The 54919-nt window shown below is 71.8% G+C and carries 60 protein-coding genes, 1 pseudogene and 1 riboswitch (1 of these 62 cut by a window edge); of the genes and pseudogenes, 14 read left to right on the top strand and 47 right to left on the bottom strand.

The genetic code is table 11. The features are described 5' to 3' along the window. The 16 genes from ACIP4X_RS13980 to ACIP4X_RS13905 form a co-directional block, all read right to left on the bottom strand. Positions 1-884, bottom strand: partial view of a phage tail tape measure protein gene (locus ACIP4X_RS13980; protein WP_401348389.1) — the beginning only. 2986 nt of this gene lie to the left of the window's left edge; 884 of the gene's 3870 nt are visible here — the first part of the coding sequence; its start codon is at positions 882-884; its stop codon lies off the left edge, out of view. A gap of 331 nt (positions 885-1215) precedes the next feature. Next, the gene (locus ACIP4X_RS13975; protein ID WP_401348388.1) at positions 1216-2352 is read right to left on the bottom strand and encodes a hypothetical protein; all 1137 of its coding nucleotides are present in this window, start codon (positions 2350-2352) and stop codon (positions 1216-1218) included. A gap of 3 nt (positions 2353-2355) precedes the next feature. Next, on the bottom strand, positions 2356-2787 hold the full coding sequence (locus tag ACIP4X_RS13970; protein WP_401348386.1) for a helix-turn-helix domain-containing protein: 432 nt from the start codon (positions 2785-2787) through the stop codon (positions 2356-2358). Beyond that, a complete protein-coding gene (locus ACIP4X_RS13965) occupies positions 2787-3023 on the bottom strand; it encodes a hypothetical protein (protein ID WP_401348545.1) in 237 nt (78 codons plus the stop codon). Before ACIP4X_RS13965 ends, ACIP4X_RS13970 begins: the two co-directional genes overlap by 1 nt. 98 nt (positions 3024-3121) lie before the next feature. Then, complete coding sequence (locus ACIP4X_RS13960; protein ID WP_401348384.1) at positions 3122-3838, bottom strand: hypothetical protein; 717 nt, start codon at positions 3836-3838, stop codon at positions 3122-3124. Positions 3839-3853: 15 nt separating this feature from the next. Further along, positions 3854-4222, bottom strand: coding sequence for a hypothetical protein (locus tag ACIP4X_RS13955; protein ID WP_401348383.1), 369 nt, complete (start codon positions 4220-4222; stop codon positions 3854-3856). Next, positions 4219-4401, bottom strand: a complete 183-nt coding sequence (locus tag ACIP4X_RS13950) for a hypothetical protein (RefSeq protein ID WP_401348380.1) — start codon at positions 4399-4401, stop codon at positions 4219-4221. The genes ACIP4X_RS13955 and ACIP4X_RS13950 overlap by 4 nt, the downstream gene beginning before the upstream one ends. A gap of 14 nt (positions 4402-4415) precedes the next feature. Further along, entirely contained in the window at positions 4416-4760 is a 345-nt protein-coding gene (locus ACIP4X_RS13945) for a hypothetical protein (protein WP_401348378.1), read from the bottom strand. Between the two features lie 4 nt (positions 4761-4764). Further along, positions 4765-5100, bottom strand: a complete 336-nt coding sequence (locus ACIP4X_RS13940) for a hypothetical protein (RefSeq protein ID WP_401348375.1) — start codon at positions 5098-5100, stop codon at positions 4765-4767. A gap of 71 nt (positions 5101-5171) precedes the next feature. Continuing rightward, a complete protein-coding gene (locus ACIP4X_RS13935) occupies positions 5172-5567 on the bottom strand; it encodes a hypothetical protein (protein ID WP_401348372.1) in 396 nt (131 codons plus the stop codon). 296 nt (positions 5568-5863) lie between these two features. Beyond that, complete coding sequence (locus tag ACIP4X_RS13930; RefSeq protein WP_401348369.1) at positions 5864-7102, bottom strand: AAA family ATPase; 1239 nt, start codon at positions 7100-7102, stop codon at positions 5864-5866. After that, on the bottom strand, positions 7099-7512 hold the full coding sequence (locus ACIP4X_RS13925) for a DUF2742 domain-containing protein (RefSeq protein ID WP_401348367.1): 414 nt from the start codon (positions 7510-7512) through the stop codon (positions 7099-7101). Before ACIP4X_RS13925 ends, ACIP4X_RS13930 begins: the two co-directional genes overlap by 4 nt. After that, on the bottom strand, positions 7509-7751 hold the full coding sequence (locus ACIP4X_RS13920) for a hypothetical protein (RefSeq protein WP_401348364.1): 243 nt from the start codon (positions 7749-7751) through the stop codon (positions 7509-7511). The genes ACIP4X_RS13925 and ACIP4X_RS13920 overlap by 4 nt, the downstream gene beginning before the upstream one ends. A 127-nt stretch (positions 7752-7878) precedes the next feature. Beyond that, entirely contained in the window at positions 7879-8310 is a 432-nt protein-coding gene (locus ACIP4X_RS13915) for a hypothetical protein (protein WP_401348361.1), read from the bottom strand. Positions 8311-8458: 148 nt separating this feature from the next. Continuing rightward, positions 8459-8665 (bottom strand): helix-turn-helix transcriptional regulator, encoded by a 207-nt coding sequence (locus ACIP4X_RS13910; protein WP_401348358.1) that lies wholly within the window; start codon positions 8663-8665, stop codon positions 8459-8461. Beyond that, on the bottom strand, positions 8665-8892 hold the full coding sequence (locus ACIP4X_RS13905) for a helix-turn-helix transcriptional regulator (protein ID WP_401348355.1): 228 nt from the start codon (positions 8890-8892) through the stop codon (positions 8665-8667). Before ACIP4X_RS13905 ends, ACIP4X_RS13910 begins: the two co-directional genes overlap by 1 nt. Positions 8893-9073: 181 nt before the next feature. Here ACIP4X_RS13905 and ACIP4X_RS13900 point away from each other — a divergent pair, with 181 nt between their 5' ends. Next, positions 9074-9862, top strand: a complete 789-nt coding sequence (locus tag ACIP4X_RS13900; RefSeq protein ID WP_401348352.1) for a helix-turn-helix domain-containing protein — start codon at positions 9074-9076, stop codon at positions 9860-9862. Between the two features lie 4 nt (positions 9863-9866). Beyond that, the gene (gene xerC / locus ACIP4X_RS13895) at positions 9867-11054 is read left to right on the top strand and encodes a tyrosine recombinase XerC (RefSeq protein WP_401348349.1); all 1188 of its coding nucleotides are present in this window, start codon (positions 9867-9869) and stop codon (positions 11052-11054) included. Positions 11055-11189: 135 nt separating this feature from the next. Here the strand turns inward: xerC and ACIP4X_RS13890 are convergent, their stop codons facing one another. The 10 genes from ACIP4X_RS13890 to bioB form a co-directional block, all read right to left on the bottom strand. Further along, positions 11190-12002, bottom strand: coding sequence for an SGNH/GDSL hydrolase family protein (locus tag ACIP4X_RS13890; protein ID WP_358736461.1), 813 nt, complete (start codon positions 12000-12002; stop codon positions 11190-11192). Between the two features lie 60 nt (positions 12003-12062). Further along, a complete protein-coding gene (locus tag ACIP4X_RS13885; protein ID WP_358736460.1) occupies positions 12063-13091 on the bottom strand; it encodes a hemolysin family protein in 1029 nt (342 codons plus the stop codon). Continuing rightward, a complete protein-coding gene (locus ACIP4X_RS13880) occupies positions 13088-14614 on the bottom strand; it encodes a CNNM domain-containing protein (protein ID WP_401348345.1) in 1527 nt (508 codons plus the stop codon). The genes ACIP4X_RS13885 and ACIP4X_RS13880 overlap by 4 nt, the downstream gene beginning before the upstream one ends. A 150-nt stretch (positions 14615-14764) precedes the next feature. Then, positions 14765-15190: a GNAT family N-acetyltransferase gene (locus ACIP4X_RS13875; protein WP_391454886.1), complete on the bottom strand. Its 426-nt coding sequence runs from the start codon at positions 15188-15190 to the stop codon at positions 14765-14767. Positions 15191-15265: 75 nt separating this feature from the next. Then, complete coding sequence (locus tag ACIP4X_RS13870; protein WP_358736455.1) at positions 15266-17833, bottom strand: FtsX-like permease family protein; 2568 nt, start codon at positions 17831-17833, stop codon at positions 15266-15268. A 4-nt stretch (positions 17834-17837) separates the two neighbouring features. Then, on the bottom strand, positions 17838-18716 hold the full coding sequence (locus ACIP4X_RS13865) for an ABC transporter ATP-binding protein (RefSeq protein WP_358736453.1): 879 nt from the start codon (positions 18714-18716) through the stop codon (positions 17838-17840). Positions 18717-18930: 214 nt separating this feature from the next. Beyond that, positions 18931-19611, bottom strand: coding sequence for a class I SAM-dependent methyltransferase (locus tag ACIP4X_RS13860; protein WP_358736451.1), 681 nt, complete (start codon positions 19609-19611; stop codon positions 18931-18933). 98 nt (positions 19612-19709) lie between these two features. After that, a complete protein-coding gene (bioD, locus tag ACIP4X_RS13855) occupies positions 19710-20447 on the bottom strand; it encodes a dethiobiotin synthase (RefSeq protein ID WP_358736449.1) in 738 nt (245 codons plus the stop codon). A 1-nt stretch (position 20448) separates the two neighbouring features. Continuing rightward, positions 20449-21747, bottom strand: a complete 1299-nt coding sequence (locus ACIP4X_RS13850; RefSeq protein WP_358736447.1) for an adenosylmethionine--8-amino-7-oxononanoate transaminase — start codon at positions 21745-21747, stop codon at positions 20449-20451. Beyond that, on the bottom strand, positions 21740-23002 hold the full coding sequence (gene bioB, locus ACIP4X_RS13845; RefSeq protein ID WP_391454884.1) for a biotin synthase BioB: 1263 nt from the start codon (positions 23000-23002) through the stop codon (positions 21740-21742). Before bioB ends, ACIP4X_RS13850 begins: the two co-directional genes overlap by 8 nt. Positions 23003-23149: 147 nt before the next feature. On the opposite strand from bioB, the gene ACIP4X_RS13840 reads away from it, so the two are divergent. Next, entirely contained in the window at positions 23150-24277 is a 1128-nt protein-coding gene (locus tag ACIP4X_RS13840; RefSeq protein WP_401348335.1) for an 8-amino-7-oxononanoate synthase, read from the top strand. A gap of 53 nt (positions 24278-24330) precedes the next feature. Here ACIP4X_RS13840 and ACIP4X_RS13835 read toward each other — a convergent pair whose 3' ends face one another. Together ACIP4X_RS13835 and ACIP4X_RS13830 are read right to left on the bottom strand one after the other, a co-directional pair. Further along, positions 24331-24561: a DUF397 domain-containing protein gene (locus tag ACIP4X_RS13835; RefSeq protein WP_358736441.1), complete on the bottom strand. Its 231-nt coding sequence runs from the start codon at positions 24559-24561 to the stop codon at positions 24331-24333. Positions 24562-24570: 9 nt separating this feature from the next. Then, positions 24571-25455, bottom strand: a complete 885-nt coding sequence (locus ACIP4X_RS13830) for a helix-turn-helix transcriptional regulator (protein ID WP_358736439.1) — start codon at positions 25453-25455, stop codon at positions 24571-24573. Positions 25456-25682: 227 nt separating this feature from the next. Between ACIP4X_RS13830 and ACIP4X_RS13825 the strand changes: the two genes are divergently transcribed. Next, positions 25683-26138, top strand: coding sequence for an ATP-binding protein (locus tag ACIP4X_RS13825; protein ID WP_358736437.1), 456 nt, complete (start codon positions 25683-25685; stop codon positions 26136-26138). 53 nt (positions 26139-26191) lie between these two features. Here ACIP4X_RS13825 and ACIP4X_RS13820 read toward each other — a convergent pair whose 3' ends face one another. Further along, positions 26192-26665, bottom strand: coding sequence for a C40 family peptidase (locus ACIP4X_RS13820; RefSeq protein WP_358736435.1), 474 nt, complete (start codon positions 26663-26665; stop codon positions 26192-26194). Between the two features lie 3 nt (positions 26666-26668). Then, positions 26669-26882, bottom strand: a riboswitch (cyclic di-AMP (ydaO/yuaA leader). A gap of 714 nt (positions 26883-27596) precedes the next feature. Between ACIP4X_RS13820 and ACIP4X_RS13815 the strand changes: the two genes are divergently transcribed. Next, entirely contained in the window at positions 27597-29186 is a 1590-nt protein-coding gene (locus tag ACIP4X_RS13815; RefSeq protein ID WP_391454882.1) for an alpha/beta fold hydrolase, read from the top strand. Positions 29187-29270: 84 nt separating this feature from the next. Here the strand turns inward: ACIP4X_RS13815 and ACIP4X_RS13810 are convergent, their stop codons facing one another. Then, entirely contained in the window at positions 29271-29993 is a 723-nt protein-coding gene (locus ACIP4X_RS13810; RefSeq protein WP_391454881.1) for a 1-acyl-sn-glycerol-3-phosphate acyltransferase, read from the bottom strand. A gap of 201 nt (positions 29994-30194) precedes the next feature. On the opposite strand from ACIP4X_RS13810, the gene ACIP4X_RS13805 reads away from it, so the two are divergent. The 3 genes from ACIP4X_RS13805 (at position 30195) to ACIP4X_RS13795 (ending at position 32155) form a co-directional block, all read left to right on the top strand. After that, a complete protein-coding gene (locus ACIP4X_RS13805; RefSeq protein WP_358736430.1) occupies positions 30195-30845 on the top strand; it encodes a GntR family transcriptional regulator in 651 nt (216 codons plus the stop codon). Between the two features lie 78 nt (positions 30846-30923). Next, entirely contained in the window at positions 30924-31424 is a 501-nt protein-coding gene (locus ACIP4X_RS13800) for a hypothetical protein (RefSeq protein WP_401348329.1), read from the top strand. Positions 31425-31531: 107 nt separating this feature from the next. Next, positions 31532-32155: a DedA family protein gene (locus ACIP4X_RS13795; protein WP_358736427.1), complete on the top strand. Its 624-nt coding sequence runs from the start codon at positions 31532-31534 to the stop codon at positions 32153-32155. Between the two features lie 81 nt (positions 32156-32236). Here the strand turns inward: ACIP4X_RS13795 and ACIP4X_RS13790 are convergent, their stop codons facing one another. From ACIP4X_RS13790 to ACIP4X_RS13775, 4 genes are all read right to left on the bottom strand, one after another. Next, on the bottom strand, positions 32237-32548 hold the full coding sequence (locus tag ACIP4X_RS13790) for a hypothetical protein (RefSeq protein ID WP_391454878.1): 312 nt from the start codon (positions 32546-32548) through the stop codon (positions 32237-32239). Between the two features lie 157 nt (positions 32549-32705). Next, positions 32706-33926, bottom strand: a complete 1221-nt coding sequence (rocD, locus tag ACIP4X_RS13785) for an ornithine--oxo-acid transaminase (protein ID WP_358731607.1) — start codon at positions 33924-33926, stop codon at positions 32706-32708. Then, on the bottom strand, positions 33926-34744 hold the full coding sequence (gene ddaH / locus ACIP4X_RS13780) for a dimethylargininase (RefSeq protein WP_401348324.1): 819 nt from the start codon (positions 34742-34744) through the stop codon (positions 33926-33928). The genes rocD and ddaH overlap by 1 nt, the downstream gene beginning before the upstream one ends. Positions 34745-34865: 121 nt before the next feature. Then, entirely contained in the window at positions 34866-35369 is a 504-nt protein-coding gene (locus ACIP4X_RS13775; protein WP_358731604.1) for an Lrp/AsnC family transcriptional regulator, read from the bottom strand. A gap of 93 nt (positions 35370-35462) precedes the next feature. On the opposite strand from ACIP4X_RS13775, the gene ACIP4X_RS13770 reads away from it, so the two are divergent. From ACIP4X_RS13770 to ACIP4X_RS13755, 4 genes are read left to right on the top strand one after another with little or no spacing between them, the layout of a single operon-like run. Further along, positions 35463-36218 (top strand): LytTR family DNA-binding domain-containing protein, encoded by a 756-nt coding sequence (locus ACIP4X_RS13770; RefSeq protein ID WP_358731603.1) that lies wholly within the window; start codon positions 35463-35465, stop codon positions 36216-36218. Between the two features lie 13 nt (positions 36219-36231). Then, positions 36232-36591, top strand: a complete 360-nt coding sequence (locus ACIP4X_RS13765; RefSeq protein ID WP_358731601.1) for a hypothetical protein — start codon at positions 36232-36234, stop codon at positions 36589-36591. Positions 36592-36596: 5 nt separating this feature from the next. Continuing rightward, complete coding sequence (locus tag ACIP4X_RS13760; RefSeq protein WP_358731599.1) at positions 36597-38309, top strand: cation acetate symporter; 1713 nt, start codon at positions 36597-36599, stop codon at positions 38307-38309. Next, positions 38306-39511: a histidine kinase gene (locus ACIP4X_RS13755; RefSeq protein ID WP_358731598.1), complete on the top strand. Its 1206-nt coding sequence runs from the start codon at positions 38306-38308 to the stop codon at positions 39509-39511. The genes ACIP4X_RS13760 and ACIP4X_RS13755 overlap by 4 nt, the downstream gene beginning before the upstream one ends. Before the next feature lie 6 nt (positions 39512-39517). On the opposite strand, the gene ACIP4X_RS13750 is transcribed toward ACIP4X_RS13755, so the two are convergent. The 5 genes from ACIP4X_RS13750 to ACIP4X_RS13730 all read right to left on the bottom strand — a co-directional run bounded on the left by ACIP4X_RS13750 (position 39518) and on the right by ACIP4X_RS13730 (position 44189). Further along, complete coding sequence (locus tag ACIP4X_RS13750) at positions 39518-39688, bottom strand: hypothetical protein (protein WP_358731596.1); 171 nt, start codon at positions 39686-39688, stop codon at positions 39518-39520. Between the two features lie 176 nt (positions 39689-39864). Continuing rightward, a complete protein-coding gene (locus ACIP4X_RS13745; RefSeq protein WP_358731595.1) occupies positions 39865-40815 on the bottom strand; it encodes a cytochrome c oxidase assembly protein in 951 nt (316 codons plus the stop codon). Positions 40816-40936: 121 nt separating this feature from the next. Next, positions 40937-41962, bottom strand: a complete 1026-nt coding sequence (locus ACIP4X_RS13740; protein WP_391454877.1) for an ATP-dependent 6-phosphofructokinase — start codon at positions 41960-41962, stop codon at positions 40937-40939. Between the two features lie 236 nt (positions 41963-42198). Continuing rightward, positions 42199-42930 carry a glutamine amidotransferase gene (locus ACIP4X_RS13735; RefSeq protein WP_358731592.1) on the bottom strand — a complete coding sequence of 244 codons (732 nt, stop codon included), beginning with the start codon at positions 42928-42930 and terminating at the stop codon, positions 42199-42201. Positions 42931-42950: 20 nt separating this feature from the next. Further along, positions 42951-44189 carry a MurT ligase domain-containing protein gene (locus ACIP4X_RS13730; protein WP_401348316.1) on the bottom strand — a complete coding sequence of 413 codons (1239 nt, stop codon included), beginning with the start codon at positions 44187-44189 and terminating at the stop codon, positions 42951-42953. A gap of 151 nt (positions 44190-44340) precedes the next feature. Between ACIP4X_RS13730 and def the strand changes: the two genes are divergently transcribed. Beyond that, the gene (gene def / locus ACIP4X_RS13725) at positions 44341-44880 is read left to right on the top strand and encodes a peptide deformylase (RefSeq protein ID WP_401348313.1); all 540 of its coding nucleotides are present in this window, start codon (positions 44341-44343) and stop codon (positions 44878-44880) included. 440 nt (positions 44881-45320) lie between these two features. Here the strand turns inward: def and ACIP4X_RS13720 are convergent, their stop codons facing one another. Then, on the bottom strand, positions 45321-45965 hold the full coding sequence (locus ACIP4X_RS13720; protein WP_358731588.1) for a TetR family transcriptional regulator: 645 nt from the start codon (positions 45963-45965) through the stop codon (positions 45321-45323). A gap of 168 nt (positions 45966-46133) precedes the next feature. On the opposite strand from ACIP4X_RS13720, the gene ACIP4X_RS13715 reads away from it, so the two are divergent. Beyond that, complete coding sequence (locus ACIP4X_RS13715; protein ID WP_358731587.1) at positions 46134-47360, top strand: acyl-CoA dehydrogenase family protein; 1227 nt, start codon at positions 46134-46136, stop codon at positions 47358-47360. On the opposite strand, the gene ACIP4X_RS13710 is transcribed toward ACIP4X_RS13715, so the two are convergent. The 7 genes and pseudogenes from ACIP4X_RS13710 to ACIP4X_RS13680 all read right to left on the bottom strand — a co-directional run bounded on the left by ACIP4X_RS13710 (position 47357) and on the right by ACIP4X_RS13680 (position 54716). Then, positions 47357-47875, bottom strand: coding sequence for a cupin domain-containing protein (locus tag ACIP4X_RS13710; RefSeq protein WP_358731585.1), 519 nt, complete (start codon positions 47873-47875; stop codon positions 47357-47359). The genes ACIP4X_RS13715 and ACIP4X_RS13710 overlap by 4 nt on opposite strands. 7 nt (positions 47876-47882) lie before the next feature. After that, positions 47883-49112 (bottom strand): cytochrome P450, encoded by a 1230-nt coding sequence (locus ACIP4X_RS13705; protein ID WP_358731583.1) that lies wholly within the window; start codon positions 49110-49112, stop codon positions 47883-47885. Beyond that, positions 49109-50176: pseudogene (locus ACIP4X_RS13700) on the bottom strand (type III polyketide synthase); the annotation flags it as partial. The gene ACIP4X_RS13705 and the pseudogene ACIP4X_RS13700, both read right to left, overlap by 4 nt. Positions 50177-50968: 792 nt before the next feature. Then, positions 50969-51208, bottom strand: a complete 240-nt coding sequence (locus ACIP4X_RS13695) for a DUF6213 family protein (protein WP_358731581.1) — start codon at positions 51206-51208, stop codon at positions 50969-50971. 25 nt (positions 51209-51233) lie between these two features. Beyond that, positions 51234-52619 (bottom strand): NADP-dependent succinic semialdehyde dehydrogenase, encoded by a 1386-nt coding sequence (locus tag ACIP4X_RS13690; RefSeq protein WP_401348308.1) that lies wholly within the window; start codon positions 52617-52619, stop codon positions 51234-51236. A 76-nt stretch (positions 52620-52695) separates the two neighbouring features. Then, a complete protein-coding gene (locus ACIP4X_RS13685) occupies positions 52696-53181 on the bottom strand; it encodes an NUDIX domain-containing protein (RefSeq protein ID WP_391454872.1) in 486 nt (161 codons plus the stop codon). Beyond that, a complete protein-coding gene (locus tag ACIP4X_RS13680; RefSeq protein ID WP_401348304.1) occupies positions 53178-54716 on the bottom strand; it encodes an ATP-dependent DNA ligase in 1539 nt (512 codons plus the stop codon). The genes ACIP4X_RS13685 and ACIP4X_RS13680 overlap by 4 nt, the downstream gene beginning before the upstream one ends. Positions 54717-54919 lie beyond the last annotated feature (203 nt).

The following is a 54919-nucleotide window of genomic DNA, read 5'->3' as shown; positions in this document are numbered from 1 at the left end:
CTCTTGACCATCTGGTCAGCGTCCGCAGCGGCTTGCTTCGTCTTGTTGAACGAGCTGAGTAGCAAGGTGCCGGACGGCCCCATGTGCTGCAGTACCGTGCGGGAGAGCAGATCGAGTGTGCCGGTCAGTCCGCGCTTACCGATCTTTGTTGATACATCCGTTGCTGAAAGGCCCAGGCGCTGCATCTCGTTAATCGCAGGGCCCTGGGGGGATACCAGCGCACGAATCGTCGCGGCCAGTTCCAGCGTGCCATGACGGGCCGAGGTGCCGTGCTGGGTGAGGGTGGCGAGAGCGCCAGTGACTTCTTCCAGGCTGATCTTGTTGGCGGAGGCGATCGGCAGGACCGTATCGAGGGAAGCCGCGAACTGTTCCATGGTCATCTTGCCCTCGCCGGCGGCGGTTTTGAGAGCATTCATGACGCGCACGCTGTCGTTCGCCTTGAGGTGGTACGACGCCATCACCGACGTCATCGCGTTGGTGACCGTGTCCAGCCGAGCGTTCTCTTCCTTCGCGCCCTGAGCAGCGGCCTTCAACACCTTGAGACCGTCCGCGCCCCGATATCCGGCCTTCTCGACCTGATACATGCCCTCGGTCAAATTGTGAATTCCCGTGCCGGTACCCACGGAAAGGTCCAGGATGCCCTTGCGAACCTTGCCCAGGTTGGCGAGGGTCTCGCCGGCCGCCGTGTGCAGCACCATCGTTTCCGACTGAAAGTCCGAGGCCATCTTCACGCTGGCCACGGCCGCCCCCGCGCCAATCATGGAGACGGAACGGCCCATCGTCGCCAGCCCGGCCGCCATGGTCGCCCCGGACTGGCGGAAGCTCCCACCCAGGCCAGCAGCCTGCGTTCGCGCTTCGCCGAACGTCCTCCGCAGCTGGCTCATGTCGCCGAGGAGACGGACGACAACCGGCGGCAGCAGCCCACCACTAGCAGACACGGCGCCCCTCCAAAGAGCAGGCGGAGCGCGGGACTACGTACATCGCAGGTCACCCTTCGAGGGGCTCACAGCGCCGACATGGCGACGCTGGGAGCGGAGGAAGACCCGTCCAACCGGGACGGCTGGAGGGTGGGTGAGGGTGAGGGGGTGCGGGGCCGACAGCCGTCGAGGGTGCTGTCGGCCCCGCGGTTGCCCGACGTACGCCGCCCGGGACTGGAGGACCGGGCAGGGCATTGGTCGGGCCCGGCCAGGTCATCACCCCGGCCGGAGCCAGGGATCAGGGGTGGAAAGCCGCGTCGGCCACGCCGATCAGCCCGTCGAACGTGTCCCGCGTCGACCCGTCGGCCTTGTTCAGCTCCGGCGTCCGCCTGAGCATGGCCAGGGCCTCCTCAAGGGCATCCAGGCCCGCACCGAGCCGGACCGCGTCCGCCTTCGCCATCGGAGGCCTGCGCCGCTTCCGCGGGACCGTCTTCGTGGTCGCCGTCTTCGTCGTCGCCGACTTCGGGCCCGCGCCGTCCGCCTTGTGCAGAACACCCGGCACCGTCTTCGGCTCCGAAGCCCGCACCGCCTTGCCCAACCACGCCGGCCGCTCCACAACGGGCGCCTGTGGATTCGCCTCCCGCAGCTCCCTCACCCGATCCATGTGGCCGCGTGCCAACCGGGGGTCCTCGGCGACGAGCGCCGCCTTCTCCAGCCGCGCCACCTCCGCTTCCACCACGGCTCGCGGCAGCGCACCCAGCACTTGCCGAGCCTGGTCCATGTAGCCGTGGATTGCGCCTGGGTACGGGTTCGCCTTCCCCCGCGCCTCAAGCCCCCGCGCGTGCTCGCACCGGTCGACGAGCTCGGCCGCGTCCAGCTTGCTCAGCACCGCGTCGGGCACCTTCGCAATCCACTCGCCGTAGGCGCGCGCCAGATCCTCGCGGACGCCTCGCACGGTCGCGGCGTGAGCGGCCTTCGTCATCGGCTCCGCCATCACCACGTGGGCTGGAGCGGACAGAACCCGGTCCGCGGCGTCCACGCTGTGGGTGCGGGCGAACTCTGAGGCCGCCAGCTCGGCACGCTTCAGCGCGGCTGGGCGGTCCATCTTCGTCAGCACGTCGTCCGGGATCCGGGACAGCCAGCGGCCGTGCCGCTCCATGTCAGCGCCCGTAAGCCCGGCGTCCTTCAGCGCCGAACTCCGCTTTCCCTTCTTCGCTCCCGGCACCGGCGCGGCGAGGATCGTGCCCGCGTCCGTCAGCGCCTTCGTCAGGACGTCCTGGCCCCCGTCGAGGGCCGCGGCCTCCCAACAGGCCTGCGCCCGGCGCAGACGCCCGGCCAACTGGTCCTCGGTGAGGTCCGTCAGAACGGTGGCAGGGATCTTGTCAGCCCACTGCCCGTAGCGCTGGGCAAGATGCTGAGGAACTGCGGCGACCATGGCTCATGCGGCTTCCATCCGACGTTCGCCGAGCCGTTCCACAACCGATGCGGCGTCCACACTCCACGCGCCTCTACCGCCCGCTCTGGAACCGTGAAGCTCCCTCTGGCGCAGCAGTCTTCGCACGTACTCGTGTGAGCAGCCCAGCAGGTGCGCTGTTTGCTCGACGGTCAGCCAACTTGTGCCTGACGGAGCACACGGTGCGCCGGAGGCGTCATCCCGGAACGGCTCGGTTCCGCCATCGGAACCCGCCAACACCTCAGCCTGATACGCACGCGCCGTGACCACGACGTTCTCCGCGATCTCCCGCAACCGCGGCGGAACCCCGCCATCCCGCCGCGCCTGCTCAGCGACGTACCGGGACAACGCCCCCGCCAAGTGCAGGCAGTCCCGCCCGTCCAGCACCAGCGCGTGCCCGCGCACCGCCACGGCCATCAGCGCACGCCCCCCGCCACCGCCAGGCCGGCCCGACGCAGCCGCTCCACCCCGTCCGGCAGCGCCTCCAAGTGCAGCGCCGTCACCGCCGCCAGCAACCCGGCCACATCCCGCAGATCAGCCTCGTCGAGCAACGGCCCCACCTGAGCGTCCTCCCGCTCGTAGAAGGCCGTCACCAACGCCACCACCGACTGAGCCGCCGACGGGCCGCCCACGGGCCTGTACGAGCCGCTCACAGCCTCCTCGAAGGCCCTCAAAGCACACCCCGGGCCGATCCCCGCAGCCACCGCCGCAGGCGACGACAGAGGACGGTGACACCGCCGACACTTCACCGTCACGGCGCCTCCCCACCAAGCCGCTGAGACAACTCAGCAACCGGCAACCTCAACGACCCGTGCACCAGACCCGGAACCTCAAGGACGGGCCCTCTCGGCAAGGAGCCACGACGGACCTTGCCAGCCCCGAGCACGTCCCGCGCGGCAGCCTCGAACTGAAGCTGCTCCTCGGCCGTGAGAGGTGTCGTGCAGGCCCTCTCGGAGAGCCGAGCGAACACGAGAGCCTGCTCGACGAGCCGTTCCGCTTCCGCCCGGCGCACGGCCGTGGAACCGCCGTGGTCCCGGCAGTGCTTCTCGCCGGGGTCCGCTCCCCACCCGGCAGGGCGGCGGCACGGTTCGCCGTTGGTACGAGGCTGGCCGCAGATGGGCGCCTCGGCTTCGGGGCGGCCCAGAGTGGCGGGCCGAGGCGGGGGCGGCACGGCGGCCTGTGTGGTGCTGTGCGTTGCTGCACGGGGCGTCTTCGGCTCGGCGTCGGGGTCGAGAGCGACGACGTTGTGATGCTGGTGGCATGTCGGCCGGCAACCGTCGCGGTCGTAACCACGTTTACGGGCTCGCGCCTGCTCCGGGCTGGCGTAGAGGGCAACCGTGCGGGCTCCGCAGGCGGCGGCACCGTATCGGCCGTCGCCGTCGATGGTGGCGTGCGGCCAGATGCATCGGGCGAGGTCGAGCCAGGTCGTATGCCGGTCGGAGCAGTTGTGGCGCCGGTAGATCTTCATGGGGGGCTTCCCGGTTCAGGGCTGGGCGTGCCGTGCGAGGGCGCGGGCGGCCTGGACGGGGCCGAGGCGGGCCTCGTCGAACACGCGGCGCTCTCGGTCGGTCAGGGACGCGAGGAGTTCGCCGAGTTGGTCGGGCGCGCTGACTCCGGCCTCGCCGTGGTGCTTGGCGTACGTGCTGATCGTGTCGGCGTTGACGCGAAGGTTCCGCTGGCCTTCCTCGACCTGGGGAATCACGTCGGCGAGCTTGCGGGCGATGTCCTCGATGCCGGTGAGGCCGGTGCGGATCATGGCCTTCACGTCGTCGAGGACTTCGCTGTACGTGGCTACGTCGGCTTCGTGCTGGGCGCGGGCCTCTTCGAGGCCGGCGGGCTGGTTGGTGCTCACGAGGTGTGCTCCTTCGGGGAGTTGGTGACGATGGCGTACCGGGCCCCGCAGGGGGCGCGGCGGGTGCCGTCGGCGAGGTGTCGGTGGACGCTGGCGCAGTGCGGGCAGTCGACGAGCAGCTGCTCGCGGCCGGCGGTGACGAGAGGCTTCGCGGCCACCTCGGGGATCGTGGTCTTCACAGGGCTTCCAGGGGTCAGGCAGCCGCGGTGCGGGGCCGGTCGGCGCGTACGCACCACAGGAGTTCGCAGGCGCTCTCGCCGCACTTGAGAAGGTCATGAGGGCTGCCGCTGATGTTGATGGTCATGAGGAGTCGGGCGGGCCTCTCCTGGCGGCAGGACGGGCACAGGGCCGATCGGATGGCGGCGGGCACGGTCGTCTCCTCGGTGGGTCGGTTGGCTTGCCGGTAGAGCTTCTGTGCGTGGCGGTAGCCGATGCCGGCGGTCCGGGCCGCGGCGAGCTCGGCGCGCTGCCGCTTCTCCCGCTCGGCCCGCTGGCGCGCGGCCTCGATGCGCTGCTGAACCAAGTCCTCGACGTTCATGCGGTCACCCTCCGGCCTCGGTGAGGGCGGGCGGGAAGGTGAGGACCAGGTGCACGTGCACTTCGTCGTGTTTGCCTCGGGCGACGAAGCTGAAGTCGGGGTCGTCCTCGTCGGTGCTGCCTTCGATGGCCAGCTCGGTGCCGAGGAGTTCAGCGATGTCCCCGGCGAGGGCCTCGCGCATGTCCTGCCGGCCGACTGTCCAGGGGATCGCGACGAGGACGACGTCCGGGGTGACGGTCAACTGCGGGTGCACGCCGTACAGGTCGCGTACGGCAGCGAGCGCGCGGGTCAGGTGGGCGGCTCGGGTGAAGGCCTCGCGGGCCGTCTCGGCAGTGGTCACCGGGTTCTCCTTCGTGGTGTGCTGGGCGGGTGGCCGGGCCCGAATCCCGCGGGCCCGGCCGATGGGTGCGGTCAGGTAGTCGTCCACGGGTCGTTCACGGCCGCGGCCATGACCTTCTGGTCGGCGACCTCCGCAAGGTCGGACAGCTCGGCGGCGAGCCGGTAGACCGGGGCGAGGTTCATGCCGGTCGGCTCCTCAGCGCTGCGGAAGTAGTAGGCGAGCCAGGCATGTACGGCGTCGCGGGCTTCGGTGGGCCCGCCGTGCTGCTCGCCGCTGTCGAGGCGGCAGAGGGTGCGCTCCGTCTCCTCCAGGATCTTCAGCTCCTCGTCGGGGAGGGTTGCCTCGCTCTGCAGGTAGTGGAGGTCGGTGCGGAGGCCTTCGAGCATGTTGCCGATCGCGTCGTTCCAGAGGCGGGTGATCCGGGCCGCGGTGAGGTCGTCGACGCCGGTGATGGTTTCGCGGTGCACGGTGGTTCTCCTTCGTGGTGGCCGGCCGCCGGGTGGCGGCCGGAAGACTGCGGATGCAAGCGCTCCGTACGTAAAGGGGAATGAATGACATACATGGCAAACATGGGGCTGACCTGCTGCTTTGTGGTGACACGAATGCGTGACACGTGGTGACACGCATGGCACGAATGGGCCTGCCATTCCTGTCACCATGAATGCCATTCGTGTCACCTGACACCCATGGCGTTCCCGCAGGTCAGCGCCATGTCTGTCATACGTGTCATGTGTGCCGTGAGGGCGGTGGGACGGCGCTTGCATCACTCACGTCCGTCCTCGACGGCCGCCTCCGGCAGGCGCCACTCGGAGCGGCGGTCCTTGCCAAATCCGGACTGCCGCATCGTGACGCCGAGCTTCCGGCGAGCGCGCTGCAGCGACGACTCGCTGATGCCGTCCTTGCGCGCGGCGGACTTCACATCGGCAGCGAGGTCAGCCCCGCCCTGATCTGTGAGGTACGCCCGGAGCCAGGCGACGGTCTCGTTGGTCTCGCCGCGGTTGGTGTCCGGCATGGACTCCTCCCGCATGACCTCCCGGACGCTCGTGTTCGTCTCGGCACCGAGGACGAACCGCGAGACGTACGAAGGCCCTTCCTCGGTCTCCACGACGACGGGCTGAATCTCGTACTCGTACGACGGGAGCCCGAGACGGCCGAGGTTGTTCTTCTCCAGCGACATGACGAACCGATCCGGCTCATCGCGCTCGCCCTCCTCCTTGGCGAACGCGATCATGCTGCGGATGAGCTGGCCGAACGCGCCGGACCCGGCAACGCGGTTGAGCGGGTCCGCTGCGCCCGACTTGGTGAAGTGGGCGAGGCCGAGGATGGTGAAGTGGTGGCGCTCGGCGGCGGCCACCAGCGGCTCCAGGGCCTCGCGGACTTCCGCGGCCCGGTAGTCGTTGATGCCCTTGTCGATGAGAGACAACAGCGGGTCCGCGATCAACAGAGCCACGCTGTACGTTTCGGCGGCCTGCCCGACGAGCGAAGTGTCCATCGGCAGCGTGAGCCGGGCGCGCGGCCGTTCGTCGTCCTTCACCTCGATGTGGAAGACGAGGTCAAGGTCTGCCCCGGCCGCAATGAGTCGTGGGGCGATGGTGTACGACCAAGAGTCCTCAGTTGCTGCGTAGATGACGCCGCGCGGCTTGCCCCAGAGCTCGCCGGGCAGGGTGCCCGTAGTGATACGGGCGGCCATCCAGACGGCAAACTGCGACTTCCCTAGGCCAGGTCCTCCGGCCGCGATGGCGAGCGAGTACAGGGGAATCCGGCCGTGGCTGGTCGGCGGGGCACCTTCGGGCGTGGTGTCCCACAACCAGCGCACCGGCCGGACGCGGATCTTCGAAGCGGGCCTCAGGATCAAGGCTCGCGGCTGCTGCTCGCCGCCAGGCTGCTCGGTGCCAGCACCAGAGCAGTTGACGTGTTGGCAGGGCAGTTCCTGGTGATGCTCCGGGCATCTGCCCGGTCCCTCGCCGAGGAGACTGGCGGCCAGGCCGTGCGCCTCAGTCATGCTGCGCCCTCCGACCCACCGCGGGGCAACTCGACCTGCTGGCCGTCGATGAGGTGCTGGTACCAGCCAGGCCGGCCGGGGATTGCGACCGGGGGCCATCCGACAGTGGCCTGCACCAGGCGGGGAGGCTTCGGCTTGGCGAGTGCGTCGAGTTCGGCAAGCGTCTTCCCCTCAGCCAGCCTGTGGCGCGAGCGGGACGCTTCACGGAACCAGTCCAAGAGGGCTTCCTCGTCTCCGAAGCGACGCCACATCTCAGCGGCCGTCAGGATTGCGGCGGCCTTCCGCGGGTCGTTGGCGGCGAGGCGCTGCCATTCGGCCGTGCCGTACGTCGGCGGGATGCCGTTCTGGCCGTCGAGGAGTTCGGTGACGCGAGCGGATGCCCAGAGCGTCATCGCGTCGGTGCTGGTCACGAGCGCTCCTCCCGGGCCTCCAGCGCCTTTACGACGCTGTCTGCCGTCAGGTGGATCTCGCCCGCGATCCGGCGTGCGGTCGTCCGTACAAGGTGGGGGGAGGGCTGGCCAGCGAGGATCTCCTTGACCGCTGCCCGGAGCGATGTCCAAGGAGCACGGAAGTCCTCAAGGCTGGTCACGCCGGAGGCCTCCGTCACCTGGTCGGTGTCGGAGGTACCGGCGGTCGAACGTTCGGTCACGCTGTAGTCCTTGCGGAACAGGCGGCCGTGAGGGTGCGGTCGCGAAGCGATTTGAAGGAAGAGGGAGGAGGGCTTACGACGGGCCCCCACCGGTGAAGGTGGGGGCTGCCGTTGGCGGGGCTGGTCGTCACCCGCGCGCGGCCCGGGCCCGGGCGGTCTCGACCTTGGCGGCCATGACGTCCATCGCGTCGGCCAGCTCCCGCAGCTCGCGCGCCTTCATCCGGGCCTGCACGGGGGCGAAGTCGCTGTCCCGGATGGTGACCACGGGCTGGCCGTCGGAGAGGTGGATCAGGTTGCAGCGCACGAGTTCGTCGCCGCGCGTGTCGAGGACCGTGCGGGTGGCGCCGATGTGGTCGATGTGGTCGCCGGTCTCCTCGCACCAGTCGTAGACGGTGCAGGAGCGGGACGCCTGGCCCGTGGCGAGCCTGGTGGTCTCGCTGCCGTGCTCGCGGCCCGGCTCGGTGTGGTCGGCCCGGTCGTGCGGTGCGGCAGCGAAGGCGACCTTGCCGCAGCGGGCGAGGGCGTCGGCGGGGACGGAGGGCGCATGGATGGCTACCATGGAGGTAGCTCCTTTCATCTGTGGAGACGCGGCCCTCGGGATCAGTCGCTGGCCAGCGACCCGGGGGTCTCGTCGTGTGGTGATGTGGGGCTGTGGCCCCTGTGCGTCGTCGGTGCTCACAACACCGGCGCCTGCACAGGGGCCGCTTTCATGCGGCCTGCAGGAGGCGCAAGAGCGAGGCGGTCACGACGCGGTGGCGGGCGCCGAAGCTGAGGACTGTGACCGGTGCCTCTCCGCGTTTGACCAGCTCGTAGAGGTGGCTCTTGGAGACGCCGATGGCGCGGGCGGCCTCTGGTACGCCGACGGTGGCCGGCCAACCGCGGATCTCGTTGAGAGTCGGGGTTGTCGTCTTCATCAGGCAGCCACCTCCCGCTCGGCGAGCCAGGCGAGGACGTCGCACCGCCTGTAGCGGATGCGCCCTCCACGGCCGGGGCTCAACTTGGTGTACGGCGGCCCGATGCCGAGGGAACGCCAGTTGGCGAGCGTCTTCTCGCTGACCCTTGCCAGCGCGCTGGCCTCGCGTGCGGTCAGGCGTTCGTCGGGGTCCTGGGCGGGGTGCACAGGAGCTTGGACGGTCGTCACAGCTCCTCCATGTCTGGAAAATCCATGGGTCTGCTTGCGTTATCCCGGGAACCTCCGGGATAGTGGCGACGGTAACCCAGTGAGCTAGGTTGTCGCAACTACCCTGACGGACGTCTGGAAAATCGAGACAACGATGGAGGGTGGCGCGCGGTGGGTGACCCCGAGCGCTAGTGTCTGGATCATGGCGACAGGACGGATTGAGATGGGCCCAACAGCGCGTACGGTTGCCGACAACCTGCGCCGATTGCGCGAAGCCCGCGGCATGAGCCTGCGAGCGCTTTCCGCCGAACTGAAGAAGGTGGGGCGCACCCTCAGTGCCGACGCGATCAACAAGATCGAGAACGGTCGGACACTGGAGCTCGGCGCCCCCGAGCCAAAGCAGATCCGCCGCGCAGACGTGGACGACCTGATCGCCTTCGCCCTGGTGTTCAACGTCTCCCCCCTGACGCTCCTCCTCCCACCGATCGCCAGCGACGCGCCGGCCGACTTGACCGACAGCACGCGAGTACGCAGCCGGACGGCCTGGCGATGGGGCGTAGGGCTGGAGCCAGCAATGGAGTGGGAGCCCGGCGAGGGGACCAACTGGGCCACCCCAGGAGCCGACCCTGCGATCGCCGCGGCCGCGCAGGAACGCGAGCAGGAGTACGGCCGTAGGCGGGATGAGTACATGGCCCTTGCTCTGCCACCTGAGATGCGCCGGACAGCAGAGAGTCCCTCTGTGCGACTCGCCCGCCAGCTCACGGAGCTCGTTGAGGATCTGGCTTCAGCGGAGTCGGGCGGGGAGGCAGCCCGCGTGCGCATGGCTCAGCGCCGATACCAGCAGCTCGGCATTGAGTTGGAGGAACTGGAAGAGCGGTTCGTCCCACGGCCGATCGTCCATCCAGGGGTCGGTTTCGAACAGTTCCGCGATCGGCTCGCCGCAGAGGCTGGCACCGAAGAAGACAGCAAGGACGGACCTGGGGGGAAGTGATGCTGTGGCCGAGATCAAGAAGGTCACGCTGAAGAACGGCAAGACCCGATACCGCACCGTGGTCGACGCCGGCAACGATGGGAACGGCAAACGAGTCCAGATCACCATCACTCGCGACACCAAGACCGAGGTCAAGAACGAGCGCGACCGCATCCGGCACCAGCGGTCCGCCGGGACGCTCATCCTCCCCAGCAAGATCACCGTAGGGGAGTGGCTCGACAAGTGGCTCGAGTACAAGCGGCGCGACGTCGAAGAGACGACGATCCGCACGTACCGGCTCGCCCTCGTCCACGTCTACGACCGCATCGGACACGTCCGACTTCAGGACCTCACCGAGGACCAGGTGCAGGACTGCATCGACGACATCGTGGCCAACGGGCGCCGCAAGGGCGGTCCGGCGGGCGGCCGTCTCGCCGTGTCGACTGCCGAGGGCGTCCTCACCCGGCTCCGGGAGGCCCTGAAGCGGGCGGTCGTCCGCAAGCTGATCGCAGAGAGCCCCGCCCAGTTCGTCCGCGTCAGCCTCGCCGACAAGAAGGCGGACAAGAAGACCCGCCCCAAGGTGAAGCCGTGGACCGTGACCGAGGTCCAGACGTTCATCCGCGGCATCGAGCGCGACCGACTCCACGCCGCGCTGCTGCTGTCACTCATGGGCTTCCGGCCGGCCGAGGTCGTAGGCCTGCGTTGGGAGTACCTAGACCTCAAGCTGGCCACTCTGGAGATCGCCAGGACGCGAACGATGATCGGCAACGTCCAGGTGCTGGAGAAGGATGCCAAGACCGAGGCCGGTGAGCGCGTACTGCCGCTACCCGGGCCGGTCTTGGACGCCCTGAAGAAGTTCCGGGCACTCCAAGCCCGGGAGAAGCTCGCGGCCGGCGAGGGCTATACCGACTCCGGGTACGTCGTCGTCGACCGGCTCGGCATGCCGAGGAACACCCGACACCTGCGAGAGCACGCGTACCGGCTCATGCGCGAGCTGGAGATGAGGCAGGTCCGGCTGTACGACGCACGGCACTCGTGCCTGTCGTACCTCGCAGTGAACGGTGTCCCCGATGTCGTCCTCGCCGCGTGGGCCGGGCATACGAACGCGAGCTTCACCAAGCGGAAGTACGTCACGGTGGACGTCGAGGACATGAGGGCCGCAGCGACCGCATGGGGCGACTTCCACGGGGGTGATCGAAAACCCCCATTGTGAGATTTTGTGAGAAAGGATCTTCCTGGACTGCCTCACAAAGCCGCTGACCAGGGGATTCGTGAGGCGACGTAGAATCGTAGACGGATTCTACTGGCGATTCGTGCAGGCCAGCGCCGCGGGGGTGTTCGTGGGAAGCTACGAGAGCTCCGCGTCGGCCGCCGCCGGGGGCTGTGCCAGGTCCTCGTAGGGCAGCAGCTCGGGCCGCTTCGCGGGGCGGCCGTCCCCGGAGGAACGGCCGGTCAGGCGCCGCCCTATCCACGGCAGCAGGTGCTCCCGGGCGAAGCGGGCGTCCGCGACCCGGCGGCTGAGCCAGTCCGGTCGCGCGGTCGCCGCCATGGGCGTGCGCCACTCGGTGTCCTCGGGCTCGTGGCCCAGCGTCTGCCACACCGCCTCCGCGACCCGGCGGTGGCCCTCGGCGGTCAGGTGGAGCCGGTCCACGTCCCACAGCCGGGGGTCGGCGAGCGACGGCGCCCCGTACAGGTCGACGACGAGCGCGCCGTGCCGCGCGGCGAGCTCGTCGACGCAGGCGAACAGCTCCTCCATGCGCGGCCGGAAGCGCTCCAGGACGGGGCCCTGCCGGCCGGGGCTGCGCATCAGCACCAGCCGCTCGCACGACGGCGCCAGCCGTTCCACCGCCTCCGTGAGCAGCCCCGTGACCCTGCCCATGTCGCACTTGGGCCGCAGCGTGTCGTTGAGGCCGCCCACCAGCGTCACGACGTCGGCCCGCATGGCCGCCGCCGCCTCCACCTGCTCGTCGACGATCTGCCCGATGAGCTTGCCGCGCACGGCGAGGTTGGCGTACCGGAAGCCCGGCGCGCGGGCGGCCATCCGCGCGGCGAGGAGGTCCGCCCAGCCGCGGTACGAACCGTCGGGCAGCCGGTCCGACATGCCCTCGGTGAAGGAGTCGCCGACCGCGACCAGGCTGGTGTACGTGGGATTCGTCTGCATGGCGTGAGCGATGGTATCCGGGCGGCCCGGTGGCGTACCAAGCGGTCGGTCCGTCCCGCGTCAGGCCGTGCCGGTCACCTCCGCCGGCCCGAACAGCTCTCGCAGTACGTCCTCCATGGTCACCAGGCCCGCGAGCCGGTCGTCGGCCCCCAGGACCGCCGCCAGGTGTGTACGGCTGCCGCGCATCGCGGTGAGCACGTCGTCCAGCGGCGTGCCCTCACGGACCCGGGCGATGGGCCGCATGTCCCGCGGCCGGAACGGCTCGTCCCGCGGCGAGGCGTCCAGGGCGTCCTTCACATGCAGGTAGCCGACGATGTGGCGTTCCTCGTCCACCACGGGGAAACGCGAGAAGCCGGACTCGGCCGACAGCCGCTCCAACTGCTCCGGGGTGATTCCCACGGACGCGTGGACGACCCGCTCCAGCGGGAGCACGACGTCGCGCACGGGCCGGCTGCCGAGCTCCAGGGCGTCGTGCAGCCGCTCCTGCGCCCGTTCGTCGATCAGGCCGGCCGCGCTGGCGTCCTTGACGATCTGGGCCAGCTCCGCGTCCGTGAAGGTCGACGAGACCTCGTCCCTGGTCTCCACCCGCAACAGCTTCAGCAGGCTGTTCGCGAACGTGTTCACCGTGAAGATCACCGGTCGCAGGGCCCGGGACAGCGCGACCAGCGGCGGTCCGAGCAACAGCGCGCTGCGCACCGGCTCCGCGAGCACGACGTTCTTCGGCACCATCTCGCCGAGCAGCATGTGCAGGTACGTCGCCAGGGCAAGCGCGATCACGAACGACACCGCGTGGCCCGCCCCCGACGGCACGCCCATCGCGTGGAACGCAGGCTCCAGCAGGTGCGCGATCGCGGGCTCGGCGACCACACCGAGGACCAGGGTGCACAGGGTGATGCCGAGCTGCGCCGCGGCCAGCAGCGCGGACACGTGCTGGAGGCCCCACAGCACGCTCCGGGCGCGCCGGTCGCCCGCCTCGGCGTACGGCTCGACCTGGCTGCGGCGCACCGAGATCAGCGCGAACTCGCCGCCCACGAAGAAGGCGTTGACGACCAGGGACGCCAGCCCGATCAGAATCTGCACGCCGGTCACCGCCCGGCCCTCCCCTCGTCCCGCGCGCCATCACACGGCCCCCCGGCCTCCGGACCGGACCCGCCGTCGTGCCCGTCTCTGCGCTCCTCGACCTCGTGGCGCTGCCCGCGGTCCTCGCCGCGCTCGCGGTCTTCGCCGTGCCCGCCGTCCTGGGGGTGCTGGCTGCCCTCGCGGTCCCTGCCTTTTTCGTGGTCCTCGCCCAGCGCCCCCCGTTCGTCGTCCAGCGGCGCGTGCAGGAGTACGCGTGCTGCCCTGTGGCCGCCCGAGTCCACGACGTCCAGTCGCCAGCCGGCGGTCTGGAGGATGTCGCCGGTCTCGGGGATCCGGCCGAGTTCGGTGGCGATCAGGCCGGCCAGCGTCTCGTACGGCCCCTCCGGCACCCGCAGCCCGACCCGCGCGAGCTGGTCCACCCGCGCGGAGCCGTCCGCCGAGTACAGGGAGCGGCCCTCCTCGTCGGTGCCGGCGGGCGCGATGTCGGGCGTCTCGTGCGGATCGTGCTCGTCGCGCACCTCGCCGACCACCTCCTCGACGATGTCCTCCAGCGTCGCCACGCCCGCGGTGCCGCCGTACTCGTCGATGACGACCGCCATCGTGCGCTTGCCGGACAGCCGGTCGAGGAGCCGGTCGACGGTCAGCGACTCGGGGACCAGGAGCGGTTCGCGCATGATCTCCGAGACCCGCGTGCGGGTGCGGTGCTCGGCCGGTATCGCCAGCACGTCCTTGATGTGGGCGGTGCCCACGACCGAGTCGAGGCCGCCCTGGTGGACGGGGAACCGGGACAGCCCGGTCGCCCGGGTCGCGTTCGCCACGTCCTCGCAGGTCGCCTGCGCGTCGAGGGCCACGACCTGGACGCGCGGGGTCATCACGTTCTCCGCGGTCAGGTCCGCCAGGTTGAGGGTCCGTACGAACAGCTCGGCGGTGTCCGCCTCCAGGGCGCCCTCCTTGGCGGAGTGCCGGGCCAGGGCGGCGAGTTCCTGGGGGCCGCGCGCGGAGGCGAGCTCCTCGGCGGGCTCCACGCCGAGCCGGCGCACCACGCGGTTCGCCGTGTTGTTCAGATGGGTGATGAAGGGGCGGAAGGCGGCGCTGAACCAGCGCTGCGGGCTGCCCACCCGCCGGGCCACCGCGAGCGGCGAGGAGATCGCCCAGTTCTTGGGCACCAGTTCGCCGACGACCATCAGGAAGACCGTGGACAGGGCCGTGCCCAGGATCAGCGCGACCGACGTCGCGGCGGACCGGGACAGACCGAGCGCCTGGATCGGACCCGCGATCAGCTTCGCGATCGACGGCTCGGCGAGCATGCCGACCACCAGATTGGTGACGGTGATGCCGAGCTGCGCCCCGGAGAGCTGGAAGGTCAGGTTCCGTACGGCCTTCAGCGCGCCGGCCGCGCCGCGCTCACCGCGCTCGGCGGCCCGCTCCAGGGCGCCGCGCTCGACGGTCGTCAGGGAGAACTCGGCCGCGACGAAGGCGCCGCAGGCGAGGCTGAGCAGCACCGCCACCAGCAACAGGAGCACTTCGGTCATCGGGTCACCCCCGTCCCATCGTCGGGCAGGACAGGGGCAGGCGCGCTGTGTCGTGCTCGGGGAGGCTCGCCCATGGGCGGACGCTCACAACCTTTCATGCAGGAACGTGTGTCCCACAAGAGTAAAGGAAAGGCAAAAGAATGTCCGCGTTCAGTCCGTCAGGGGCTTCACCCAGCGGCGCCAGCGCTCCTGCGGCGCGTAGCCCGCCGCCCGCCAGGCGTGGTGCGCGCTCTCGTTGCGGGTGAGCACCATGGCGTCCCCGCGCCGCCCGCCCAGCCGCACGAACCGTTCCTCGGCGGCCGCCAGCAGGGCCGAGCCGATGCCCTGGCGCCGCCGGTCCGGGTGCACGGCCAGCCGGTACAGATGGCAGCGCCAGCCGTCGAAGCCCGCGATGACCGTGCCGGCCAGTTCGCCGTCCCGCAGCGCCAGCAGCAGGGCTCCCGGGTCGCGGGCGATCAGGCGGGCCACGCCGTCCCGGTCGTCGCTGATGCTCGTGCCCTCCGCGGCCGTCGCCCAGAAGGCCAGCACGGTGTCGAGGTCGTCGGCGGTCGCCGCGCGTATGTGCGGATCGCTCATGCGGCGATGACACCACGCATTACCGCGCGCCGGGCGCAATTCCAGCATCCGGACACCGCGCCCGCCGCGACGGGGTCACTCGTGCGCGATCGCCGCCAGCACGTTCATCCGGGAGGCGCGCAGCGCGGGAAGCAGGGCCGCCACGACGCCCACGAGCGCCGCGCCGACCACCACCGCCACGAGCGTGCTCCAGGGGATGGCCAGCGCCTTCATGCCCTGAAGGGCCAGCACCCGCTGAGTGCACAGGCCCCACACCAGGCCCAGGGACAGCCCCAGGACCGCGCCGAAGACGGCGATCACCACCGACTCCAGCCGGATCATCCGCCGCAGCTGGCGGCGGGCAAGACCGATGGCCCTCAGCAGACCGATCTCCCGGGTGCGCTCCACCACCGACAGGGCGAGCGTGTTGACCACGCCCAGGACCGCGATCACGATCGCGAGGCCGAGCAGCGCGTAGACGAGGTACAGCAGGACCGCGATCTGGTCGTGCACGAGCTTCTTGTAGTCCGCCTGGTCGCGCACCTGCACATTGGGGTACGGCACGAGGGTCTTCTCCAGGTGGGCGCGCAACTGCCCGGTGCCGGTGCCGGGCGCGGCATTCACGTACAGGGCCGCGTCCGGGGTGTTCGGCACGTACTTCTCCAGGGTCCCCATGCCGAAGTACACGCCGCCCTCGATGCCGAACCCCTCGGCCGCGTCCTGGTTGGTCAGCGCCGTCACGGTCAGCCGGGCCTGCCGTCCGCCCTGGAACTCGACGGGCAGCACCGTGTCGGCCCGCACCCCGTGCTTCCCGGCGAAGCGCGCGTCCATGGCGATGTGCCCGTCGGCGAGCGCCGTCGCCGTGTCGCCGTGGACGTACCTGATGTGGGCGACCGAGTCGAGCCGCGGGTCGTACCCGGAGGCGGTGGTCGCGACGCGCTTGCCGTCCGGCAGCCGCAGGGCCACCGCCGCGAGGCGCTGCCGTACGACGGTGCCGGCGCCCGGTGTGTCGCGCACCGCGTGCGTGACCTCCGCGGAGAACGGCAGGAAGTTGCGGTTCTGCACCACGTAGTCGGCGCCCAGCACCCTGTCGATCTGCCGGTCAAGGGAGTTGGTCATGGAGGCACTGGCGACGGACAGCCCGCCGACCAGGGCCAGGCCCACCATCAGGGCGGCCGCGGTGGCGCCGGTGCGGCGCGGGTTGCGCAGCGCGTTGCGCTGGCTCATCCGCCCGATGGACCCGAACAGGGCCGGGAAGGCCCCGCCCAGCACCCGGATCAGCGGGCGCACCAGCAGCGGCCCGGCGACGACGGCGGCGACCAGGGTGAGGACGATGCCCACGCCCAGCAGCGAGGCTGCGGTCGCGGTGCGGTGCGCGGCGGCGCAGCCCGCGAGCGCCGCCGCCCCGGCCGCGCCCACGCCCGCGCCCGCCAGCGCGCGCACCCGCAGCGGCCGGCCCACCCCGGCCACCTCGGTGTCCGCCAGGGCCGCCATGGGCGAGACGGCCGCGGCGCGGCGGGCCGGGAGGTAGGCCGCCAGGAAGGTGACGCCGATGCCGACGGCGTACGCGGCGACGGGCGTGATCCATCTGACGACCATCGCCGTGGTCGCCAGGTTCATGCCGAACGCGCTCATCAGCTGGATCAGCCCGGCCGCCAGGCCGATCCCGGCCGCGAGCCCCACCGTGGAGCCGACCACGCCGAGCAGCACCGCCTCGGCCAGCACCGAGCGCCGCACCTGCCGCCGGTCGGCGCCCAGGGCCCGCAGCAGGCCCAGCTCGCGGGTGCGCTGGGCGATCAGCATGGAGAAGGTGTTGACGATCAGGAAGATGCCGACGAGGACCGCGATCCCGGCGAACCCGACCATGACGTACTTGATGATCTTGACGAATCCGCCGAGCCGGGCGGCGGCCGACTTGGCCTGCTCACCGGCGGTCCGCAGGTCGTAGCCGCCGCTGCCGACGGCCCGGCCGACGCGCTCCTTGAGCTGGGCGTCGGTGACGCCCTTGGCCGCGTCGACCGAGATGCTCGTCGCACGGTCGGTCGAGCCGAGCAGCCTGGCCTGGGCGGTGGGGGTGTCCAGGAAGAGCCTGGCCGCGCCCGGGTTGGTGGTGGTGAACGCGGCGATGCCGACGACCCGGACGCGGAACGAGCCGGGCTGCGCCTGGACCGCGAGCATGTCGCCGATCCGTACGCCGTCGTGCCGGGCGGTGTCGGCGTCCAGCAGGGCCTCGCCGTCGCCGCGCGGAGCGTGTCCCGAGGTCAGCCGCACCGGGCTGCGGTCGGTGACCTGCCAGTTGGAGACGACGGTCGGGGCGCCCGTGGTCGGGCCGACCGGCTCGTTGCGGCTGTCGACGACCATGGCGTTCCGGACGGCCACGTCCACGTGCGTCGCCGCCACACCGTCGACCGCGGCCACCCGCTGGGCGAGGGACGCCGGCACGGTCTGCTCGACCCCGGTGGGCAGGGCGGACGTCAGCTCCTGCCTGGGCGCCACCGTCACATCGGCGGCGGTCGAGGCGAAGAGCTGGTTGAAGGTGCGGGCGACGGTGTCGGAGAAGATGAGGCTGCCCGTGACGAAGGCCACGGACAGGATGACGGCCAGGGCCGAGAGCAGCAGCCGCCCCCTGTGGTCCAGGAAGCTGCGCAGGGTCGCCTTGAGCACCGGATCAGGCCTCCTCGACGGCAAAGCCGTCCCCGCCGAACCGGCCGTGGACCGGGTCGAGCCCGGAGTCGAGCCCGGACGTGAGGCCCGGAGTGAGGCCGGGGGCCGCGGGGACGACCGCTCCGGTGAACAGGCGCATGCGCTCCAGCACGGCCTCCGCGGTCGGGTGCTCCATCGCGTCCACGATCCGGCCGTCCGCGAGGTAGAGCACCAGGTCGGAGTGGGCGGCGGCGTTCGGGTCGTGGGTCACCATGACGACGGTCTGCCCGAGGCTGTCGACGGCGTCGCGCAGAAAGCCGAGTACCTCGAGACCGGCCCGCGAGTCGAGATTTCCGGTCGGTTCGTCGGCGAAGATCAGCTCCGGTCGGGAGGCCAGGGCCCGCGCGCAGGCCACGCGCTGCTGCTGGCCGCCTGAGAGCTGAGACGGACGGTGCCCGAGCCGGTTGCGCAGCCCCAGCGTGTCGATCACCTCGTCCAGCCACTTCTCGTCGGGCCTGCGGCCCGCGATGTCCATCGGCAGCGTGATGTTCTCCAGCGCGTTCAGGGTGGGGATGAGGTTGAACGACTGGAACATGAAGCCGATCCGGTCCCGGCGCAGCTGGGTCAGTTCGCGGTCCTTCAGTCCGGTGATCTCGGTGTCCCCGACCCACACCTGACCGGTCGAGACGGTGTCCAGTCCGGCCAGGCAGTGCATCAGCGTGGACTTCCCGGAGCCGGAGGGGCCCATCACCGTGGTGAAACGGCGGCGTGCGATGTCGACGTCCACCGAGTCCAGCGCGAGCACGGCGGTCTCGCCCGATCCGTACGCCTTGGTCAGCCCGCGGGCGCGGGCCGCGATCCCGTCGGCCGAGCCCCGGCCCGACGGCGCAGCAGGTATGGACACGGGGGCCTCCTCGGGGGTCCTTCGACCCGTTACGTCCTGGCTCGTGACAGCTTCGTCCCCAGCCGAGCGTAATGTGACCGGGCCCACAGCCGGTATCCGTCAGCGGGCCGAGCGGCGCTCCGGGGAGCCCGGTAACCGGGTGAGGAGCACGCGCGTGGCGCACTGTGCCTGCGTTCGCGAGGAGAGTGGCATGCGTAGGCGTGTGATCGGCCGATCAGGTGAGCGGACGCCAGGCCGTGCCCAGCACGCAGTACGAGGAGGGCAGGACCGGCCCCTTCTCCGGAACCAGCAACCGCCGGTAGGGGCCCAGCTCGAACCCGGCGTCGCGCAGGGCGGGGACCGGATCGCGGGCCAGATGGCAGCCGCCGCACAGCAGGGGCCACACCGTGAGATCCAGGGCGCGCTGGGTCAGGGCCATCGCCCGGCCGCCACCCCGGCCGTGCTCGAAGAACCGCACCTCGCCGCCGGGCTTCAGCACCCGCCCCGCCTCGGCGAGCGCGCGCGGCACGTCACGCACGCTGCACAGCACCAGCGCGAGAACCACCGCGTCGAACGCCTCGCTCTTCACCGGCAGCGCCTCCGCACAGCCCGGCACCACGCCGACCGGGACCTCGGCGCGCGAGGCGGCCTCGAACGCCCTCTGCCGCAGCAGCCGCTCCGGTTCGATCGCGACGACCTCCGCGACCGAGTCCGGGTAGCGCGCGAAGTTCAGCCCGGTGCCCGCGCCGATCTCGATCACCCGCCCGGACAGCCCGGCCAGCAGCCGCCCGCGTACCCCGGCGATGCCCATGCCGGTCTCCGCGGCCACGGCGGCCCGGGCGTAGTAACGGGCGAACACCGGATGCCGGACGGCATCCCGCGCCGTCTTCCCAAAGCCGCCGGACCGCACCACCATGCCACCCTCCCGACGCCACTCTCCCGACCGTGACGGGCCTACGGTGAGTGTCCCCGGCGCCTGCCCACCGCACGCCCCGGCGACGGCCGGCGTCCCTCTCAGGCGCCCCCTGCGAACGGTGCGGGTGCCTCACGGCCGGTGAAGTCCGACGCGTCCCACGTGCCGTCGAGCCGGGGGGCCAGCCAGCCGGGAGCCAGGGAGCGGAAGACGGACGGGGGCAGGGCGCCGGCCGCTTCGGGGAGGGCGCCGAGCAGGGGGGCGCCGGCGGTTTCGGGAAGGTCGGTGACGTTGCAGCGGCAGGCGAGGTCGGGCTCGGCGGGCCAGCTGCCGATCACCACGCCGAGCAGATCCAGACCGCGGGTGCGCAGTTCACGGGCCGTCAGCTCCGTGGTGTTCAGCGTGCCCAGCCCCGCCGTGGCCACGACCAGCACCGGAGCGCCCAGCAGTCGCGCCGCGTCCGCCAGGGTGCCACCGTTCGCGTCGAACCGCACGAGCAGCCCGCCCGCGCCTTCCACCAGCACCAGATCGTGCTCGGTGGCCAGCTTGGCGGCGGCCTCGGCCACCTCGTGCGGGCGCACCGGCGCCAGCCCGGCCCGCAGGGCCGCCGTCGCGGGCGCCAACGGCTCCGGATAGCGCGCGAGTTCACGCGCCGTCACCTCACCGGCCAGCCGGGCGACCTCGTCGGCGTCCCCGCGCTCGTCCGGCGCCACACCGGTCTGCGCGGGCTTCAGCACGGCCACCGACCGCCCGGCCGCGACGGCCGCCGCGGCGACGGCGGCCGTCGCCACCGTCTTGCCGACCTCCGTGCCCGTGCCCGTGATCACCAGTACCGGCATCTCAGCCCTCCCTCGCCGCCGCGCACACCGCGCGTGCGATCCGTGCCACGTCCACGTCACCGGTGACGTACGGCGGCATCGTGTACACCAGATCGCGGAACGGCCGCAGCCACACGCCCTCGCGCACGGCCGCCCGCGTGGCCGCCGCCATGTCCACCGCGTGGTCGAGCTGGACCACTCCGATGGCGCCCATGACACGTACGTCCCGCACCCCGGGCAGCTCCGCCGCCGGAGCGAGTCCGTCCCGCAGCCCCGCCTCGATCCGCTTGACCTCCGCCCGCCAGTCCTGGCCGAGCAGCAGTTCGATCGACGCGCAGGCCACCGCCGCCGCCAGCGGGTTGGCCATGAAGGTCGGGCCGTGCGCGAGTACCGGCACCTCGCCGCGCGAGATCCCCTCGGCCACCCGCGCGGTGCACAGCGTCGCCGCCATCGTCAGATAGCCGCCGGTCAGCGCCTTGCCCACGCACATCACGTCCGGCGTCACGGTGGCGTGCTCCGCCGCGAACAGGGCGCCGGTGCGCCCGAACCCGGTGGCGATCTCGTCGAACACCAGGAGCACGTCGTGCGCGTCGCACACCTCGCGCAGCACCTTCAGATAGGCGGGGGAGTGGAAGCGCATCCCGCCCGCGCCCTGCACCACCGGTTCGACGATCACGGCGGCCAGTTCACCGGCGTGCCGTTCGACCATCTCGCGCAGATGGACGGCGTACGCCTCCTCGTACTCGGCCGGCGGAGCGTCCGCGAAGACCTGACGGGGCAGCACACCGGTCCACAGCTCGTGCATCCCGCCCTCGGGGTCGCACACGGACATCGGCTGCCAGGTGTCCCCGTGGTAGCCGCCCCGCCAGGTCAGCAGCCGCCGCTTGTCCGGGCGGCCGAGCGAGCGCCAGTACTGCAGGCACATCTTGACCGCGACCTCGACCGACACCGAACCGGAGTCGGCGAGGAACACATGCTCCAGTCCCTCCGGCGACATGTCGACCAGGAGCTTCGCCAGCCGGACGGCGGGCTCGTGCGTGAGCCCGCCGAACATCACGTGGCTCATCCGCTCCAGCTGCTCCCGCGCGGCCTCGTTCAGCACCGGGTGGTTGTAGCCGTGGATCGCCGCCCACCACGACGACATGCCGTCGACCAGTTCGCCCGAGCCGTCCGCGAGCCTCAGCCGGACCCCGCTCGCCGACTCCACGACGAGCGGTTCCTGGCGGCCGGGCATAGGTCCGTACGGGTGCCACACGTGCCGCCGGTCGAGCTCCAGCAACTCGGGCACGCCCAGGCCGGGCGTGTCGCGCGGTTCAGGCATTGGGCGCGAGGTCCGTTCCGGCGCCCCGGCGGCGTACGGCGACCAGGTCGGTACGCGGCTCGCTGCCGGCCGCGGCCGCCGGTACCGGCGCCGATTCCGTTGCCGGCGCTTCGGCCGGTGCCGCGGCGGAACCGCAGACCCCGCCACCCTGGTGCGACCCGCACCCCGGCTCCTCGTCCGATCCGCAGCCCGAGCCTCCGTGGGACCCGCACCCGGCGCCGTCGTGCGACCCGCACGCGCCCCCGGCCGCCGCCCGGTGCTCGGGCAGCGTCACCTGGTCGGCGCCCTCCACCTCGAACCCGGCGTCCGCGATCATCTCCAGGTCGGCCCTGCCCGCCTGGCCCTCGCTGGTCAGGTAGTCGCCGAGGAAGATCGAGTTGGCCAGGTGCAGCGCGAGGGGCTGCATGGTGCGCAGGTGCACCTCGCGGCCGCCCGCGATCCGCACCTCTACGTCCGGGCAGACGAACCGGACCATCGCCAGGATCCGCAGGCAGCGCTGCGGGGTCAGGTTCCACTCCTTGGCGAGCGGAGTGCCCTCGAACGGGATCAGGAAGTTCACCGGAACGGAGTCCGGGTCCAGCTCGCGCAGCGAGAAGACCACGTCGACCAGGTCCTCGTCGCTCTCGCCCATCCCCGCGATGAGCCCCGAGCAGGCGGAAAGACCGGCCGCGTGCGCCTTGTGCACTGTGTCCACCCGGTCGGCGTAGGTGTGGGTGGTGGTGATGCCGCCGTACGTCGCCTCGGAGGTGTTGAGGTTGTGGTTGTAGGCGTCGGCCCCGGCCTCGCGCAGCCGTTCGGCCTGGCCGTCGGAGAGCAGACCGAGGCAGGCGCACACCTCGACGCCCTCGTTCTGCTCCTTGATCGCCTTGATGGTGTCGGAGACCCGGTCCACGTCACGGTCGGTCGGACCGCGCCCGCTGGCCACCAGGCAGACCCGCTTGGCGCCGCCCGCCAGTCCGGCCGCGGCGGCCTCGGAGGCCTGGTCGGGCTTGAGCCAGGTGTACTTGAGGATGTCGGCCTTCGAACCGAGCCGCTGGGAGCAGTAGGAGCAGTCCTCGGGGCACAGGCCCGACTTGAGGTTGACGAGATAGTTGAGTTTCACCCGCCGGCCGAACCAGTGGCGGCGCACCTTCCCGGCCGCGGCCACCACATCCAGCAGGTCGTCGTCCGAGGTGGCCAGCACGGCCAGAGCTTCCCCGCGGGTCGGCGACTCGCGCCGAAGCCCCTTGTCCACCAGCGTGTTCAGCAGGTCCATGGGAGCGATCCTGTCCTACGGCCCGGTCCCCGGCCAAGGAGACTCCGCACAACGACGGACACATCGACATGTGGGTATGGCCACATGAGGGACGGCCGGGCTTGCCGCTAGGGTCTGTGCACTGTCTGCGCATGCCCCGGAGGAACCATGGCGTTCGGCTGGATCGACGAGCAGGCGGACGCACGCCGCCGGGCCGGACTCGTAAGGACCCTGCGGCCCCGCCCCGCCGACTCGCCGCTGCTCGACCTCGCGGGCAACGACTACCTGGGGCTCGCCCGCCACCCGGAGGTGACCGAGGGGGCCGCGGCCGCGGCACGCACCTGGGGCGGCGGCTCGACCGGTTCCAGGCTCGTCACCGGCACCACCGAACTGCACGCCGAACTGGAGCGTGAACTGTCCGGTTTCTGCGGTTTCGAGGCGGCGCTGGTCTTCTCCTCCGGATACGCCGCGAACCTGGCCGCGGTCACCGCGCTCGCGCCGCACGGCTCGCTCGTCGTCTCCGACGCGGGCAACCACGCCTCGCTCATCGACGGCTGCCGGCTGGCCCGGGGCACGACACAGGTCGTCGCGCACGCCGACCCGGACGCCGTGCGCAAGGCGCTCGGCACGCACGAGGGCCCGGCCGTGCTCGTCTCGGACACGGTGTTCTCGGTCGACGGCGACGCGGCCCCGCTGGCCGAGTTCGCCGCGGTGTGCCGGGAGCGCGGCGCGGGACTCCTCGCCGACGACGCCCACGGGCTGGGCGTCCTGGGCGCCGGAGGCCGCGGTGCCGCGCACGCGGCCGGACTGGCGGGCGCCGACGACGTGGTCGTCACGGCCACGCTGTCGAAGTCGCTCGGCAGCCAGGGCGGAGTCGTCCTCGGGCCCGCGCGGGTGATCGACCACCTCGTCAACGCGGCCCGGACGTTCATCTTCGACACCGGCCTCGCGCCCGCCGCCGCGGGAGCCGCCCTGGCGGCGCTGCGACTGCTGCGCCGCGAACCGGAGCGGGCGGCACGCGCGCGTGCGGTGGCGGCCGAACTCCACGCACGCCTGACCGCCGCGGGCCTGGAGGCGGTACGTCCGGACGCCGCGGTGGTCTCGGTGCGCGCGCCGTCCCCGGAGCGGGCCGTGCGATGGGCGGCCGACTGCCGGGCGTCAGGCCTCGCCGTGGGCTGCTTCCGTCCTCCTTCCGTGCCCGACGGCATCTCTCGGCTGAGGCTGACCGCCCGCGCGGACCTCTCCGGGGCGCAGATCGAACGCGCTGTACGGGTGATCGGTGGGACGCGGCCATGAGTCGGCGTGACACGGCCGCGCGTCACCGTGGGCGGATGTGACCGGATGGTGCGTCAGACGAGGTGAGCCGCGGCCGTGAAGCGGGCCCAGCTCGCGGGGGAGAAGAGCAGCGCCGGGCCGGCCGGGGCCTTGGAGTCGCGCACGGCGAGCAGTCCGGACCACGGTCCCGCGGCGGGCCGGGCCGTCTCGACGCAGTTGTTGGCTCCCGTGCTCCAGCTGCTGCGCAGCCAGCGCACGTTGTGCAGATCGGTGCTGGAAGATACGTGCCGAGGCAGAGCGGACATGGTGCCTCCTCAGGCGGTACGCGGTGGTGCGCCGTCAGTGTCCTGGCGTATCCCGGCGATGAAGTCCAACGAGTCCTCGGGCGAGAGGGCGTGGATCCGCAGGGTGTCGAAGGCCTCCGTGTAGGCCTCTAGGTCTTCTTTCCGCTCGAGATGGAAGCTACTCGTCAGGTGGTCGAGAACCACCACGTTCAGATCAGAGGTGTTCGAAAACGAGAAGATTACGAAAGGCCCGGTGACGCCGATGTGCGCGCCGGCGGCGAACGGCAGCACCTGGAGCCGTACCTGGGGCAGCCGGGCCGCCTCCGTCAGCCGCTCCAGCTGCCGCCGCATGATCTCGGGGCCGCCCACCTCGCGGCGCAGCACCGCCTCGTCCAGCACCGCGTCCAGCTCCAGCGGCGGTCGCGCCCGCAGCACGTCCTGGCGGGCCAGCCGCACCTCCACCAGCGCGTCCAGCCGGTCCTCGTCGAGCCCGTCCACGGCGGCCCGGGTGACCGCGCGGGCGTACTCGGGCGTCTGCAGCAGCCCGGGGACGACCGAGGTCTCCAGGGTGCGCATCCCGCTCGCCTGCGACTCCAGGCTGATGAAGTCCCGGTAGGTCGGCGGCAGCACGCCGCGGTAGGCGTGCCACCAGTGGTGCCGGCCGTCGCCGTCGTCCAGTCCCGCGAGGACCAGGAGCAGCTCGCGGAGCTGGGAGTCGTGGACCGCGTAGGCGTCCAGGAGCGAGCGCACATCGGCCGGTTTCACCCCACTGGTGCCGGTTTCGATGCGGCTGACCTTCGACTGGTGCCAGCCGACCAGGCGGGCCGCCTCACCGCTGGTGAGGCCCGCGCCGGTGCGCAGCGCGCGCAGTTCGGCGCCCAGCTTCCGGCGGCGCACCGCGGGACCGTGTTGCATGGATGACTCCCTCGCTCCCTCTGAACGCTCCACGCGACCCGCTTCACATACGGTCTTCCGTCGCAGAGTTCACCGCATCGAGCGACAGATATATGCATATCCCGGTGGATCGCCACCGAGAGCGGAGCACTGATGGCAGTCTGACGGCGAAGCACCAGTGCGGGACCGTACTCGAACCATCCGCTCAGTGTCGGACTCCGGCCCCGTGGGAAAGGGACGACGTCGCCATGGCAGACCATCTGGAAGCATCCGTCACTCTGCCGAGCGATCCCGCCTCGGTCTGCGTGGCCCGCGCCTATGTGGCCGGCACGCTCGCGGAGTGGGGCCTTCCGCCGGCCACGGACACCGCCGAGACGGTGCGGCTCATCGTCTCGGAACTCACCACCAACGCCGTACAGCACACTCTGGGGCAGTCACCCACCTTCACGGTGGACCTCGTCCTCGTGCGTGACGAACGGCTGTGCATCGGGGTCACCGACAGCCACCCCCGGTTCCCGAAACGACTGCCGGCCGCCGTCCAGCAGGACAACGGCCGGGGCATGGTGATCATCCGGTGGCTCACCGCCGAGTGCGGCGGCAGTCTGACCGTGCGGCCGACCCGGGAGGGCGGCAAGACGGTCTGCATCGAACTTCCGTGGACGGCTCCCGCCCGACCCGTGACGGCCGCGGGCCAGGAACCGTAGGAAGGTGCGGTGACGACGCCGCGGCGCCGCCACCGCCCCGCACGGCGGCCGGGTCAGCTGATCCGGCCGTACCAGACGCTCTTCGTCCAGATCTTCTGCAGCTTCACCACGTCCCCGGTCTTCGGGGCGTGCCAGATCTTGCCCGAGCCGGCGTAGATGCCGACGTGGTACACGTACGAGCCCGAGTGGAAGAACACCAGGTCCCCGGCCCGGCGGCTGCCCGCCGAGATGTGCCGGCTCCTGTTGTACTGCTGCTCGGCCGTGCGGGGCAGACTCTTGCCCGCCCTCTTGAACGAGTACAGCGTGAGGCCGGAGCAGTCGAACCTCCGCGGCCCCGTGGCACCCCACTGGTAGGGCGCCCCCTTCTTGGACGCGGCGATCTGCAGCGCCTTGGTCCCCATCGTCACGGCCGAGGCCTCGGAGGCCACGCCCGGCACCACGATCGAGCCGCCCACGGCGGCCAGGGTCAGTGCCGAGGCCGTGCCGGCCCGGGCCATCAGCGACGGGACACGATTGAGCGCAGTCATGCGCAACCCTTCGTCAGCCGCCTGTGAAGGATGACCTGTCGGATTCGGGCTGGCGAAGTTGCCCGGCCGCGTTGCCGCGGCTTCACCCCAAGGGCTGCTCGGGCCGGCCATGGTGTGACCGTTCCGGCGACCCGTCGTGCTTGGGTCCTCCACTCCTGCCGATCCACTCCTGTCGACCGGTCATCCGGGCGGCGGCAGGACTCGGCGTCCGCCCGGACCGCCCCGCCGTTGTGGCGGGGGCTTGTCGTCAGACAGGGATCTTCACCCACGGATGTCCGAAAATCCCAATGGAAGCGAGTGTTTGTGTTGTTACTCACCACGCGCCCGTTCGGGTGGACACCCTCGCGATCGAACGGATGCCCCCTCACCCGACGACCCCCGGACCAGCACCGGAAGGCCTTGTTCCGCCGTTCGGGGAGGCGTGTTGCGCAACTGTGGCGGTCCCGGAAGGGGAGCTGAACCTACACCGAAAGGCGGGCGGTCATTCGGGGACATTCCGTGCCGCGTGTCGTGGCGCGCCGCCTTCTGCGCCCGCCGCGCCCCTGGTGGTGGATGACGTCAACTTCCGCAGTTTGGCGGCGTGGTGAGGCGGATGGTGCGCGGCTCGCCGTCCGGCGCCGGCGGCGCGCAGGGCAGGGTGGGTGTCGCCTCCGGTTCGGTCCGGTGCGGAGCGCGTGAGTCGGCAATTGGGGACGATCCGGTCAACCACCCCATAATTCATGACTTCTGGCGCTTACGGTGCCGGGTGTCGCTCCAGGCCGCCCGTGCCTGCCGCGCGGGCCGGCCGCCGGGCTCCGCTCAGCGGGACACGCCGCGCCGCTTATCGGATTGGCAAAGAAGGTCAACGACCCCTGTTCTCAGGGACCTCACAGCCGCAAAGATCCCCGTACCCAATTCGCAACGACGTACGGGGAGGTCCCCCTTGAGGGACATGAGACCCAGGAACCGGGTGCTGGCGCTCGGTTCGGCCGGTGCGCTGGTCACGGCGACCCTGATAGCCGGCGCGGTGGCGACGCCCGCGGCGGGCGCGAACAACGGCCAGGGCCAGGACCGCGAGTCCCGCGGCGCGGCGATCGCCGCCGAGCGTGCCGCGAAGGCCGGCATCGACTGGCAGGACTGCCCCGCCGACTGGGGGCTGGCCAAGCCCATCCAGTGCGGTTACGTCTCGGTGCCGATCGACTACGCCGACCCCTACGGCAAGCAGATCAAGCTGGCCGTCGACCGCATCGGCAACACCGGCTCCAAGGAGGAGCGCCAGGGCGCCCTCGTCTACAACCCGGGTGGCCCCGGCGGTTCGGGCCTGCGCTTCCCGACCCGGGTCACCAACAAGAACGCCATCTGGGCCAACGTGGCGAAGGCCTACGACTTCGTCGGCTTCGACCCGCGCGGTGTCGGCCACTCGGCGCCTATCTCCTGCGCGGACCCGCAGAAGTTCGCCGAGGGCTCCAAGCTCGACCCGGTGCCGGACTCCGAGGCCGACAAGAGCATCCAGCGCAAGCTGGCCCGCGAGTACGCGCAGGGCTGCCTCCAGCGCACCGGCCGCGGCATGCTCCAGCAGATGACCACGCCGAACACCGTCCGCGACCTGGACGTCATCCGCGCCGCGCTCGGCGAGCAGAAGCTCAACTTCCTCGGCGTCTCCTACGGCACCTACCTCGGCGCCGTCTACGGCACGATGTTCCCGGGCCACGTGCGCCGGATGGTCGTCGACAGCGTCGTCAACCCGGCCCGCGAGAACGTCTGGTACCAGGCCAACCTGAACCAGGACGTCGCCTTCGAGGGCCGCTGGAAGGACTGGCAGGACTGGGTCGCCGCGAACGACGCCACCTACCACCTGGGCGCCACCCGCGACGCCGTCCAGCAGCAGTGGCTGAAGCTGCGCGCCACCGCCAAGAAGAGCCCCATCGGCGGGGTCGTCGGCCCGAACGAGCTGATCTCCTTCTTCCAGAGCGCGCCGTACTACGACTCGTCGTGGGCGCCGGTGGCGAGGGTGTTCAGCAAGTACGTCGCCGGTGACACCCAGGCGCTGGTCGACGCGGCCGCCCCGGACCTGTCCGACATCGCGGGCAACATCTCCTCGGAGAACGGCAACGCCGTCTACACCGCGGTGGAGTGCACCGACGCCAAGTGGCCCACCAACTGGAAGACGTGGGACCGGGACAACACGCGGCTGCACAAGACCGCCCCGTTCATGACGTGGGCCAACGCGTGGATGAACCTGCCGTGCGCCACGTGGCCGGTCAAGCAGCAGAACCCGGTGGACGTCAAGACCGGCAAGGGGCTGCCCGAGGTGCTCATCGTGCAGTCCACGCGGGACGCCGCCACGCCGTACGCGGGCGCCGTCGAGCTGCACAAGCGGTTCAAGGGCTCCCGTCTGATCACGGAGAAGGACGCGGGCTCCCACGGAGTCACCGGCCTGGCCAACCCGTGCATCAACGAGCGGGTGGACACCTACCTGCTCACCGGGAAGACCGACTCGGCGGACGTGACCTGCGCGCCGCACGCCACGCCGAAGGCGTAGCGATCGGCATTATCGGCATCAGGTGACGAGGGGCGGCCGGGACACCCGGCCGCCCCTTGCGCGTCTCGGGCGTGCCCGGCGGCGTCAACCGAGCGGTGCCCGCGGGAACCTGCGCCTGTCGCCCTTCCCCTCGGACTGCTCCGCCTTGGCCACGGCCGCGTACTGGTCGACGTACTCCTGCTCGGACAGCGTCAGGATGGCGTACATGATCTCGTCGGTGGCGGCGCGCAGGATCGCCTTCTCTTTCTCCATGCCCGCGTAGCGGGAGAAGTCCAGCGGCTTGCCGAAGCGGATCACGATCGGGTGCGGGCGAGGGAGGGTCTTCCCGGGCGGCTGGGCCTCGAAGGTGCCGATCATCGCGCACGGCACGACCGGCACGCCTGCCTTGAGCGCCATGACCGCGACGCCGACCTTGCCCTTGTACAGGCGGCCGTCGTGCGACCGGGTGCCCTCCGGGTAGATACCGAGCAGCTCGTCCTTGCGCAGCACCCCGAGCCCCTCCCGGATCGCGGCCTGCCCGGCCTCCTTGCCGGACCGGTCGACCGGGATCTGGCCCGCGCTGCGGAAGAAGGCCGCGGTGAGCCTGCCCTTGATGCCGGGACCCGTGAAGTACTCGGCCTTGGCCAGGAAGGTGATCCGCCGTTTGAGGATCGCGGGCATCAGGAAGTGGTCCGAGAAGGAGAGATGGTTGCCCGCGACGATGGCCGCCCCCGAGGCCGGCACGTGCTCCAGCCCTTCGATACGAGGCCGGAAGACCAGCCTGAGCAGCGGTCCCAGCAGAACGTATTTGAGCAGGTAGTAGAACACGGCTTGCCCCTCACTCCGACCAGCTCGGCCTCGGACCGGTGTTGTGCCAGGTAAAGGGCAGGATCCCGGATTTGGTCCACGTGCGTCAGTAGTCATCTGTAACCGCCCGCGGCCGCGGTCATGCTGTCCCGCCGGTCCGGTGCCGGACGGACGCGCCGGTATGCGGCGGACGGGTGGTACGGACCTGCGAGAATGTGGCCCATGGCAGGGTCCGAGGGTTATGAGTCCGAGTCCGAACGCGTCACACGGCAGTTGCGCGACCAGATCCTCGACGGCGACCGCCGGCCCGGCAGCAAGCTCGTCGAACGGGAACTCGCCGCGGAACTCGGCGTGAGCAGGCTCCCGATCCGGGAGGCGCTGAAGGCACTGGTGGCGGAGGGACTGGTCACGCCGCGCCCGCGCACCTGGGCCGTCGTACGCGAGTTCACCTCGACCGACATCTCCGACCTCGACGAGGTCCGCACCGCCCTGGAGACGCTGACGTTCCGGCTCGCGGCCCAGCGGCGCAACCGCGCCGGCCTGGAGAAGCTGCGAACGGATCTCGACGCCGAGCTCGAAGCGGCACGCCGGGGCGACGCCGTCAAGGCCCGGCGCGCCGCGGCCGACTTCCACGAGACCGTGACGGCGATGGCCGCCAACGAGCTGCTGAACGAGCTGGGCACCACGCTCCGCAGCCGTATGCGCTGGCTGCTGGCTCAGCACGACGACCTGATGACCGTCGCGAAGGAGCACGAGGCGCTCTACGAGGCGATCGCGGACCGGGATGTGCCGAGGGTCGAGGAACTGGTCATGAAGCACCTGGCCACCAGCCGGGACGTGGCCACGACCCACCGCCGGCAGCCACCGCGGTAGCGCGGGCGCGGGCTGTCCCCGATCGCCCGTAATGGCGCCGAGCCTGCCGGGCGGCTCGGGCCGCCGGCGAGGAGCGAGATGAACGGGTCCGACCCCGCCGGCGCCCTTGCCCTCGGCGCCGTGGCGGCCGCCGTGCTCGACGAAGCCGGGACCGTCGTGCGCTGGTCCCGCGCGGCGGCCAACCTGCTGGGACACCCCATCGGGGACCTGCTCGCCGACGCCCCCGACGGGCCGCGGTCCTGCGCCTCCGCGGCGCACGGGTACCCGGCCGTCGGCCGGACCCGGTTGCGGCACCCCTCCGGAGGTGCCGTGGAGGTCGCCTTCCGGATCGAGCGCCTGGAGGGCCCCGCCGAACTGCTGGTCCTGGCCGCCCCCGCGGCCGGAGCGACCGAGCGGGAACAGGGCCTGTCCCTGCTGCACGCGCTCTTCTCCCAGACCTGGATGGGGGTCACCCTCCCCCGCGACACGGACCTGGCCCTCGTACGGACCAACATCACCCTCGAGACGCTCGGCGGACCTCCCGGCGCCGACGGCGTGCACATGCGGGAGGTGGCCGACGCCGGGAGCGCCGATTTCTGACCGGGCACCAGCACCGGCGGGTCTGCGGGGCCGCCGTCCGACACGAGCGCGGTGGCGCGTTGCCGTGCCTGCCGGTGAGCGTTCGTCCGGCGTCGTACGGTGTGGGCATGGCCCCTCCGCTTCCGGGTCCGCTGGAGCACCTGGCACCGCTGCTCAGCCACTACGGGTACTGGGCCGTGGGCGGCGTGGTCCTCGTCGAGGACTTCGGCGTCCCCGCGCCGGGCGAGACGATCCTGATCGCGGCCGGGGTGTACGCGGGGGCCGGGCAGCTCGATGTCGTGGCCGTGGCCCTGATCGCGTTCGCCGCGGCCGTCGTCGGCGACAACATCGGCTACCTCGTCGGCCATCTCGGCGGACGTCCCTTCGTGCACCGCTGGGGCCGGTACATCTTCCTGACGCCGGAACGGTTCGCGGCGGCCGAGCGGTTCTTCGGCCGGCACGGGGGCAAGATCGTCGTCGTGGCCCGGTTCATCGAGGGCCTGCGCCAGGCCAACGGCATCATCGCGGGCACCACGGGCATGCACTGGCTCCGCTTCCTCGCCTTCAACGCGCTCGGCGCGGCGCTGTGGGTCGGCCTGTGGGTGAGCCTCGCCTACGCGGCGGGCACGCACATCGACACGGTCTACGCCGAGATCAGCCGCTACCAGGTGTACGTGCTCGTCGCGCTCGCGGTCCTCGTCGTCGCGCTGATCGCGCGGCACCTGCTGAGGCGCAGGCGACGCCAGGACTGACCGCCGCCGACGCGGCGCTTGCTGCCCGCGGGCACACGTGATCCCCACGGGCACGACCGGCACCCGTACCGGCCGTGGGTGTCAGTGGCCGTCCCGGCCCGTGGGCTCGTGCAGTGTGCCGGTGTCCCGCCGGCCGCCGAAGCGGTGCGCGGACCGGTGCGCGTGCCGGTGGTGCGTCGCCGCGCCCGCCATGAGGCTCGCGCCCAGGCAGAAGAGCAGGGCGAGGGCGAGGCCGGCGCTGAAGACCTCGAGCGTGTTCATGGTGGCGATGTGGTTGCCGAGCACCGACACGGGGTAGTGCGGGCCGCCGGAGAGGTTGCCGGCGATGGCCAGGCCGGTGAAGGCGGCCGTCGCGGCGAGGAGGAGCAGGCCGATGAGCAGCATGGGAGTCATCCCCTCAAAGAGTCCTCGGAGAGTCACTCATCGAGGCGGGTACCCAGCCCGCCACCGGCCAGGCGACCCGTCCGGCCCCTTCGAGTGCCGAGGAGCCGAACCGGGAGCGCGCACCGCCGGGGAGCCCCGGCGGTGCGCGCTCCCGCGACGGTGTCCGTCAGGCGGCCAGCACCTTCTCCAGGGAGGCGAGCGCCGAGCGCAGTTCCTCCTCGGTGATGGTCAACGGCGGCGCCAGCCGGATGGTGGAGCCGTGGGTGTCCTTGGCCAGGACGCCCTCCCGCATCAGGCGCTCGCCGATCTCCCGCCCGGTGCCGATGGCCGGGTCCACGTCCACGCCCGCCCACAGGCCCCGCGAGCGGAAGCCGACGACACCACGGCCGACCAGCTCGGCGAGCCCCTCGTGCAGCACCTTGCCCAGCTCGGCCGCCCGGAGCTGGTACTCGCCCGTCTCCAGGAGTTCGACGACCGCCGTGCCGACCGCCGCGGCCAGCGGGTTGCCGCCGAACGTCGACCCGTGCTCACCCGGCCGCAGCACCCCGAGCACCTCCCGGGACCCGACGACCGCGGACACCGGCACGATGCCGCCGCCGAGCGCCTTGCCCAGCAGCACGAGGTCCGGAACGACATCCTCGTGGTCGACGGCGAGCGTGCGCCCGGTGCGGCCGAGGCCCGACTGGATCTCGTCCGCGATGAACAGGCAGCCCTTGCGGCGGGTCAGCTCCCGTACGCCGGCGAGGTAGCCGTCGTCGGGGATGAGCACGCCGGCCTCGCCCTGGATCGGCTCGATCAGCACCGCCGCCGTCGTCTCGTCGACCGCCGCCTCCAGGGCCGCCAGATCGTTGTACGGGACGACCTTGAAGCCCGGCGTGAACGGCCCGAAGCCCGACCGTGCCGTCTCGTCCGTGGAGAAGCTGACGATGGTCGTCGTACGGCCGTGGAAGTTGTCCGCGGCGACCACGATCGTCGCCCGGTCGGCCGGGACGCCCTTGACCTCGTACGCCCACTTGCGGGCGACCTTGATGCCGCTCTCCACCGCCTCGGCGCCGGTGTTCATCGGCAGCACCATGTCCTGCCCCGTCAGCGCCGCGAGCCGCTCGGCGAACCCGGCGAGGCGGTCGTTGTGGAACGCCCGCGAGGTGAGGGTGAGCAGGTCGAGCTGGCGGTGGGCCGCCTCCGTCAGCACGGGGTGGCGGTGACCGAAGTTCAGCGCCGAGTAACCGGCCAGCATGTCGAGGTAGCGGCGGCCCTCGACGTCCTCCACCCAGCTGCCCTCGGCACGGGCCACGACCACGGGCAGCGGATGGTAGTTGTGCGCGAGGACCGGCTCCTCGGCCTCGATCAGCTCCGCGGAGGTACGGGTACGGGCGGGTGCGGTCATCAGCGGATCTCCTGGGTGCAGCACTTGATTCCGCCGCCGGCCTTGTGGAACTCGGACAGGTCGACGGGGACGGGGACGTAGCCGCGGTCGGCGAGCTGTTCGGCCAGGGCCGTGGCCCCGGGCGAGATGAAGACGTGGTGGCCGTCCGAGACGGAGTTCAGGCCGAAGGCCATGGCGTCCTCGCGGGTGGCGATCAGCGCGTCCGGGTACAGCCTGGCGAGCACCTCGCGGCTGCCCGGCGAGAACGCGTCCGGGTAGTAGGCGATGTTCCCGTCGCCCTCGTCGTCGAGGACGAACAGCGCCGTGTCCAGGTGGTAGAAGTACGGGTCCACCAGGGTCAGGCCGATCACCGGGGCGCCGAGGAACTCCTGCGCCTCGCGATGGGCCTCACGGGTGGTGCGGAAGCCGGTGCCGGCGAGGATCCAGCGGCCGGCCGGGACGAAGTCGCCCTCGCCCTCGCACACCGACTCGGGGCGGTAGACGTCGAAGCCGGCCGACTTGAACCACGTGTCGTAGGGAAGGGACTCCGGACGGCGCTCGGGCGCGCGGAACAGGGAGCCGAAGGCCCGGCCGTCCACGACCACCGCCGCGTTGGCGGCGAAGACCATGTCGGGCAGTCCGGGCACGGGCTCCACGGTGTCGACGGTGTGGCCGTGGGCGCGGTAGACGCGTGTCAGCTCGTGCCACTGCTCCTGGGCCAGGGGCACGTCCACGGGGACGTCGGGATGCATCCAGGGATTGATCGCGTACTGCACGGCGAAGTGTCTGGGTTCGCAGACGAGGAAGCGCCGCCGGCGCGGCACACGGGATTCGGGCACAGAGGGGTTCCTCCGCTTCCTGGGTGGCTACAGGGTTGGCACAAAGGTAGGAAGTGGCGCAGACGAACGACAAGAAACAAAAGCTGCGCGTTGAAGCAGCGATGCTGCGTCTTCCCGGCCCTCAGCGCACGTCTGATGCGTCCTGCGGGGCAGGCTGGCTGGCGCCCGCCTCAGGACTGTCCGGCAGCAGGTGGGACAGCACCATCACGCTGATCGTCTTGCGGATGAACGGCTCCGTACGGATGCGTTCCAGCACCTCCTCGAAGTGCTCCACGTCCCGCGCCCGCACATGCAGCAGCGCGTCCGCGCCGCCGGTCACCGTCATCGCCGCCGTGATCTCCGGATGGTGGCGCACCACCTCGGCCAGCCGCCGCGGCGGGGCCGCGCCCTCGCAGTACACCTCGACGTACGCCTCCGTGCGCCAGCCCAGCGCCGCGGGCTTCACCGTGGCCGTGAACCCGGTGATCACACCGCTCTCACGCAGCCGGTCCACGCGCCGCTTGACGGCCGTCGCGGACAGGCCGATGGCGGCGCCGATCTCGGCGAAACTGCTGCGCGCGTTCCCCATCAGAGCGGTGAGGATCTTTCGGTCGAGTTCGTCGAACGGTGCCGTCCTGCTGTTCATGGCCGCACTGTATCCAGCGCGGACGCCGTCCGGCCCGGACGCCGGTGCCCGGCACATGTCACACCGTGCTGTTCGCCCCTACACTCCACGTTCATGCTGCGCGCCCTCGCCGTCGACGACGAACGCCCCTCGCTCGAGGAGCTGCTGTACCTCCTGAACGCAGATCCCCGGATCGCCGGGGTGGAGGGCGCCGGCGACGCGACCGAGGCGCTGCGCCGTATCAACCGGGCGCTGGAGTCCGGCCCGGACGGACCCGACGCGATCGACGTCGTCTTCCTCGACATCCACATGCCGGGCCTCGACGGCCTCGACCTGGCCCGGCTCCTCAACGGGTTCGCCCAGCCGCCGCTGATCGTGTTCGTCACCGCCCACGAGGACTTCGCCGTGCAGGCCTTCGACCTCAAGGCCGTCGACTACGTGCTCAAGCCCGTGCGCAAGGAACGCCTCGCCGAGGCCGTCCGCCGCGCCGCCCAACTGCGCGGCGCCGCCCCGCGGATACCGGTCAGCGAGCCCGACCCCGACCATCTTCCCGTCGAACTCGGCGGAGTGACCCGCTTCGTGGCCGTCGAGGACATCACCCACGTCGAGGCACAGGGCGACTACGCCCGGCTGCACACCGGCAGGGGCAGCCACCTCGTGCGCATCCCGCTGTCCACCCTGGAGGAGCGCTGGCGCGGCCGCGGCTTCGTCCGCATCCACCGCCGGTACCTGGTGGCCCTGCGCCACATCGGTGAACTGCGCCTGGACGCGGGCACGGTGAGCGTCCTGGTCGGCACCGGGGAACTCCAGGTCAGCCGACGGCACGCGCGCGAACTGCGCGAGCTGCTGATCCGCCGCACCGCGCGCTAGGGAGCCATACGCCATGCCGCAGGATTCGAGCGAACGCCGTGTCGTCGTCACCGGTCCGCCCCGCCGCACCCGCCGGGCCCCGGTCCACTACCGCCCGCGCACGGAGATCGACGAGCAGACCACCCTCGGCCACACCTACGTCCGCTCCCTGATGCGCAGCCAACTGCGCGCCGGTCTCACGGTGTTCGCGGTGCTCGTGCTCCTCGTCGGCCCGCTGCCGCTGGTGTTCGCCGCGGCCCCCGATGCCCGCAGACTGAAGTGGGCGGTCCTCGGCTTCGGCCTCTACGCCCCGCTGGTTCTGCTCGCCCGCTGGTACGTGCGCCGCGCCGAACGCAACGAACGCGACTTCGTACGGCTCGTCGGAGACCGCTGAGCCACGTGAACTCCGCCTACACCGTCCCCGCCGTCGCCCTCGTCGTGGTCGCCACGATCCTCGTCGGCGCCTTCGGCCTGCGCATCTCCCGCACCACCTCCGACTTCTACGTCGCCTCCCGCACCGTGGGCCCGCGCCTGAACGCGGCCGCCATCAGCGGCGAGTACCTCTCCGCTGCCTCCTTCCTCGGCATAGCCGGACTGGTCCTCGTCCAGGGCGCCGACATGCTGTGGTACCCCGTCGGCTACACGGCCGGCTACCTGGTCCTGCTGCTGTTCGTCGCCGCGCCGCTGCGCCGGTCCGGGGCCTACACCCTGCCCGACTTCGCCGAGGCCCGGCTCGCCTCCCAGGGCGTGCGGCGGCTCGCGGGCGCCTTCGTCGTCGGCGTCGGCTGGCTGTACCTGCTGCCGCAGCTCCAGGGAGCCGGACTCACCCTGGCCGTCCTGACCGGGGCGCCCGACGCGCTCGGCGCGCTGATCGTCGCCGTGGTCGTGGTGGCCATCGTCGCCGCGGGCGGAATGCGCAGCATCACCTTCGTCCAGGCCTTCCAGTACTGGCTGAAACTGACCGCGCTGCTCGTCCCCGCCCTCTTCCTCGTCCTCGCCTGGCAGGGCGACGGGGCACCACGCGCCTACGACGAACCGGCCGCCTTCCGCGAGCAGCGCACCGTGCGCGTCGCGGAAACCCTCGACCTCAGGCTGGAGCGCCCGCTCACCGTCACCGTGACCGGCACCGTCGACGGCCGCGCCCACCGCGAGCGGCGGGTGAGCCTGCCCGCCGGGACGCACCGCGTCGACGGCGGCACCCGGCTCACCTTCGCCCGGGGCGCCCAGGTCCCGGCTGCCACAGCCCACGGCGGCAGCGGAGGCATGTCCACCTCACTGGCCGCGGGCCGGGAGGAACGCCCGCTGTACGCCACCTACGGGCTGATCCTCGCCACCTTCCTCGGCACCATGGGCCTGCCGCACGTCGTCGTCCGCTTCTACACCAGCCCGCACGGCGTGGCCGCCCGCCGCACCACGGTGGCCGTGCTCGGCCTGATCGGCGCCTTCTACCTGCTGCCCCCGGTGTACGGCGCCCTCGGCCGCGTCTACGCCCCCGAACTCACCCTCACCGGCAGCGCGGACGCCGCCGTGCTGCTGCTGCCCGACCGGGTGGTCGGCGGCCTCGGCGGCGACCTGCTGGGCGCGCTGGTCGCGGGCGGCGCGTTCGCGGCGTTCCTGTCGACCGCCTCCGGCGTGACCATGGCGGTGGCCGGAGTGCTCACCCAGGACGTGCTGCCCTCGCGCGGCGTGCGCCACTTCCGGCTCGGCACGGTGCTCGCCATGGCCGTACCGCTCGCCGCGAGCGTCCTGGTCGGGGGGCTGCCCGTCGCCGACGCCGTCGGACTCGCCTTCGCGGTGTCCGCCTCCTCCTTCTGCCCGCTGCTCGTCCTCGGCATCTGGTGGCGGCGGCTCACCCCGCCCGGCGCCGCCGCCGGGATGCTGGCGGGCGGTGGCGCGGCGCTCGTCGCCGTCGCCGTGACCATGGCCGGCTTCCCCGGCGACGGGCCGCTGCACGCGCTGCTCGCCTGGCCCGCCCTGTGGTCGGTGCCGCTGGGCTTCCTCACGATGACGCTGGTGTCCCTGGCCACGCCCGGCCGGGTCCCGGCCGGTACTGCGGCCGTCCTGGCCCGGTTCCATCTGCCCGAGCAGCTGCGGGCGGAGGTGACGGGATGAGCGGCTTCCTCGCCGGGCTGTGCGTGGCCGCGCTGCCGCTGCTCGCCGCCGGTTACTGGCTCGGCCGGCGCACCGCCCGACCGCAGAGCCTCGGCGGGCTCGGTACCCCCGTCGAGCACGCCACCTTCCAGACCCTGCACGCCGCCTCACTCGCGGCGCCCCCGCTACGGGCCGGGCTGACCGAGGAGACCGCCCGCAAGTCGGCCCGCCGGCTGCGCTCCCTGCTCGGCACCGACGCGCTGTGCCTCACGGACGACGAGCGGGTCCTCGCCTGGGACGGTGTGGGCGGCCATCACCGCACCGAGATCATGGAACGCCTCGCCGGGCCCCTGGAGACCGGCCGCGGCGAGGCATTCCGGCTCACCTGCCGGACCCCGGACTGCCCGGTGCGCTGGGTCGTCGTCACCCCGCTCACCGTCGACGACCGCGTCCACGGCGCCCTCGTCGCCTGCGCACCCCGGGAGTCGGCCGTGCTGGCCCGCGCCGCGGCCGAGGTCGCCCGCTGGGTCTCCGTACAGCTGGAGCTCGCCGACCTCGACCGGTCGCGCACCCGGCTCATCGAGGCCGAGATCAAGGCCCTGCGCGCGCAGATCTCCCCGCACTTCATCTTCAACTCGCTCGCGGTGATCGCCTCGTTCGTCCGCACCGATCCCGAGCGGGCCCGGGACCTGCTGCTGGAGTTCGCCGACTTCACCCGCTACTCGTTCCGCAGGCACGGCGACTTCACCACGCTCGCCGACGAACTCCACGCCATCGAGCACTATCTGGCGCTCGTACGCGCCCGCTTCGGCGACCGGCTTTCGGTCACCCTCCAGATCGCGCCCGAGGTGCTTCCCATCGCGCTGCCGTTCCTGTGCCTGCAACCCCTGGTGGAGAACGCCGTCAAGCACGGCCTGGAGGGCAAGACCGGCACCTGCCACATCAGGATCACCGCGCGGGACGCGGGCGCCGAGGCGGTGGTCGTCATCGAGGACGACGGCGCCGGCATGGACCCCGGCCTGCTGCGCCGCATCCTCGCGGGTGAGGACAGCCCGTCCGGCGGCATCGGCCTGTCCAACGTCGACGACCGGCTCCGCCAGGTCTACGGCGACGACCACGGACTGGTCATCGAGACCGCGCGGGGCGCGGGCATGAAGATCAGCGCCCGGCTGCCGAAGTACCAGCCGGGCGTCCACTCGGCGACGCGGCTCACCGGGGAGTGAGCCGCCTCAGGTGCCGCGTGTGACCACCAGGCCCAGCGTCACCAGGCCCAGCACGACCCAGCCGAACCACAGCCAGCCGTTGCCGCCGAGCGCCACCGTGTAGGCCGTCACCGCGACGAGCGCGCCGACGGTGAGCGCCCCCATCGCCTTCGTGGAACCGTCCGTGGAACCGTGCATCGCGGCACCCTCCTCCTGGTCCGTAACCTCCATGGTGCCCCGGTTCGGCCCATTGGCATCCCCTACAACAGGCCTGTTCGCCTCCCCCGGCCCCCGGCCGCCGGGCCGCCCCGCGGGAACGCGCAGGGGGCGCGGCATCGCTGCCGCGCCCCCTGCCCGTCCGGTCGCCGGCCGGCTCAGTTGCTCCGGGCGTTCAAGGACGCCAGGTACGCGTTGTACGCCTCGAGTTCCTTGTCGCCGTCGCGGTCCGCGGCGCGGTCCCTGCGGCGGGCCTGGCGCTGTTCGGAGCCGTACCACTGGAAGAGCAGGGCCAGCAGCACCAGGACCGAGGGAATCTCGCTGAACGCCCAGGCGATACCGCCGGCCGCGGACTGGTCGGTCAGGGCGTCGATGCCGAGCGAGGCGGGCGGGTTACGGAAGGTGCCGACCATGGGCGTGGTCCCCATCATCAGCGCGACGCCGAAGAACGCATGGAACGGCATGCCCGCGAACAGCTCCAGCATCCGCATGAGGTGGCCCGGCCGGTTCGGGCCCGGGTCGACGCCCATGATCGGCCAGAAGAACACCAGGCCCACCGCGAGGAAGTGCACCATCATCGCGATGTGCCCGGCCCGCGAGCCCATCAGGAAGTCGAAGATCGGCGTGAAGTAGAGGGCGTACAGGCTCGCCACGAACATCGGGATGGTGAAGGCGGGGTGCGTGACGACCCGCAGATACCGGCTGTGCAGCAGGACGAGCAGCAGCTCACGCGGCCCCTTGCGGCCCCGCCCGGCCACCGGCAGCGCACGCAGCGCCAGCGTGATCGGACCGCCGAGCAGGATCAGGATCGGCGACAGCATGCTGATGATCATGTGCTGGACCATGTGCACGCTGAACATGACCATGCCGTAGTCGTTCAGCCTGGTGCACATCACCAGGCCCACGGTCAGCACACCGATGACGTACGCCACCGTGCGGCCCACCGGCCAGGTGTCGCCGCGCCGCCGCAGCCGCGCCACACCCCAGCCGTACAGGCCGAGCCCCAGCAGGCAGGCGACGAGGAAGAACGGGTCCGCGGACCACTCGAGGCCGCGTCCCAGCGTGAACGGCGGCAGATCGTGCGTCATGCCGTGCCCGCTGTGATCCATCCGCCGGCTCCTGATTCGTGGGGATTGGGTGCTGTCTGTCCACAGCTGTCTGTCCGCACCCAGACTAGAGCCGCCCCCGGCCGCGTCTGCGACCGGGGGCGGCGGGGACGTGCGGCGTGTTCTACAGCACGCACTCCGCCTCGGCGTACCGCTCCGCGGGGACCGTCTTGAGGGTCGCCACCGCCTCGGCCAGGGACACCATCACGATGTCCGTGCCGCGCAGTGCCGTCATCCGGCCGAACTCCCCGCGGTGCACCGCCTCCACGGCGTGCCAGCCGAACCGGGTCGCCAGCACCCGGTCGTACGCCGTCGGGGTGCCGCCGCGCTGGACGTGCCCGAGGATCACCGGGCGGGCCTCCTTGCCGAGCCGCTCCTCCAGTTCGAGGGCGAGCTGCCGGGCGACGCCCGCGAAGCGCTCGTGGCCGTAGACGTCCTTGCCGCCCTCGTCGAAGTCCATGGAGCCCGCCCTGGGCTTGGCACCCTCCGCGGCCACGACGATCGCGAACCGCTTGCCCGCCGCGAACCGTTCGCCGACTTTCGCCGCCAACTCCTCGATGTCGAAGGGGCGTTCGGGGACGACGATGGCGTGGGCGCCGGCCGCCATGCCCGAGTGGAGCGCGATCCAGCCGGTGTGCCGCCCCATGACCTCCACGATCAGCACCCGCTGGTGCGACTCGGCGGTGGTCTTCAGCCGGTCCAGGGCCTCGGTGGCGACGGTCACGGCCGTGTCGAAGCCGAAGGTGAGGTCCGTGACCGCGATGTCGTTGTCGATGGTCTTGGGCACGCCGACGATCGGCAGGCCGTTGTCCGACAGCAGCCGGGCCGCCTTGAGCGTTCCCTCACCGCCGATCGGGATGATCGCGTCGAGCCCCAGCTCCTCGACATGGCCCCTGGCCCGCTGCACGCCGTCCCGCAGATGCTCGGGACGGACCCGGGAAGAGCCGAGGATGGTCCCGCCGCGGGCGAGGATGCCGCTCACCGCGTCGAGGTCGAGCTTGAGGTAGTCGCACTCCAGGAGACCCTTCCAGCCGTCGCGGAAGCCGATGACCTCGTCGCCGTGATCGACGACGGCACGGTGCACGACGGACCGGATGACGGCGTTCAGGCCGGGACAGTCGCCGCCGGAGGTGAGGACGCCAATGCGCATAGCCCGGATAACCTTCTCAACGTGGGCGCGGGGACCGGACCACGCTGTCCGGTCGGTCCCCGCCACCCTAGCGGCACCGGGCGGTGGGGCCGAACCGTGCGTCCGCCTGCTGGACGGGCCCGCTCACCTGTGCGGACACCGTGTCAGACGGGCTCCCGCCGGGGCCTTCCCCGCGGGCCGCCGCGGGCCTGTTCCGGCGCGCGCGACGGTCCCCGCACGGGCTGCCGAGCGGCTGTTTACGCGGGCTGCTGCTGCGCCGCCGCGATGCGCTCGTTGCGCAGCGCCTCGTACCAGTGGTCGTCGATCGGGGGCAGCGCGTTGACGTCGAGCGCCAGCTTCAGCAGCAGGTCCGCGATCAGCGGGTTGCGGGCCAGCACCGGGCCGTGCATGTACGTGCCGAAGACGGTGTCGTTGTACGCGCCCTCCGTGCCGTCGCCCGTACCGTTACCCCGGCCCATGCGCACCTGGGCGAACGGGCGGGCGGTGGGGCCGAGGTGGGTGACGCCCTGGTGGTTCTCGAACCCTGTCAGCGGGGGCAGGCCCAGCCGCGCGTCGATGTCGCCCAGCACGTCGCCGACGCACCGCTCGCCCTCACCGCGCACCGACACGACGTCGAGCAGACCGAGCCCCGGCTCGCGCTGCCCGAGGTCGTTGATGAACTCGTGCCCGAGGATCTGATACCCGGCGCAGACGGAGAAGACGATCGCGCCGTTCTCCACCGCTCTGGGCAGACTGCCGTCGCGGCGCAGCCGCTCCGCCGCCAGCCGCTGCGGCCGGTCCTCGCCGCCGCCGATCAGGTAGATGTCGCCGGAGGTCGGGATCGGCTGGTCACTGCGCACGTCGAGACGGGCCACGTCCAGGCCGCGCTGGCGGGCCCGGCGCTCCACCACGAGGGCGTTGCCCTGGTCGCCGTAGGTGCTCAGCAGGTCCGGGTAGATCCACACCAGCCGCAGTTGGTTGTCACTCATGAAGTGGTCGTCCTTTGTGGTCAGTTGCCGACGCGGCGGCGCAGGTCCTGGAACGCGGTGTAGTTGGCGATGACCTCGATCCGGCCGGGCGGGGCCTGCTGCACGGCCTGGTCCAGGCTCTCGCAGACCTGGAACTGCTGGTCGGCGACCTCCAGACGCACCGCGAGGTCCAGCTTCCGGTCCCCGAGCACGAAGAGCGGGTGGCCGGTCAGACGCGTGTAGTCGACGTCCCACAGCCAGGACGTGTCGGTGCCGTCCGCGCCGCGCGCGTTGACCGACAGGATGACCGGGGTGGGCGGCGGGTCGATCAGCGAGAACGTCTCCAGCCAGCCGGCCGGGTTCTTCGCCAGCAGCAGACGCAGGTCGCGGCCCTGGAACTGCACGACGTCATAGCGGCCGGCGACCGCCTGCACCTGGTACATCCGCTCCAGGGCGACCTGCGGCGGCACCCCGAAGACGGCGGCGACGGCCGCCGAGGAGGTGGCGTTGGCCTTGTTGGCGCGGCCCGGCAGCTGAAGGTGGATCGGCCAGGCCGAGCCGTGCGGGTCGAGGACGTGGTCGCCGGACAGGGCCCAGGTGGGGGTGGGCCGGCGGAAGCCGCACTCGCCGCAGTACCAGTCGTCGCCCGGGCGCTGCATCACTCCGCCGCAGGAGGGGCAGGACCAGGCGTCGTCCTTCCACATCTGCCCGGCGGCCACCCAGACCACGTTGGGGGACGAGGACGCCGCCCACACCACCAGGGGGTCGTCGCAGTTGGCGACGAGCACGGCCTTGGAGCCGCTGAGCGCCTCACACCAGTTCTCGGCGAGCATCCGGGTCTCGGCGGCCCGGTCGAGCTGGTCGCGGGAGAGGTTGAGCAGCGCGATGCACTTGGGGTCGGTGTCCCGGGCGACGCCCGCGAGGTACTTCTCGTCGACCTCTATGACGCCGAACTTCGCGTCCGAGCCGCCGGCCAGCGCCGAGGTGATGCCCGCGGGCATGTTCGCGCCGAGCGCGTTGGAGACGACGGGGCCCGCGGCCCGCAGCGCCTCCGCGATGAGGCGGGTGGTGGTGGTCTTGCCGTTCGTCGCCGAGACCAGGATCACGTCCAGGTGCTGGGCGAGCCGTGCGAGCAGATCGGGGTCGAGCTTCAGGGCCACCCGGCCGCCGATCACCGAACCGCTGCCGCGTCCCGCTGCACGCGATGCCGCCGCGACCGCCTTGCCCGCGGTCACGGCCAGCTTGGCCCGCGGCGTGAGCGGGTCCGAGTTGCCTGCCATCAGTCCTCGATCCTCCTTGCGTACGCGCCGCGTCCTGGGTCATCCGGCAACGTGGTGTGGACCTCAGCCTATCGATATCCGTTGATGCTCCCGAATCCCGGCCCATGCCGACGCGGCAGGCAGGGGCACAGGGAACCGTACCCTTGCCGCCATGCGACACGGCTCGATACCGGGCGCCCGCGGGCGCGTCCGGCCCCTTTCCCTGCTCGGCAGCCCCGTTCTGCACGCCCCCTGCGAGGAGGTCACCGACTTCGGACCCGAACTGGCCCAGGTGGTGGAGGACTTGTTCGCGACCATGTACGCGGCCCGCGGAGTGGGCCTCGCCGCGAACCAGATCGGGCTGCCGCTGCGCGTCTTCGTGTACGACTGCCCGGACGACGAGGAGGTGCGCCACCTCGGTCATCTGGTCAATCCGCGGCTGGTGGAGGCGGACGGCGTGGTGATCCGCGGGCCGGAGGGCTGCCTGTCCCTGCCGGGCCTCGAGGCGGGGACGGAACGCCACGACCACGCGGTCGTCGAGGGCTTCACGATGACCGGGGAACCGGTCACCGTGCACGGGACGGGCTTCTTCGCACGCTGCCTCCAGCACGAGTGCGACCACCTCGACGGCCGGGTCTACGCCGACCGCCTCACAGGCTGGCGCCGCACCCGCCTACAACGCCAGGCCGCCCGAGCCCCGTGGAGCCGATGAGCCTCCACCCGGGGCCAGTGCCTGCGGCACGGCGGGGCCGGCGAGCCTGCGCACGGGTCCATGGGCCGGCTGCTGCCCGTACGGCACGGTGGGGGGTCCTCCGCGCGGGGGCGAGCCGCAGGCCGTCCGAGCGGCGCCCTGGATCTGTGAGTCTCCGCACCGGGCCGCGGGCCGGCGGCCCCGAGTGCTTCGGTGACGGCGGCCGGGCTGAAGCTCCGCCCAGCCGGGCCCCACGTCGGCGCCGCGCGGTGACGGGCGCTGCGCCGCGCGGTCGGGCCTGCGGTGGCCCCGCGCGGCGCGGAGGGTTGGGGCGGCGCCGTGCGATGAAGGGGACCGCGCCGCATGGTCGGGGTGGCGATGGCGCGCCACGCGCCGCCCGTGCGCTGCGTTGCACGGTCAGGCCTGCGGTCGGGGCGCGCGGTGATGGGGCCGTGCGTGGTTCAGAAGCCGGGGCCGCCCAGTTTGTCGCCTACTGCTGCCAGGCGGCCCCACAGGAGGTCTGCCAGGCTGCGGACCAGTTCCGCTCGCGGGCACGGGCGTTCGCCCAGCCACCAGTCGCCGGCCGCGTGCATCATGCCGACGATGCCGTGGCCCCAGACGCGGGCCAGCTGCTGCCCGGACGGCCCCAGGTCGAGGCGCTCCTCGATGACCCGGGCCAGCTCCTCGCCCATGCGGCGCAGCAGCGGGGCGGAGTGCTTGCCGACGTCGAAGCCCTGGTCGGTGCCCTGGCCGCCCTCCGCCGGGTGCATCAGGAAGCGGTAGACCTGCGGGCGGGCCTCGATGGCCGCGAGGTAGGTGTCCAGCGTCGACTCGACGCGCTCCCGCCGGTCGGAGGGAGCGTCCAGCGCGGCCCGCAGGGAGTCGAGCAGGGCGTCGGTGTGCCGCTGGGCGAGGGCCGCGTACAGCCCGCCCTTGTCGCCGAAGTGGCGGTAGAGGATCGGCTTGGTGATGCCGGCCTCGGCGGCGATGGCGTTCATCGACGCGTGCGGGCCGTCGCGCAGCACCACCCGGTCGGCGGCCTCCAGCAGCTCGCGCCGTCGGCGGTCGGCGGACCGCTGCTGATCGCTCCGCTGCCTGGTGTCCATGAGATCTCCCCACCCGTACTGGTTCCGTGACGCCTGCGCAAAGTAACACTGACGGGGCCGGATGCCTCGAACGGGCTGCCGGGGAACCGCCAGGAGTCGACTTCCCCTACCGGCCGGTAACACAGTACGGTTACCGCAAGTAACACGCAGGTGCGCGCTGGAGGGGACATGGCCGAGTTCACCATGGAGCTCAACGACGAGCAGAAGGAGGTCAGGGACTGGCTGCACGGCTTCGCGGCCGATGTGATCCGCCCCGCCGCCGCCGAGTGGGACGAGCGCGAGGAGACCCCCTGGCCGGTGATCCAGGAGGCCGCCAAGGTCGGCATCTACTCCCTCGACTTCTACGCCCAGCAGTACTTCGACGCCACCGGCCTCGGCATCCCGATGGCCATGGAGGAACTGTTCTGGGGCGACGCGGGTATCGCCCTGTCCATCGTCGGCACCGGCCTCGCCGCCGTGGGCGTCCTCGCCAACGGCACCGAGGAGCAGATCGGCACCTGGATCCCGCAGATGTACGGCGAACCGAACGATGTGAAGGTCGCCGCCTTCTGCTCCTCCGAGCCCGACGCCGGCTCCGACGTCGCCTCGATGCGCACCCGCGCGGTGTACGACGAGGCCAAGGACGAGTGGGTGATCAACGGCACCAAGACCTGGGCGACCAACGGCGGCATCGCCAACGTGCACGTGGTCGTCGCCTCCGTCGACCCCGGCCTCGGCTCCAAGGGCCACGCCTCCTTCATCGTCCCGCCGGGCACCCCGGGACTGACGCAGGGCCAGAAGTTCAAGAAGCACGGCATCCGGGCCTCGCACACCGCCGAGGTGGTCCTGGACGGCGTACGGGTCCCCGGGTCCTGCCTGCTCGGCGGCAAGGAGAAGCTGGACGAGCGGCTCGCCCGCGCCCGGGAGAAGGCCCGGAAGGGCGGGGACCGGGTGAAGAACGCCGCGATGGCCACCTTCGAGGCGTCCCGCCCCGCCGTCGGCGCCATGGCGGTCGGCACCGCCCGGGCCGCCTACGAGGTCGCCCTCGACTACGCCAGGACGCGCGAGCAGTTCGGCCGGCCGATCATCGACAACCAGGGCGTCGCCTTCCAGCTCGCCGACATGCGCACGCAGATCGACGCCGCCCGGCTGCTGGTCTGGCGGGCCTCGTGGATGGCCGTCAACGGCAGGCCCTTCGAAGCCGCCGAGGGCTCGATGTCCAAGCTGTTCGCCAGCGAGACCGCGAAGAAGGTCACGGCCCAGGCCATCCAGATCCTCGGCGGCAACGGCTACACCCGGGAGTACCCGGTGGAGCGGATGCACCGCGACGCGGGCATCTACACCATTTTCGAAGGGACCAGCGAGATCCAGCGGCTGGTGATCTCCCGCACGATCTCGGGCATGCCGATCCGCTAACGGTGTCGCAGCGGCGTCAGTTGCTCGATGTCGTAGCGCTTTCTGAGGGCCTCGATCGCCGCGTGGTCCGGCGGGCCCCCGTCCCCCAGGATCTCCAGGAGTTCCTCGAAGTACCGCTCGTGGTCCGGTGGCGGAGACGCCTGGAAGAACATCTTGGCGGGGGAGTCGGTCGGGTTGGCGAAGGCGTGCGGGCAGCCGGGCGGGACGACGATGACCGTGCCCGGGGTCGCCCGCACCACGCGACTGCCGGAGGAGGACTCCCACCGCTGCCAGTGGTCGGGGGTCCGGATCCGTGGCTCGAAGGCGAGCACGTCCAGCTCACCTTCGAGCACGTAGAACAACTCCTCGCTGCGCGTGTGCACATGGGCGCCGACGTCGAAGCCCGGGGGGACCTCCACCTCGAAGGTGGAGGCCGCCCGCGAGTGCGTGCCGGTCACCTTGAACGTCACCCGCTGGGCCGGCGCCTCGACGATGCGGCCCTGGCCCGGCGGTACGAGCAGTCCGTCCGTGGTCATCGCCGGATCACCACGCCACCGGCAGGGCCTCGGGCCCCCGGATCAACGCGCCCTTCCTGAAGGGCACTTGTTCGGGCGGCACCGCGAGCCGCAGGTTCGGCACCCGGTCCAGCAGGGCGTCGACCAGCAACTCCAACTCCATTCGGGCCAGTTGGTCGCCCGGGCAGTAGTGCGGGCCGAAACCGAACGCCACGTGCGGGTTCGGGCTGCGCGTGAGGTCGAGCGTCCCGGGGTCGGGGAAGACGTCCGGGTCGCGGTTGGCGGCCAGGTACGACACGTAGACCGCGTCGCCCGCCCGGATCCGCACCCCCTTGATCTCCACGTCCTCCAGGGCGATCCGGGACAGCCCGACCGCGTTGCGGTGCGGGATGTGGCGCAGCAGTTCGTCGACGGCCGAAGGGCGGATCTCCCGGTCCGCGCGCAGCCGGCCGGCCAGCTCGGGGCGGGTCAGCAGGAGGTAGAACATCTGCCCGCTGTTGCTGGTGACCGCCTCGCCGCCGATCTGGAGCAGCACCGCGAGCCCCACGGCCTCCGCCAGGCCGATCTCACCGCGGGCCACGGCGGTCCCGAGCAGCGAGGCGATGTCCTCCCCGGCACTGTCCGCGCGGGCGTCGACGAGTTCGGCGAAGTACGTGCCCATCTCCTCCCTGGCCTGCTCGCTGACGGCGGCGCCGTGCGAGGAGGACAGGATCAGCCGGGTCCAGGCGTGCATGCCCTGCCGGTCCGCGACCGGCACACCCATCAGCTCGCAGATCACGGCGATCGGGAACGGGCTCAGCACCTCGGCGGTCAGGTCGGCGGGCGGGCCGTTGGCGAGCAGGTCGTCGACCAGCTCGTCCAGCATCCGGCGGGCGCTGTCCCGCACCCGCTCGACACCGGACGCGGTGAGGGCGGGGGCGACCGCACGGCGCAGCCGTGTGTGGTCGGGCGGGTCGAGGAAGCCGACCGCGGCCCGGGACGGGACGAAGTGCGGAGCAAGCCGGGTGACCTGCCGGTCGACGACCGCCTCACGGCTGAACCGGGGGTCGTTGGTGACCGTCCGCACGTCGTCCATGCGGGTCACCAGCCACGCCCAGCCCTCGCCGTCGGGCAGCTCGACGCGGGTGACCGGGCCCTGCTCCATGAGCTCGGAGAGCACCGGGTCGAAGGCCACGCCCGGCAGGTCGAGCGCCGGCCAGGGCCGGACCGGCGGCACCGATCCGGTGCGCGCCTCCTCGACGAGTGTCTCCTCCGTCATGCGCCGCCCCCGGTCTGCCAGGAGCCGAGCGACATCTCGGCGGTGATGCCGGGGCCGAACCCGGCGAGCAGTCCGCGCGCCTGGTCCTGGGGGCCGCCTTCCTCGAACAGCCGGCGCAGCGCGTCCAGGACGACGGCGCTGGCGATGTTGCCGTACTCGGTGAGGGTGGCCCGGCTGAACCTGAACGCGTGCGGTTCGACGTTCAGGAACTTGCTCAGGTCGTCCAGGATGCGGGGGCCGCCCGCGTGGATGACGTAGAAGTCCAGGTCGGACGCGTCCCAGCCGTGCACTCCGGCCAGGTCCTGGAGGGCCGGGGCGAGTGGCTCCATGGTGGCGGGCACCCGCTTGTCCAGCAGGAAGTGGAAGCCGGTCGCCCGGACGTCGTAGGCGATCCACTCCTCCGTCTTGGGGATGAGGTACGAGCCGTTGCGCTCCAGCCGGACGCCGGTGCCGCCGCTGCCGCGGACCACGGCGGCGGCGATGCCGTCGCCGAACAGGCCGTTGGAGAGCAGGGAGCCGACGCCGAGGTCGGTGGGCTGGTAGCACAGCGAGCAGAACTCGCAGGCGACGATGAGCGCGTTGGCGTCGGGGTAGGCCGTGCAGAAGTCGTGGGCCCGGTTGATCGCCGCGCCTCCGGCCGCACAGCCCAGCTGGGCTATGGGTATCTGTCGGGTGGTCGACTCGAACTCCATCGCGTTGATCAGCCACGCGGTGAGCGAGGGCATCATGAAGCCCGTGCACGAGACGTAGATGATGACGTCGATGTCCCTGGTGCGGACCTCGGCGTCGTCGAGCGCGCGCTGGATGACGGCGGGGACGCGGGCCTTCGCCTCCTGCTCGTAGAGCTTGTTGCGCTGCTCGAAGCCGGGGTGCTTGAGGGTCTCCTCGATGGGCTGCACGATGTGCCGGGTCTGCACACCGGTGTTCTCGATGAGCCGGAGGGCCAGCGGGAGTTGCGGGTGGTCCGCGTGGCGGGAACGCGCGAGCTCCAGCGTCTCCTCCATCGTGATCACGTGCTCTGGAACGGACACCGAGGGTCTGCACAAAGTCGCCATGAGCCGTGCCTGCTTTCGCCTTCCGGAAGGCCGGTTGCCCCCCGGTCAGAGGGTGGTGCACCCAGAAGGGTGGTCCATCCACGATCACCCGGAGGAGCGACGATCTTCTCGCGGAACTACTCCAATCCGGCGACGGCGCCCAAGCTCCGCCGGACTCGAACGGCTTGACCCCGGCGACCGTGAAACGGCCCCCCGCACCCGAAAACCCCCTGCTCACAGCCTTGCGATCATGCCCGCCGATTCCCCTCGCGACCCGCGCCACCGCCCCCACCACACGAAGATCACTCCCGCGCCTCCCGCACGCCCCCGACCGACCACAGGCATCCGCCTTCAGGAGTACGAGGCGCACCCACCACCGACGCCGTGCGGACAGGCGCGGGCGCTGGGCGGAGGGGAGCGCCGCGCCCGCCGGGCCATGGCCCGCGGCCAGCGTCGCGGAGGTGGTCCCGTCGGCCCGGCCCGTCCGGGCCGGCCGAGGGGGTGCCGCGGAGCGGACGAGGCGGGCCGGTCCGGGCAAGGCGGCCGCGGCGGGTCCGCCGCCGCGGGCCGGGGCGCGGTCTGCCGGGGGCGGTCGCCGGGCGCCGGCGCCGTGCCGAGGAGACCCCCTTGGCTTGGTCGGCCGAAGGCGGGGCACCGCTGCGGACGAGGTCAGGTGTGGCGAGCGGCGGGCGTGCTGAAGTGTCCGCCGGGGAGTGGTCGCCGGTCCGAGCTGGTCGGCTGTGGGCTGGATCGCCGCCGCCGGGCGGGCGAGGCGTGCCGAAGCGCGGTCGGCGTTCCGGCGACCGTCGCGGCTCGGTGCGGTCAGCCGGGGGTGGGGCCGCTGCTGTGGGCGATGCAGGCCACGTCGATGCGGTCGGCCAGCTTGGCCAGTTCGATGGTCAGGGCGGCCACCGTGTCCTCGTCGAGGCCCTCTTGGCCGGCCTCCACCAGACGCAGCCACCGGCCGCCGACCGTGCGCAGCAGCTTGCTCACGTCGGCCGCGGACACCTGCAAGGCACCGCGGTCGTCGACGATCAGAGGCAGAGTCACTTCGCGGTTCACAAAGGGGATCGTAGCCGCGGAAGCCTCACGCCCCGTGCCACACGGTGGTGATGTTGCAGAACTCGCGGATTCCGTGCCCGGACAGCTCACGTCCGTACCCCGACCGCTTCACTCCGCCGAACGGGAGCGCCGGGTGCGAGGCCGTCATCCCGTTGACGTACACGCCGCCCGCCTCCAGGTCCCGTACGAAGCGGTCCACCTCGGCCTCGTCCTCGGTCCAGACGTTCGAACTCAGCCCGAAGAGGGAGTCGTTGGCGATCAGTACCGCCTCGTCGAGATCGGTCGCCCGGTACAGCGTGGCCACCGGTCCGAACGCCTCCTCGCGGTGGATGCGCATCTCACGGGTGATGCCGTCCAGCACGGTCGGCGGGTAGTACCAGCCGGGCGCGTCGGGCCGTTCGCCACCGCACAGCACACCGGCCCCGGCGCGCCGCGCGTCGTCGACGAGCTCCTCCAGATCCGCCCGCCCCCGCTCGCTGGACAACGGCCCGACCTCCGTGTCCTCCCGCATTGGGTCGCCGACCCGCAGCGCCCTCATGCCGGCCACGAAACGCTCGGCGAAGGCGTCGTAGACGTCCGTGTGCACGATGAACCGCTTCGCCGCGATGCAGGACTGGCCGTTGTTCTGCACGCGCGCGGTCACCGCGACCTCGGCGGCCCGGTCGATGTCGGCGGACGGCATCACGATGAACGGGTCGCTGCCGCCCAGCTCCAGCACTGTCTTCTTGATCATCTCTCCGGCGGTGGACGCCACCGCCCGCCCGGCCGGCTCGCTGCCGGTCAGGGTGGCCGCCTTCACTCGCTCGTCGCGCAGGATGTCGTCGACCGCCGCGGAGCCGATCAGCAGGGTCTGGAAGCAGCCCTCGGGGAAGCCCGCCCGGTGGAACAGGTCCTCCAGGTAGAGGGCCGTCTGCGGCACGTTGGACGCGTGCTTGAGCAGGCCGACGTTGCCGGCCATCAGCGCGGGCGCAGCGAAGCGGACCACCTGCCACAGCGGGAAGTTCCAGGGCATGACGGCCAGCACCGGTCCGAGCGGCCGGTAGCGGACCAGGGCGTGGGACGCCCCGGAGTCCTTCACGTCCGCGTCGGCGGGCCGCTCGTCGGCGAGCAGCTCCTCGGCGTGCTCGGCGTACCAGCGCATCGCCTTGGCGCACTTCGCGGCCTCCGCGCGCGCCTGCTTGACCGGCTTGCCCATCTCCGTGGTCATGACACGGGCGATCTCGTCCTGGTCCTCGTCCAGGAGAGCGGCGGCCCTGTTCATCAGCCGGGCCCGCTCGGCGAAGGGCGTCGTCCGGTACGTACGGAACGTGGCCTGCGCGAGCTGGAGCCGGCGCTCGATCTCCTCCTCGCCCAAGGCCTCATACGTCTTGAGCGTCTCGCCGTTGGCCGGGTTCACCGTGGCGATGGACATGACTGACCTCCCCGGGAGCGGGCTGTGCTTCGACCTTCCCGCGCCGCGGTGCCGATCGCAACGCGTGAGGCTCTCGTCAGAGCGAGTGCTCGGCCAGGCGGTCGAGAAACGCGCTCTGGGCCGTGACGATCACCTCGCGGGCCCGGTCCAGACCGACCCAGGCGACCCGGTCGAGCTCCGGGAACTCCTGGGTGCGCCCGGAGCGGGGCGGCCACTCCATGGTGAACGTGCCGGGGACGACCGCAGCCGGGTCGAGGTCGCCCTCGATCGCCCAGGCCGTGACGGTCTTGCCGTTCGTCTGCCGGACCTCGCCCAGCGGCATGGCCTCCCCTTCGGGCGGCGGGAGCCCCAGCTCCTCCTGGAACTCGCGGCGGGCCGCGTCCCAGGCGGGTTCCTCCGGCTCGTACTCGCCCTTCGGGACCGTCCACGCCCCCGCTTCCCGCCGGGCGAAGAAGGGGCCGCCCATGTGTCCGAGGAGCACCTCCAGTCCGTCGCCGGAGCGCCGGAACAGCAGCAGACCGGCGCTGCGCCGCCCCCGCCGGGACTCCCGCCGGGCGGTCATGGCGCGATCTCCGGGTGCGCGGCCAGCAGCGTCGTGACGGTGTCGGCGTCCTCGGGCCGCTTGTCCTCCCGGTAGCGCACGACCCGGGCGAAGCGGAGGGTGACGCCCGCCGGGTAGCGGGTGGAGCGCTGCAGGCCGTCGTAGGCGATCTCGACGACGAGTTCGGGGCGTACGGTCACCACCCAGCTGTCGTCCTCCACGGCGAGCCGGCGCAGCCGCTCCGTCTGCCAGGTGAGCATCGCGTCCGTCATGCCCTTGAACGTCTTGCCGAGCATCGCGAAGCCGCCGTCGGCGGTGCGTGCGCCCAGGTGCAGGTTGGACAGCTTGCCGGTGCGGCGGCCGTGGCCCCACTCGGCGGCCAGGACCACCAGGTCCAGGGTGTGCACCGGCTTCACCTTGAGCCAGGACGCGCCGCGCCGGCCCGCGCTGTAGGCGGCGTCGAGGGCCTTGACGACCACGCCCTCGTGGCCGCGCCGCAGGGTCTCGGCCAGGAACCGTTCGGCCTCGCCCACGTCGTCAGGACCGGACACCAGGGTGCGCCTGACCCGCATCGGCTCCGGCACCAGACGGGCCAGCTCGGCGTGGCGGTCGGTCAGCGGCAGGTCGAGCAGGTCGCGGTCGCCGACGGACAGCGCGTCGAAGAAGACGGGGGAGACGGGGACCGCCTCGGCGGCCGTGGCCACGTCCACGCGCGAGCCCACGCGTCCGGCGGTCTCCTGGAACGAGCGGGGCCGCCCGTCCGCCCCGAAGGAGATGACCTCGCCGTCCAGGATGAACCGCTCGCCGCGCAACTCCCGTGTGACTGCCGTCAGTTCCGGAAGCCGGTCGGTGATGTCGTCCAGGGTGCGGGTGTGCACCCGTACGGTGTCGCCGTCCCGGTGGACCTGCACCCGGATGCCGTCGAGCTTCTCCTCGACGACGCACGCGCCGAGCTTCTCGACCGCCTCGGCCACGGAGGAGGCGCTGTGCGCCAGCATCGGCAGGACCGGGCGGCCGACGGTGAGCCGGAAGCGCTCCAGTGCCGGCGGGCCGTCCCCGAGCAGGGCCCGCGCCACCGTCTGCAACGATCCGGCCAGCATCACCGCCCGCCGCACGTCCGCCGGGGGCGCGCCCGTCGCCCCGGCCAGGGCCTCGACGGCGATGGCGTCCAGCGCGCCCTGCCGGACCTCCCCGGTGAGCAGCCCCAGCAGGAACCGCTGCTCGTCCTCGGTCGCCGCGCCCATCAACTCACCAACGAGCCGGGCGCGTTCGGCCTGCGAGCCGGGGCCGGAGACCTTGCCGAGTTCGCTCAGCCGGGCATCCACCTCGTGCACGGTGAGCGACGCCTCGGCGGCCGGGGCGACCCGGCGGCCGAGCACCTTCCAGCCCACTCCGAGCCGCCCCTGCGGCAGCCGTCCCGCGAGATACGGAATGACGACCGGCACGTCCTCGGACCCGGCCTCCCGGAACAACTCCGCGAGCAGAGCCGTCTTCCGTGACCGGGCCGAGGCGGCGGCCACCTCCCGCGACACCTGAGCCAACCGGGCAAGCAGCATGCAGCCATGGTGCAACGCACGGCGCCGCCCCACACCCGGGCCTGCCACGCGCCCGCTCGCCGGCCTGCTGGTGGACGCGGCCCGGTGCGAGGACGGGGCCCGCACGCGGGTGTGTCCAGGCAACGGGGAGGGCAGGGGCCCTGCCCGTACGCGGCTACCCCTTCACCCGCGGGCGTCGCCCTGCGGAGGGGGCTGCCGTGCGC

This window comes from Streptomyces sp. NPDC088817, from assembly GCF_044750345.1.
GTDB lineage: Bacteria > Actinomycetota > Actinomycetes > Streptomycetales > Streptomycetaceae > Streptomyces.
The sequence above is the reverse complement of the archived record's forward strand: the minus strand, read 5'-3'. Positions and strand labels throughout refer to the sequence as shown.

Bases quoted from the DNA above. Each gene is read 5' to 3' on its own strand.
- ACIP4X_RS13975 (WP_401348388.1), bottom strand. From the start codon at position 2,352: ATGGTCGCCGCAGTTCCTCAGCATCTTGCCCAGCGCTACGGGCAGTGG.
- ACIP4X_RS13970 (WP_401348386.1), bottom strand. From the start codon at position 2,787: ATGGCCGTGGCGGTGCGCGGGCACGCGCTGGTGCTGGACGGGCGGGAC.
- ACIP4X_RS13960 (WP_401348384.1), bottom strand. From the start codon at position 3,838: ATGAAGATCTACCGGCGCCACAACTGCTCCGACCGGCATACGACCTGG.
- ACIP4X_RS13945 (WP_401348378.1), bottom strand. From the start codon at position 4,760: ATGAACGTCGAGGACTTGGTTCAGCAGCGCATCGAGGCCGCGCGCCAG.
- ACIP4X_RS13930 (WP_401348369.1), bottom strand. From the start codon at position 7,102: ATGACTGAGGCGCACGGCCTGGCCGCCAGTCTCCTCGGCGAGGGACCG.
- ACIP4X_RS13915 (WP_401348361.1), bottom strand. From the start codon at position 8,310: ATGGTAGCCATCCATGCGCCCTCCGTCCCCGCCGACGCCCTCGCCCGC.
- ACIP4X_RS13910 (WP_401348358.1), bottom strand. From the start codon at position 8,665: ATGAAGACGACAACCCCGACTCTCAACGAGATCCGCGGTTGGCCGGCC.
- ACIP4X_RS13900 (WP_401348352.1), top strand. From the start codon at position 9,074: ATGGCGACAGGACGGATTGAGATGGGCCCAACAGCGCGTACGGTTGCC.
- ACIP4X_RS13890 (WP_358736461.1), bottom strand. From the start codon at position 12,002: ATGCAGACGAATCCCACGTACACCAGCCTGGTCGCGGTCGGCGACTCC.
- ACIP4X_RS13880 (WP_401348345.1), bottom strand. From the start codon at position 14,614: ATGACCGAAGTGCTCCTGTTGCTGGTGGCGGTGCTGCTCAGCCTCGCC.
- ACIP4X_RS13875 (WP_391454886.1), bottom strand. From the start codon at position 15,190: ATGAGCGATCCGCACATACGCGCGGCGACCGCCGACGACCTCGACACC.
- ACIP4X_RS13860 (WP_358736451.1), bottom strand. From the start codon at position 19,611: ATGGTGGTGCGGTCCGGCGGCTTTGGGAAGACGGCGCGGGATGCCGTC.
- bioD (WP_358736449.1), bottom strand. From the start codon at position 20,447: ATGCCGGTACTGGTGATCACGGGCACGGGCACGGAGGTCGGCAAGACG.
- ACIP4X_RS13850 (WP_358736447.1), bottom strand. From the start codon at position 21,747: ATGCCTGAACCGCGCGACACGCCCGGCCTGGGCGTGCCCGAGTTGCTG.
- bioB (WP_391454884.1), bottom strand. From the start codon at position 23,002: ATGGACCTGCTGAACACGCTGGTGGACAAGGGGCTTCGGCGCGAGTCG.
- ACIP4X_RS13840 (WP_401348335.1), top strand. From the start codon at position 23,150: ATGGCGTTCGGCTGGATCGACGAGCAGGCGGACGCACGCCGCCGGGCC.
- ACIP4X_RS13835 (WP_358736441.1), bottom strand. From the start codon at position 24,561: ATGTCCGCTCTGCCTCGGCACGTATCTTCCAGCACCGATCTGCACAAC.
- ACIP4X_RS13830 (WP_358736439.1), bottom strand. From the start codon at position 25,455: ATGCAACACGGTCCCGCGGTGCGCCGCCGGAAGCTGGGCGCCGAACTG.
- ACIP4X_RS13825 (WP_358736437.1), top strand. From the start codon at position 25,683: ATGGCAGACCATCTGGAAGCATCCGTCACTCTGCCGAGCGATCCCGCC.
- ACIP4X_RS13820 (WP_358736435.1), bottom strand. From the start codon at position 26,665: ATGACTGCGCTCAATCGTGTCCCGTCGCTGATGGCCCGGGCCGGCACG.
- ACIP4X_RS13815 (WP_391454882.1), top strand. From the start codon at position 27,597: ATGAGACCCAGGAACCGGGTGCTGGCGCTCGGTTCGGCCGGTGCGCTG.
- ACIP4X_RS13805 (WP_358736430.1), top strand. From the start codon at position 30,195: ATGGCAGGGTCCGAGGGTTATGAGTCCGAGTCCGAACGCGTCACACGG.
- ACIP4X_RS13800 (WP_401348329.1), top strand. From the start codon at position 30,924: ATGAACGGGTCCGACCCCGCCGGCGCCCTTGCCCTCGGCGCCGTGGCG.
- ACIP4X_RS13795 (WP_358736427.1), top strand. From the start codon at position 31,532: ATGGCCCCTCCGCTTCCGGGTCCGCTGGAGCACCTGGCACCGCTGCTC.
- ACIP4X_RS13790 (WP_391454878.1), bottom strand. From the start codon at position 32,548: ATGACTCCCATGCTGCTCATCGGCCTGCTCCTCCTCGCCGCGACGGCC.
- rocD (WP_358731607.1), bottom strand. From the start codon at position 33,926: ATGACCGCACCCGCCCGTACCCGTACCTCCGCGGAGCTGATCGAGGCC.
- ACIP4X_RS13775 (WP_358731604.1), bottom strand. From the start codon at position 35,369: ATGAACAGCAGGACGGCACCGTTCGACGAACTCGACCGAAAGATCCTC.
- ACIP4X_RS13770 (WP_358731603.1), top strand. From the start codon at position 35,463: ATGCTGCGCGCCCTCGCCGTCGACGACGAACGCCCCTCGCTCGAGGAG.
- ACIP4X_RS13765 (WP_358731601.1), top strand. From the start codon at position 36,232: ATGCCGCAGGATTCGAGCGAACGCCGTGTCGTCGTCACCGGTCCGCCC.
- ACIP4X_RS13755 (WP_358731598.1), top strand. From the start codon at position 38,306: ATGAGCGGCTTCCTCGCCGGGCTGTGCGTGGCCGCGCTGCCGCTGCTC.
- ACIP4X_RS13750 (WP_358731596.1), bottom strand. From the start codon at position 39,688: ATGCACGGTTCCACGGACGGTTCCACGAAGGCGATGGGGGCGCTCACC.
- ACIP4X_RS13745 (WP_358731595.1), bottom strand. From the start codon at position 40,815: ATGGATCACAGCGGGCACGGCATGACGCACGATCTGCCGCCGTTCACG.
- ACIP4X_RS13740 (WP_391454877.1), bottom strand. From the start codon at position 41,962: ATGCGCATTGGCGTCCTCACCTCCGGCGGCGACTGTCCCGGCCTGAAC.
- ACIP4X_RS13735 (WP_358731592.1), bottom strand. From the start codon at position 42,930: ATGAGTGACAACCAACTGCGGCTGGTGTGGATCTACCCGGACCTGCTG.
- ACIP4X_RS13730 (WP_401348316.1), bottom strand. From the start codon at position 44,189: ATGGCAGGCAACTCGGACCCGCTCACGCCGCGGGCCAAGCTGGCCGTG.
- def (WP_401348313.1), top strand. From the start codon at position 44,341: ATGCGACACGGCTCGATACCGGGCGCCCGCGGGCGCGTCCGGCCCCTT.
- ACIP4X_RS13720 (WP_358731588.1), bottom strand. From the start codon at position 45,965: ATGGACACCAGGCAGCGGAGCGATCAGCAGCGGTCCGCCGACCGCCGA.
- ACIP4X_RS13715 (WP_358731587.1), top strand. From the start codon at position 46,134: ATGGCCGAGTTCACCATGGAGCTCAACGACGAGCAGAAGGAGGTCAGG.
- ACIP4X_RS13710 (WP_358731585.1), bottom strand. From the start codon at position 47,875: ATGACCACGGACGGACTGCTCGTACCGCCGGGCCAGGGCCGCATCGTC.
- ACIP4X_RS13705 (WP_358731583.1), bottom strand. From the start codon at position 49,112: ATGACGGAGGAGACACTCGTCGAGGAGGCGCGCACCGGATCGGTGCCG.
- ACIP4X_RS13690 (WP_401348308.1), bottom strand. From the start codon at position 52,619: ATGTCCATCGCCACGGTGAACCCGGCCAACGGCGAGACGCTCAAGACG.
- ACIP4X_RS13685 (WP_391454872.1), bottom strand. From the start codon at position 53,181: ATGACCGCCCGGCGGGAGTCCCGGCGGGGGCGGCGCAGCGCCGGTCTG.
- ACIP4X_RS13680 (WP_401348304.1), bottom strand. From the start codon at position 54,716: ATGCTGCTTGCCCGGTTGGCTCAGGTGTCGCGGGAGGTGGCCGCCGCC.